This is a genomic window from Ohtaekwangia sp. (assembly GCF_036568665.1).
Lineage (GTDB): Bacteria > Bacteroidota > Bacteroidia > Cytophagales > Cyclobacteriaceae > Ohtaekwangia.
Map to the genome: position 1 here is coordinate 1 of NZ_DATCSD010000428.1, position 57,671 is coordinate 57,671.

The following is a 57,671-nucleotide window of genomic DNA, read 5'->3' on the forward strand; positions in this document are numbered from 1 at the left end:
ACGGATTTTCTGGTAGAGCAACACCTGGATGTAAAGATGGACTATGCTTCTGTTGCTGCGGCCGGTAGCCGTCTCGGTACAGGCACGATGATCGTGCTCGATGATAAAACATCTGTAGTAGGCTTCGTAAAAAATCTGATACACTTCTTCGCACAAGAGTCGTGCGGCTTCTGTACACCTTGTCGCGAAGGATTACCCTGGATAGAAAAGATACTGCAATCACTACAGGAAGGAAACGGTGAAGCGCACGATATACACCTGCTGGAATTTCATACAAAATATTTAGGACCTGGTAATACCTTCTGTGCACTCGCTCCCGGAGCGATGGAACCTCTGCAAAGCGCCATCAAATATTTTCGAAAAGACTTTGAACAATATATAGCCGAAGAACTCGAGAAGCTAGACCTCACAAAACCCCCACACCCCAACCGAAATCTCATAACCGACATCTCCAGGTTTTAAGAGTATATATAGTTCACACCTCGACCTACACACCTGCACACGTACACACGTGCCAACGTAAACACGTCAACACATTATGCAAATATTCATCGACAATAAACCCTACGAAATCACCTCCGGTAAAAACCTGCTGGAGACTTGTCTTTCGCTAGGACTGGATATACCGTATTTCTGCTGGCACCCCGCCATGGGATCTGTTGGTGCATGCAGACAATGTGCTATAAAACTATATAAAGATGAAAACGACAAGAAGGGAAGACTGGTAATGTCGTGTATGGAGCCCGTTGCAAACAATCAGCATATATCGATCATCGATCCCGAAGCAAAAGAATTTCGTGAGACGGTGATTGAATGGCTCATGACCAATCACCCGCACGATTGTGCTGTATGCGATGAAGGCGGCTCTTGTCATTTACAGGATATGACTGTTATGACAGGACATAACTATCGCAGGTTCCGCTATAAAAAACGTACGCATAAAAATCAGTACCTCGGCCCGTTCATCAATCATGAAATGAATCGCTGCATACAGTGCTACCGTTGTGTGCGCTTTTATAAAGACTATGCGGGTGGTAAAGATCTTGATGTATTTGCATCGCGTAGCAACGTATACTTTGGCAGGGCAGAAGATGGTGTGCTCGAGAGTGAGTTCAGCGGTAATCTCGCAGAGGTTTGTCCCACCGGAGTATTTACCGATAAAACACTCAAGCAACACTATACCCGCAAGTGGGATCTTACCATGGCGCCATCAATTTGCCAGCACTGCAGTATAGGTTGCAATACGATAGCAGGCGAACGATATGGTTCCCTGCGCATGATTGCCAATCGATATCACGGAGAAGTGAACGGATATTTTCTCTGCGACCGCGGAAGATTCGGGTATGAATTTGTCAATGCTAAAGATCGTATTCGTAAACCCATTCTTCGCGGAGAGACGGTTGACCGGCAAGCTATATTAAGCGAAGTGCCTGCTATAGTAAAGAGCTCGCACGTAATTGGTATAGGTTCACCACGCGCTTCCCTGCAAGCAAACTTTACGCTGAAAGCCCTGGTAGGTGAACAGAATTTTTATCACGGTGTGTCAGATAATGAGCACGACCTTGCAGAGCTGGCTATTCGTATTTTGAAAGATGGCCCCGTGCGAACACCCTCCACCCGCGAGGTAGAAGAAGCCGATGCTATATTTATACTGGGCGAAGATATAACCAACACCGCACCCATACTGGCATTGGCCGTGCGACAAGCCGTAAGACAACAGCCTTCTGAGTCAGCGCTACAGGTACACATACCGTTGTGGAATGATGCAGCCGTGCGCGGCATCGTGCAGGATAAAAAAGGCCCGCTATATATAGCAAGCCTTCATACAACCAAACTGGATGAGCTTGCCGCTGCAACGTATCGTGCAACACCCGATGATACCGCACGACTCGGCATGGCTGTAGCGCATATACTGGATAGTGCTTCGCCTGCAGTGAACAATCTTCCGGAAGATATAGCAGTACTGGCAGAGCAGATAGCCCGGGCGTTGGCTGCTGCGAAGAAACCGGTAATTATATCGGGTGCCGGATGCCAGAGCGATGTACTGATGAAAGCTTCTGCCAATATAGCGGCAGCGCTACACAAGAAGAACACCAACACAGGCCTTGTATTTACCATGCTGGAATGTAATTCGTTAGGCCTCGCCATGATGGGCGGACATCGGTTACAGGCTGCATTCAACGCTGTACTAAACGGACATGCCGATACCGTTATTGTATTGGAGAATGATCTGTACCGTCACGGCCATGAATCCGACATCGATAAATTCTTCGATGCCTGCAAGCATGTAATTGTGATCGATCATTCCATGCACGCCACCATGGCCCGCGCAGAAGTAATTATACCGGCTGGTACATTTGCAGAGTCTGATGGTATACTGGTAAACAATGAAGGCCGGGCACAGCGTTTCTTCCAGGTATACGAAGCGACTGATGTTATACAGGAGAGCTGGCGCTGGTTGCTAAATATAGGTTGCCATGCAGGGAACATGCACATGAACGCGTGGAAGAATTTTGAAGACGTAACCAATGCTATAGCAACAGAAGAGATTCTATTGAAAGGAGTGGAGACTATATCTCCGCCCTCACAATATCGCGAGGCAGGGCAACGTATACCACGCGAACCTCACAGATATAGCGGTCGCACGTCCATGAATGCAGATAAAAACGTAAGCGAGCCAAAGCCGCCGGAAGATCCGGACTCAGCGATGTCGTATACTATGGAAGGATACAGAGGTATGCCGCCTTCTTCCATGATTCCGTTCTTCTGGTCACCGGGATGGAACTCTGTGCAATCCGTGAATAAATATCAGCAGGAGATTGGAGCATCGTTAAGGGGAGGAGACCCCGGTATACGCTTGCTCAACCCCGTAATGGAAAAACCATTCGAATATTTTAAAGCTATACCGGAAGCGTTCCGCCCGATGGAAGATCACCTGTGGATTATGCCGGTATATCATATTTTCGGATCAGAAGAATTGAGCGCACGTTCTCCTTCTGTTGCTCAACGCATAGAGGAACCCTATATATTGCTTCATCACGATGATGCATTGAACCTGCACTTGCAAGATGGTGAATTGCTCACACTTCATATCGGTGCCCATATATATACTTTACCCGTACGAATTACTACTGAAATTCCCAACGGAGTGGCGGCAGTACCCTATGGCTTTGATGGTATACCATATGCAGAACTACCGGAGTGGGCCACCACACGAACGTCTAACGCTACCTATATACCTGCTCCAAAACCGCGACACGTAAAAACATAAACACCTAAACATGTAAAAGAATGTCACCGCTGTTAATCGTTATAGCTGTATTGGGAGGTTTACTGCTGGTAGCCCCCGGGTTGATCTGGCTGGAGCGCAGACTGCTTGCTGTGTGGCAAGATCGTTATGGCCCCAATCGTGCAGGTCCATTGGGAGTGCTCGTAGTACTGGCCGATACCCTGAAGCTGTTCTTCAAAGAAGACTGGGTGCCGCCCTTTGCCGATAAAAAAGTATTTATACTGGCACCTGCTATCGTGGTGATCACGGTGTTGATGAGCTTTGTAATCGTGCCCTTCTCGCCAGGCATTATTGTAGCCGACTTAAATATAGGCTTGCTGTTTTTTCTGGCCATGTCTTCCATGGGCGCCTATAGTATAATTCTGGGCGGATGGGCCTCTAACAATAAATACTCGTTGCTGGGCGCGATGCGCGGTGCAGCGCAGATGATCTCATACGAAGTATTTATGGGACTATCGCTCATGGGTGTTGTGTTGATGACAGGCTCTTTCAGTCTGCATGATATAGTAGAAGCACAGAAGAACATGTGGTTTGTTATACCACAGTTCCTTGGGTTTGTGATCTTCTTGATAGCCGGTATAGCTGAAACGCATCGATTGCCTTTTGATATACCGGAGGCAGAGAGTGAACTTATTGCAGGCTTTCACTCGGAATACTCAGGAATGAAATTCGGAATGTTTTTCGTAGGAGAGTATATCGGCATTATGCTCATCTCCTGTATGGTAACGTGTTTGTTTTTTGGTGGCTGGCTCGGGCCGGCATTTCTTCCGCCCATTGTATGGTTCGTGTTAAAGATGTTTGCTTTTATCGCGCTGTTCATTTTACTGCGTGCATCATTGCCTCGTCCGCGATACGATCAGCTCATGGAGTTTGGCTGGAAGATACTGTTGCCGCTGTCGTTACTGAACCTGGTAATAACAGCCGGCATTATACTCTGGATCGAACAATAGTATATATAGATAAAAACATTTAGCAGACTATATATGTTCAGCATCATCCGTACCATGTGGCTTACGTTTCTGCACATGTTTCATAAACGTGTCACCATTCAATACCCCGAAGAGAAAGTGAAGTTACCTGCACGGTGGCGCGGCCGGATCGTGCTGACACGCGACCCCGACATGGAGGAGCGTTGTGTAGGATGCTATCTCTGTGCAGCAGCCTGCCCGGTAGATTGCATCTCACTACAGGCAACCGAAGACGAGAACGGAAGACGTTACCCCGAGTTCTTCCGTATAAATTTTTCGCGGTGCATCTTCTGCGGCTTCTGCGAAGAAGCATGCCCCACCTATGCCATACAACTTATACCCGACTTTGAAATGGGCGAGTATAATCGTCAGAACCTGGTATATGAAAAGCAGGATTTACTCATCAACAGTCAGGGTAAATATCCCGGCTATAACTATTACAGAGTAGCCGGCCTTGCTATAGGGGAAAAAGACAAAGGACAAGCAGATAATGAACTGGAGCCCGTGGATGTGAAGAGTATACTTCCTTAGATAGCAGCTCTTCAGATCACATTTTTAAAGAAACAAACGCAACATTACCATGTCATTCTACATCACATCCCTCATCGCTATAGTTGCCACGATCATGGTGATTACGCGGTATAATATGATTCATGCATTGCTATACCTGGTGGTGTCGTTTCTGGCGGTGGCGGTAATTTTCTTTATGCTGGGAGCACCTTTTATGGCAGCATTGGAGGTGATCATTTATGCAGGCGCCATTGTAGTGCTGATCATTTTTGTGATCATGATGCTGAACCTGAAAGAAGAATCGGTAGAGCAGGAGCGAAAGTGGTTTTCGAAGAATATATGGATCGGTCCGGGTATATTATCCTTCATCCTGCTGGGAGAGCTGGTATATATACTGGTATCGTCTGGTACCATGCCGCTGGGTAGTACCATGGTAGATGCCAAAGCGGTAGGCATATCGTTGTATGGCCCCTATATTATTGGCGTAGAGCTGAGCGGATTGTTGCTCATGGCCGGTATAGTAGGCGCCTATCACCTGGGCCGGCAAAGAAGAAAAGTAGTACATCGTTTCCTTGAAAGAGCAGAAGAATGAAAACATTACCTATAGAATCCGGATTGTTGCTCGCGGGTGTTTTATTTACACTCGGTTTGATCAGTGTATTGATCAGGCGCAACATCATCTTTATGCTGATCTCGGTGGAGATCATGCTCAATGCCGCAGGTCTTGCTTTTATTATGGCAGGGTCGCGCTGGGTACAAGCCGATGGACAAGTGATGTTCATCTTTATACTGACCATGGCTGCTGCAGAAGTATCCGTGGGCCTGGCGTTGATACTTCAGATCTATCATCAGCTCAAAACACTCGACAGTGACGCTGCTGATAAAATGCACGGATAGTTACGAAGTGTAAACTATATATATATATACTGCTCGCAGAGCATTTCATTTTAAATTTTACTGTATGCTGAGTTTGCTTTGGCTCATACCCACTTTACCCTTTCTCGGTGCGCTTATTCTTATACTCACCGGTTCGCGTATACCACAGCGCGTGGCCGCACGTATAGGGTGTGGAAGCATAGGTCTCTCGGCTGCTATCACAGCACTGGTGGGATATGATTTTCTCGCAACCGGTCAGGCTTCCTATAAATTTACAGCATGGACGTGGTTTCATGTGGATGGCTTATCACCCGGTGTCACGTTCTATCTCGACTCATTGTCGTTGGTATTTATATTTGTGATTACCTTCGTTGGATTCCTGATCCATATATACTCAACCGAGTTCATGCAAACAGACGAAGGCTTTGCGCGATTCTTCGCCTATCTTAATTTGTTTGTATGTGCCATGCTTATCCTGGTGCTGGCCGATAACTTAGTGCTGCTATATCTTGGCTGGGAAGGTGTCGGTCTGTGCAGCTATTTACTGATCGGCTTCTGGTATAGCGAAGAGAAAAATGGTTATGCCGCGCGCAAGGCATTTATTATAACGCGCGTTGGCGATACAGCCATGGCCATTGGTTTGTTTGTGTTGTTCAGTGTATTTCATACGCTCAATATCCAGGATATACTGGTGCAGGCTCCACAAGTTTGGACGATAGGAGCTTCCTCTGCCGTGCTGGTAGGATTTTTATTACTCGGTGGTGCAGTAGGTAAATCAGCACAACTTCCTTTGCAAACATGGTTGCCCGATGCGATGGCCGGTCCATCACCGGTCAGTGCACTGATCCATGCTGCTACCATGGTAACAGCCGGAGTATATCTCATTACGCGCATGCATGGTATATATGAGCTTGCCCCGCTGGCGCAGCAATGGGTGGGCATTATAGGAGCTGTTACGTTGTTGCTGGCAGGATGCAGTGCGTTAACACAGTATGACCTGAAGCGCGTGCTGGCATACTCTACCATCAGTCAGATCGGGTATATGTTTCTGGCGTTGGGAGTAGGAGCATGGTCGGCCGCTATATTTCATTTTATGATACACGCTTTTTTCAAGGCACTGCTATTCTTATCCGCAGGTGCCGTGATTATGGCCTTGCATCACGAACACGATATGTTTCGTATGGGTGGATTGCGAAAGAAGCTGCCCGTGATATATTATACATTTCTGATAGGTGCAGCATCATTGGCAGCACTCCCTTTTATAACAGCCGGTTTCTATAGTAAAGATCAGATATTGTGGCTCGCGTGGGCAGGTGAGAGAGGTAATCTGTGGTTTTTTATAGCCGCATTAACAGGCGCTTTCATCACTGCCATGTATACTTTCAGAATGGTATTTGTTACATTCTTTGGTGAAGCAAAGACACATATCAGTCATCGGCCCGGAAAAAGAATGACGATTCCATTGGTGATACTCGCAGTTTTGTCGTTGATAGGAGGGTTTATCGAATTGCCGCATACACTCGGTCATGTTACGCTCTTTTCCAATATACTCAGTCCGTTACTGCCGGCCGTACCGTTGCGCGAAGGTGTAGAGAGCACCGAATGGACGTTGCAGCTGATTGCCGCTGCCTTTTCGCTGGGAGGTATATATATAGCCTATATATTTTACATTCAGCAGCCCAAGCTTGCCGATGATCTGCAAAGCGCCACACGTGGTGTACACCAGTTCTGGTTCAGAGGCTGGGATCTGGATGCGCTATACGATTTTGTATTCGTTCGCCCCTTCGTATACCTGTCGAAGTGGAACAAGGGCGATGTGATCGATCGCTTCTATACGTTGCTTGTTCGATTAACAGAATATTTCAACGAAACCTTTGTACGAACACAGAACGGTATACTTCGCTGGTATATTATGAGTATTGTGGCAGGAGCGATCCTGATCATTACCATCAGTTTGTTCATTCAACCTTAACGCCTGTGCTATGATGCTGATATTGTTGATCGTGATTCTGATGACCGGAGGTATTGTTGCCGGAATTGCTGCACGCTGGAATGCCGCAGCCTGTCGCTGGCTTTCATTGCTGGCGGTAACAGCAGACTTCGGAATTATACTCACGATCTGGATACAGGAAGGTCTTTCCATGACGCTTACCAACTCGTGGCTGCGCGATGTATATATACCGTGGATCCCCAGCTTCGGTATAAATTTTCACCTCGCACTGGATGGGTTGAGTTTACTGATGCTGGTGCTTACATTCTTTCTTGGTATACTGGCCGTGCTGGTATCGTGGAATGAAATTCAATACCGTATAGGTTTCTTTCACTTCAATCTCTTGTGGGTGCTGGCCGGTATTACCGGTGTGTTCCTCACCATGGATCTGTTTCTCTTCTACTTCTTCTGGGAAGTAATGCTTATACCCATGTATTTTCTCATTGGTATATGGGGGCACGAGAACCGCCAGTATGCTGCCTATAAATTCTTCATCTTTACCCAGGCCAGTGGTTTGCTGATGTTGCTGGCTATACTCGGCCTATATTTTATACATGGCGATCAAACCCAGGTATATAGTTTCGATTATTTTACGTTGCTGGGAACAGCGCTGTCGCCCGAAACAGGACGATGGCTGATGCTGGGATTTTTAGCAGCGTTTATTGTAAAGCTTCCGGTTGTGCCTTTTCACACCTGGTTGCCCGATGCACATACCGAGGCACCAACAGCCGGAAGTTTATTACTGGCCGGTTTGTTATTGAAGACTGGTGCGTATGGTCTGATCCGGTTTGTTGTTCCGCTGTTTCCTGCAGCCTCCGCTGCTATAGCTCCGTGGGCTATGCTCGCAGGTGTTGTGGGTATAGTATATGGCGCGTTGCAAGCATACGGACAAACGGACTTCAAGCGATTGATAGCCTATACCAGTGTCAGTCACATGGGGTTTGTTATACTTGGTGTATTTGCCTTTCGTGAACTTGCTATGCAAGGTGTAGTGATGCAGATGATCACACACGGTATCAGCACCGGGGCATTGTTTATTCTGGCAGGAGCACTCTATGAACGGATACATACCCGTAACATCGAAGAGATGGGAGGCTTATGGAAGAAGGTTCCTTTTATGGGTGTGATCGCGATGGTGTTTGCCATGGCGTCACTGGGCCTTCCGGGACTTGGTAATTTTATAGCAGAGTTTCTCACGCTTATCGGTGCGTGGCAGGCCAGTCAACCACTAACCATTGTTGCAACGGCCGGGCTGGTGGTCGCCACTGCTTATTCACTGCGTATAATGCAAAAAGTATTTCTCGGAAAAACCAATACCGGCTATGCCTTGCATGATCTTTCGCTTCGCGAGAAATTTATACTGGTGCCGATGTGTATCGTTATACTCTGGCTCGGGCTGTTTCCCCAGCCGGTAATTGATACTTCCAGGCCAACCGTTGCCAACAGCATGCACACGGATAATCATGCAGCACTCCATCGTGGTGCCGAAAGAAATAAAGTATATGAAGCCTTAACCAGAAGCAGCCATGAACAAAAGTGATTTGCTCAGTCTTATTCCGCTATGGATTTTGTCGAGTGCAGCCATCCTGATCTTCTTTTCGATCTCGATTAAGCGCAATCACAAAGTAATTTTTGTGATCACCGTGCTCTCACTGATTGTTGATTTCCTGTATCTCACGTTCTATAGCGATCGTCACATGCAAGCCATTGAGCCATTACTCATCTTCGATGGCTTTGGTATATTTAATATAGGACTCATATTGCTCACAACGCTGGTGGTTGTATTGATCTCGTATGCGTATTTTGAACAACGCGAAGAGCGAAAAGAAGAATACTATATATTGATGATCCTCGCGGCACTGGGTTCGGTAATATTGGTGATCAGTAAACATTTTGTGTCGCTGTTCCTCGGTCTTGAAATACTCAGTGTATCACTCTATGCATTGATCGCTTACCTGCGAACACGCGAACGTTCTGATGAAGCCGGTATAAAATATCTTATCCTTGCAGCGTTCTCGTCTGCATTCCTGCTATTCGGTATGGCATTGGTATATGCTACTACAGGCTCAATGGAATTTACCGGTATAGCAAACTGGATTGCGCAGGCACACGAAATGCCGCTCATGGTAGTAGCAGGCTTTGGTATGATGATCGTAGGCATCGGTTTCAAACTAGGTGTAGTGCCGTTCCACATGTGGACGCCCGATGTATATGAAGGATCGCCTGCACCTGTAACAGCTTTTATCGCTACAGTTTCCAAGGGAGGCATGGTGGCGCTGCTGGTGCGTTTCTTCAATGCGCTGAATGGTTATCAGTATACTTCCTTTACCTTGATATTTACCATACTTGCTATTTCATCTATGTTTATCGGAAATATACTCGCGCTTCGGCAAAGCAACGTTAAAAGGCTGCTCGCATATTCATCCATTGCACATTTAGGATATTTACTGGTGGCATTCCTGGCAGGAGAGAAGCTCGGCATGGAGGCCATGGTATTTTACCTGGTAGCCTATTTCATTACAACACTCGGTGCCTTTGGTATACTCGCCACGCTATCGGATAAAGAACGCGATGCAGAACAATTGGAAGATTACCGCGGTCTCCTCTGGAGACGACCTCTCACGGCTATAGTATTCAGTGCCATGTTGCTCTCACTCGCAGGTATACCTCTTACCGCGGGCTTTGTTGGAAAGTTCTACGTAATTGCTGCGGGAGTACATACCCAGCGTTGGCTGCTGGTAGTGGCACTCATTGTTAACAGCGTAATCGGTCTGTATTACTATATCAAGCTCATGGCTGTTATGTTCGATCAGCAACAGGAAGAAAAACCGTCTCAGGAACTTCATCCACTGGTATATATAGTGAGCAGTATAACATTAGCTGTGCTGGCCCTGTCCTTGTTCTGGATCGGTGTAAGCCCCGAGGGAATGGTGGCATTGATTCGCTCTGTATTATAGTGTTATCTTACTTCCCTGATAAGAATACATTTAGCCGGTAGCGCATTATTCGTCAAAATAGACCTTTCGGTCACTAATTAATTTGAAATAAGCATTATTTATTACGAGCTGTTTTCGGATTAACACATTCTTCTGTTCTTTGCCTGCGCAGAATGATTTTGTTCATGCAGCGATTTTGCAGGGGGAGGGTGGTAGAATGAACTTTATTGCAATAGACAGAGACTGGACTTTTTCTTATGTCAATCTAAACGAAAAGTATCCTTATCGTATCGCGATTGGCAATATCAGTTATCCTTATCTTAATTCGGTTGGAGAGCAGTTTCGCGAGCGTTGCATCGAGGCGATGAAAGATCAGCGTGCAATGCGAGTGGAGATTTATTGTGCACTGGATGGCGCAGTATGGGAATATCATATTTACCCCGGCCCGGCAGGATTATCTATATATTTCAAAGATATAACCAGGGAAGAGAACGCGGAGCGCAACCTGTCCAAGAAACAGCATACAGGAAGCAAGGAACAGCGTGCCGCTCAGGAAGAAATGCTGCTGCGTGAAATAGAATTACACAGGAGCAACAATCTTTCAAAGCTTGCCATTCCTACTGTAGAGGGTTTCGACTTTGTTGCTATACAGGAAATACTATACTGTAAAGCATCCGGAAATTATACTGAGATTTTTACTACCGATGGTGCACGACATCTTTCCAGCCGCCAGTTAAAAGATTATGAGCTATTGCTGCAGAACTATAACTTCTTCAGAATACATCATTCCTGTATTATACAACTCGACTATATAAAGACCTATACACGAGGTGAGGGTGGATACGTTGTAATGGTTGATAACACAGCCCTTGATGTTTCAAGGCGAAAGAAGAGTGCGTTTCTTGAACGGCTCGGATACAGAGCGTCAGACGCATTTACGAAAGTAGTATAATTCTCTCCGGCTAAAAGCCATCCCTTCCCGGTTAATTCATCATTACCTCCAGTTATACATTCGCTGGTCTGCCTGTTCGTTGCGCGTATAGTTTTGCGCTCCCTCAACTGCTGCATCCGGTTTTTTTGATGTCTTTCCTCATAACAATACTGAATAATGAAATATACACTTATTGAACGTCAAAGACTTGCCATCCTTGAAGAGAAAGTGGCGTTATTGGAATCGCAAATTGAAGTAGCCAGGAATTTTGTCAGAGAAATTGAGAAAGGTAATCTGGAAATAAACCTGGAACACGATGTTGCCGGGGAGGGCAATTCACTGGCGTTGTCTTTAACGAGCATGCGCGATCAGATGAAGAAGATTGCCGAAGATGAAAAGCAACGTAACTGGATAACCGAAGGGCTTGCCCGGTTTGTAGATATACTCCGAACCAAGAACGACAACCTGAAAGAGCTGGCAGAAACAGTTATCAGTCATGTAGTTAAATATATAGGTGCCAACCAGGGCGCGTTGTATGTGATGAGCGAAGACACGTCTGATGTACATCTCGAACTGGTAGCGTGCTATGCCTATAATCGCAAGAAACATATAGCGCAGCGATTCGCATTGGGCGAAGGGCTTGCCGGCCAGGCTGTGCTGGAGAAAAATACTATATATATGACAAATCTTCCTCCGGATTTTGTGAAGATAACGTCCGGACTGGGAGAGGCACTTCCCAGAAATCTGCTCATCGTACCGTTGATTCTGAATGATATAGTATATGGAGTAGTGGAGCTCGCTTCGTTCACCGTATTTCAAAATCATCACCGTGAATTTATTGAACGGTTGGCAGAGAGTATAGCAGCCACTATATCTGCAGCCAGGGTTAATCAGCATACGCGCAAACTTTTGCACGAAAGTCAGGTGCAGGGCGAACAGATGCGTGCGCAGGAAGAAGAGATGCGCCAGAATGTAGAAGAGCTTCAATCCACGCAAGAGCAAATGCAGCGCGTGTTAAAAGAGATCGAGGTGAAGGAAGCGTATGTAAATCAGCTTCTCAATGTATCGCCTGATATGATCTTCACGGTAGATAAAGAGTATAAACTCGTAAGCTGGAATAAAGCATTTGCGCGATCGCGCGAGCAGTTAGGTATGCGGGTAGAGAAAGGCTTAAATACATTGGATTGGCATCAGCTTGCTGAACGAGAAAATCAGTTGCATCTGTATAAGCGTGTGTTTGCAGGAGAGACATTCGAATATACGTTGAAGAGTATACTGAATGGTGTTGAGTATCATCACCTCTCTATATATGCACCGCTTATTGACGACCATGGCAATATATATGAAGCTGCGGTTTTTGCCAAGGATGTTACTGCTATAATAAAAGCGCAGAAGCAACTGGAAGTGGTGCTCACGGAATCTCAGCAAAAGAACGAGGAACTAAGTGCACAGGAAGAAGAGCTTCGGCAGAACATGGAAGAACTGCAGGCCACACAGGAAGCCATGATCGCGAAGCAGGCCGAGATAGATCGTGCGCGCGAGGAGAATGAGCGCATTAAACAGGAAGAAGCAGAGCGCTCGGTAAAGGTAGGTGAGATGCAGAAGAAGTCGATGCTCAACGCGACTCTGAAATTGAAGAGTAAAGTGAATGAGCTGGAACAGATGAAGCAGGAGATGGAACGGGTGAAGCAGGATGAAGCTGTGCGTGCACAAAAGATAGCGGAGATGCAGAAGCAGGCCATGAATAAACTGAGTCTGCGGCTCAAGGCTTCGGAAGAAGAATTGAAACGACTTAAATCAACTATAAATTAAACCTGTATCATGAAAAAAGAATTAATTGTAAGTTTTGAGTACGGTGTAGCAAAGAATGGCGCACATATATACTTTCTGCCTGAACTGAACTGTATACTTCTGGAATGGAAAGGCGATGTGCTGCTGGAAGAGTGGATCGAAATTCTGACGCGCGGTGCTCAGGAAGTTGCCAAAAACAAAGCGACTAACTGGATCGGAGATACTTCGAACCTGGGCGCTACCAGCGATGAACATAACAAATGGGTACAGGAAGTATTTACTCCTATGGTAATAAAAGCAGGTCTTAAAAAGATTACCGTTGTTTTACCGAACGATATACTCGGTGAGATGTCGATGCAGGAGATCATGGAAGATCTGAAGAACACGGCTTCCAGCTCATCAACCATGGAGGCGATGTATACAAAAGATATCAACGAGGCTTTTGCCTGGGTTAAAGGAAACTAGATATATGGTATATCTTGTTTAGGTTGTAAAAGGAAATGCCAGGGCTGTTCACCTGGCATTTTTACTATATATAGGGAAAAGGAAATCATACTCTTCTTTGAATCTCTATTAACGAATAACGGAATTGAACATCGAACAAGGAACACTGATCAACGAATGTCGAAGTATAAAAGATCTGGAAGACGGGAGGTCCGAACCATTTTCCACTCACGAATAACAAATAACTATTAACGGATATACGTAACGACTAACGATAATAAAAAATGCCAGACATACATCTGGCATCCTTATAATATATATTCTTAAAAATTAGTAATCGCCCAGTGTCTCTTCGAGTTGTGCGAGTGCTTTTTTCAGTTCTTCATCATTGGGAGCAACACCGTGCCATTTGTGTGAGCCAACCATGTAGTCAACACCAAAGCCCATTTCGGTTTTCATCAGGTTGATCACGGGTTTGCCTTGCTTGGCGAGCTTCTGTGCATTTTCCAAACCGGCTACTACTTCTTCCATCACATTACCGTTAAACTCCTGCACGATCCAACCGAAAGATTCCCACTTGGCGCGGAGATTCAACAAGGAAAGTATTTTATCTACCGGGCCATCAATCTGCTGGCCATTATAGTCAATCGTAGCAATCAGGTTATCAACTTTGTTGTGGCCGGCATACATAGCTGCTTCCCAAACTTGTCCTTCCTGCAGCTCGCCATCGCCCATCAATACATATACAAAGCGATCGTCTTTGTTCAGCTTCTTGGCCTGCGCGGCACCAATGGATACCGATAAGCCCTGGCCGAGCGAGCCGGAAGCGATGCGTATACCCGGAAGGTGTTCGTGCGTAGCAGGGTGACCTTGCAAGCGTGAATCAAGCTTACGGAATGTAGCGAGTTCTTTTATATCAAAATACCCGGCTCTTGCCAGGGTTGAATACCATACCGGGGAGATGTGACCGTTGGAGAGGAAGAAAAGATCTTCACCAATACCATCCATGTTGAACTTCGGGTCGTGCTTCAATTGCTTGAAGTAGAGGGCGACAAAGAAATCAGTACAGCCGAGTGATCCGCCCGGGTGACCGGACTGGCAACCATGTACCATGCGAACAATGTCTCTGCGAATCTGTGAACTCAGTCTCTTAAGGGAAGCGATGTCGGTTGTTTGGCTCATGAAGTCAAAATTTGTCGCGAAGATGCTGTAATTTTTCTAACCTTGAAAGAAAAAGCGGTGTCAATTCAGGATATGGTGTGTTTATTTTGATTCTACCACACGAATCGTAAACGGAACTTTGTGCAGCGGGTGATCGGTGTTGTAAACCTTCTCGCTGGCAATCTTGTCAACAACATCCAGTCCTTCCGTTACCTCACCAAACACAGTATATTCCCCATCGAGCGTCATATAGCCTCCTACCGTACGATAGGCCTCTCTTTGCTCCGGTATTACATTTATACCGAGGTTGCGTGCTTCAATATCGATGTCTTCATCGGTGTAGCGTGTTCCATGCACAATGAAGAATTCGGCTGCTGATGATTCTTTTTTCGGATTGTTTTCGGTAACACGTGCCATCGAAAGTGCGCCCTTCTTATGAAAATGTTTCGGATTGAACTCCGATGGAATGACGTAGTTCAGTTTCTTTTTCAAGTCGCCACCCTGGATCATAAACTCATACGCGATGCGGTAAAAATCAGCCTCATCGTAATAACCTTCCTTGATGAGCTTCACGAAATTAGCGCGGTGCAGCGGTGTATCTTCGTATAGCTTCAGGCGAATAGTGCCCATCTTCGTCTCGATGATCACTTCATTCTCCGGGTTTTCTTTACCATACTGTGTCAGTACTTCTTTCAGATTTTCAGGTGTGATCACCACGCTCTCTTTCTTGCCGCACGACAGGAACAGAAACATGAGTGATACTATACAAAAGTAGTTTATTGGGTAATGTTTCATGATCGTAAAGAATTTCACAAAGTAAAAACGTTTGCAATAATGTACAACGTAAAAGCATTTTAACGCTTTACTTTAATCTCTATATTCGCCCGCTCATGGACAGCAAGAAACATTATCTGGCCGCGATATCTGCCTTTGTGATCTGGGGATTCTTCTCCATTCCATTGCGGGCACTCAAGGCATATTCGGCAGGAGAGATCCTGTACTTTCGTATTTTGTTTTCATCGCTGGTGTTACTGGTCATCGTGTTGGGATTCAAACGCGATGCCTTGCGTAAAGACTTTGCTTTTCTCAAATCATTTCCCGCTGCCAAACAACGCAATGTTATCCTGCTCACATTGGCAGGTGGTGCATTGCTTACGGTAAACTGGCTTACGTTTATTTATATCGTTAATCATATCAACATCAAAACGGCTTCATTCTCGTATCTCATCTGCCCGGTAATTACAGCTGTATTAGGATATGTGTTGATACAGGAGAAGATGTCTACCCTGCAGTGGATAGCCGTAGCGTTGTGTACAGTAAGTTGCGTGGTGATGGGAATGAATTCAGCACTCGAGCTTGGCTATAGCTTTCTTACAGCCTTTACCTACGCGCTATATCTGATCTCACAGCGAAAGAATCAGGGCTTCGATCGTATGATCGTGCTTTGTATACAGGTGTTGTTCTCGTTCATCATCCTGAATATATTCTATGGTCAGTTGATACATGCCATACCATCAGCACCTGTATTCTATAGTATCATTTTCGGTATAGCCGTGGTGTTTACTGTATTGCCATTGTTCCTGAATCTGTTTGCCCTGAACAGGATCAACTCCGCTACTATAGGTATACTGATGTATCTCAATCCACTGATCAACTTCAGCGTGGCTTTTGTTGTATTTGGAGAAACCGTCAATAGCATACAACTGGTGGGCTACTGTATCATTGTGGTAGCACTGGTGATATTCAATTATCCGGCAGTGGAGAGCTTGAGGCTTAAAGTGAAAAGCTGAAAGTATTTCCCGCCCGATAACTATCGGGAGCAGATAAACGCAGAAGTTTAAAATAGAAAGTTATACTTCGACATTCGTTGATCGGTGTTCCTTGTTCGATATTCAATTTCGTTATTGGTTACACGTTATCCGTTAGCAATCTGTTCTGAGGATTCGCAGAGTTGTACTGCTCGGTTATTTCGCAATTTTTACTTTTATACTTCTTTCAGTCACTCCTCCTTTACTGTCATCCCAACCGTCACCTACTAGATAAAATTGAGAGTCAATCTTAATAAGCCTGTTTTCATAGTCTTTTTCTTCAGACAAAAATGCTTTTGTTCTTGCAACTTCTTCCCACTTTCCGCTTTTAAAAGTCCACACAAAAATGTTATACCAATAACCTTCAAACCATTCAGAAAATAATATAATCTCGTTGGCTTGGTCATGGTTCATGTCATCCGCCTTTTCCAGGTAAACGCTGAGGGAGTGGTCAATAATAAGGTCCGGAATGTTGCCAGTGAATTTAATTTTCACCTCGCAATTTGTATTTGCACATTCTTTTTCAATTGTACCGTCTGCCCGCACACTGCGATCATAAATAACATAAGCCGTGTCGACACTTTTGTCATTGTTGATATCGCCAACGTAATAAGGTTCGTGGATATGTTCGATTATATTTTGGGCAGGTTTTGAATCTATACTGTCAGCCAATACTATAGCTTGCTTGTCGGGCAAAACATTATCGGTTGCATTTTTCTGTCCGCAGGCAGAGAGTAAGATAATTAAGGATATCAGACTCGTACGTGTAGTTCTATATTGGGGCATAGCTCCTAAATATAGGGAATTATCTATTGAGGCAACTCAGTATATATAGGACTTTCTTCTTAAAAGGGGCAGATGTATAGCACGCAATACTGAGAAAGGTTCACAACGTCAACATTCGTTGATCGATATTTCTTGTTCGATATTTATTTTCCCGCAGATGAAAATGCAAGCAGAAAGCTAAAAGCTGAGCAGCATGCATTTACTTTCCGCTTTCAACTTTCTGCTTTATACTTTATATTATTATCCTCCCAGGTTTTCCAGTCCTTCTACTTCATTGGCCGTGCTGTCGCTCGGTTGACTGGCGCGGAGCATTTTCATTTTGCGTTTATAGAGTTTCTCCATGAACGACTCTTTCAAGGTAGAAAGTGTATCGGCTTGTCGTATGGAATCTTGTTGAGCAACCATCACTTTCAGTTCAGCCAGGAGTTCGTCATCCAGTTCGTACAGATCGCAGCTCAGACGTTGTTGTAAATCGTAGGGCAGGCGCGAAAACGTAGCATCCGATATACTCTTAAAATGCGGATCATTGTTTACCTGCTTCATAAAGTAGCCATACATCGGTAACGCTGTGTTGGAACCCTGACCAAGTTCTGTATTTCTGAAATGTATCCGCGGATCATCAGCACCGGCCCATGTACCCACCACAAGGTTTGGTGTCATGGCGAGGAACCAGCCGTCAGCATTGGCTTGGGTTGTTCCTGTTTTACCGGCAACGTCGTTATATACTCCATACTTCCAGCGCAGGCGCGAAGCTGTACCTTCGTGTACAACGGTCTGTAACATCTGTCGTACCAGTAATGCAGTCTCTTTGGATATAGCCCGTACGCCTTTATTAGCAGGTTTGAAATCCTGGTATACTTTTCCGTTCAAATCTTTTATAGCGATGATGTGATAGGGAAGTACCGTAACACCTTCGTTCGCGATGCACGAATAGGCCGTAGTCATTTCAGTAAGTGATACCGAAGAAGAGCCCAGTGCTACCGAAGGTACATGTTTCATCTCACTGATAACACCCATCTTTCTCGACAGTGCTATAGTACTATCAACACCGGCCATCTCGATCAACTTTACCGATACAGTATTTACCGAATACGCGAGCGCTCCTCGCATAGAATATTTTACCTGGTAATCGTTTTGTGTATTTCGCGGAGTCCACTTGTCGCCCTCCTCATCAATATAGGTCTTGCGTTCAGCAGATATAAAATCGCAAGGCTCAAATCCTTTTTCAATGGCCATGGAATATACTATCGGTTTGAAAGTAGAACCCACCTGTCGCTTGGTAGAAGTCTTCACATGATCGTATTGAAAGAAGTCGTGATCGATACCACCTACCCACGCTTTGATCATGCCGTTCTTCGGATCCATCGCCAGGAAACCTGCATTTAAAAACTGAATGTGGTGCTTGATAGAATCGATGGGACTCATCTTCATCACTTTTTCGCCTTCCCACGAGAACACACGCATCGGCACCGGCTTCTGCATTTCAACCAGTATCTCTTCTTCTGACATGCCTTGTTCTTTCATGTGTTGATAGCGCTGGCTGCGGTGTATCGCATCCTGTATAACTTCTTCATTCTTCTGCCACGGATTTTCTTTTCGCCAGTGATCGAAGAATTGTTTTTGTATTTCCGTCATCTGCTGTGCTACCGCTTTCTCGGCATATTGCTGTAAGCGAGAGTCGATCGTGGTATAGATCTTTAATCCATCCGTGTAAATATTATAGGGCGATCCATCCGGTTTTGTATTGTTCCTGCACCACGTCATCAACTCCGCTTTCACAAACTCGCGGAAATAAGGAGCGAGCCCTTCGTGAAAAGATATACTGCTATATTTCAGTCCGAGCGGTAATTTTTTGAGCGAGTCCAGTTTCTCCTTCGTCAGGTAATTATACTTGGCCATTTGGGCAAACACTACATTTCTGCGTGTGAGCGATCGCTCGGGAAATAAACGTGGGTTATACGAGTTGGTAGCTTTCAGCATGCCCACCAATACGGCCGCCTGACTTACCGTAATATCTTTCGCTGAGCTGGAGAAGAAACGCTTGGAAGCCGCTTCTATACCAAAGGTCTGGTCTGCAAAGGGAATGGTATTGAGATATAGTGTAATGAGGTCTTTCTTGGAATATATACTTTCAAGACGTTGTGCTGTGATCAGCTCGCGCGATTTGTTGATGAGCATAGACAATATCCAGTAACGCTTTCGCGGATACAGGTTCTTGGCAAGTTGTTGTGTAATAGTACTCCCGCCACCGGCTGATTCTTCCTGTAGCAAAATGGATTTTACCAATACGCGCCCGAGACTTTCAAAGTCAACACCACTGTGTTCATAGAAGCGAACGTCTTCAGTAGCGATCAGTGCATCCATCACGACCGGAGAGATCTCCTCGAATTTTATCTCCGTGCGATCCTGTATATAGTAACGTCCCAGCAATACACTGTCGGCACTATATACTTCAGAGGCCACCTGGTTTTGAATACTGCGCAGTGAGCGGTAACTGGGAATCTCGATCCATACTACGAGCAGCAAAAACAGGGGAGGCCCCAGCACAATAGAGCCGATAATCGTCCAGCGTTTTGCTTTGGGGTGAGTCCGGTAATATTCGCGTACCTGCTCGTAGCGGGGCTTGATATACCGGATAACCGGCTCGGCCCGTTGCAACAACGTGATATAGATCTGGTGTACTTTACTTCTTAGATTCTTAAAAAATTCTTGCATAGCTGTTCACGTCACAAAACGAAAAGAGGTAAGATAATTACCCGCACAGTATATAACAATCAGGATAAAGCGTTGGTAACGGTTATTTATCGTTTGATGTTAAAAGGGGAGAGTTTAACAAACATAAAAGCCTTCAAATCTCTCAATTTAAAGGCTTGCCTATTGTTGCTTTCTACCGGACGCGGCAAAATTCTGAACCATTTTTACGAGGATTTTAGGGGTGCTCAAGGGGTGAGGGTTACTTTTCTGCAAGGTAAGTTTATTTTTTGAAGAAACGGATACCGGGTGGTATTCTGCCCGAAAAGCAATTTGTCTTGCTTACCCGACACCTATTTCTCATTCAAGGCTACCGCTTACCTGGCGATAGCGCCCTGTTGATCATTATGGTTATACCCGCATAACTTTCGCGGCTTAGTTTTGTTTTTTATACGGCAGAAATTTTACCCGTTTTCAAAATGAATACAATACTCCTGGTAGATGATAGCGATACCTGTATCTTTCTGCACAGGAAGATCATTAAACTCGCGTCACCTTCTGCGGTGGTTCATACCGCCGGCAATGGAGAAGAAGCGTTGCAATTCCTGGAACAGCATCAGCACGACCTTCCGCAGATCATTTTTCTGGATCTCAACATGCCGGTCATGAATGGTTTCAAATTTATAGAGGCACTGCAGAGCCGTTCGTTCCCCGGAAAAGAAAATATCACCATCATCGTTGTATCATCTTCTGAAGACTCGGAAGATATTCGCCAGAGCCGGCAGCTGGGTATACAGCACTACATGGTAAAGCCGCTCACCGTAGCCAAACTCAAAGCCATGGCACCGGCCATTCATTTACCGTTAGGATAAGAACATTGACTTTCAATAAATACAAAAAGTGCCCCCGGAATTTCCGGCGGCACTTTTGTTTTATAGTATATCTGTACGGTGTTTATGCACTTACCACGATAGTATGCGTGAGCACATAGCCATCCGCCACACTGCCGGTTACAGTAGCTACCTCGTTGTCGAGGGAGTCTGTAAACACACTGTCGCTCGCGTTATAAGTATAGCCCGACATACCTTTGGTATATCCGTTGGCAGTAGAAGCATTTACAAGAACCACGGCACTATCGCTACCTTCCGGGAAGGCAATTTGTGTTACTAACAAAGAAGTTCCTGCCGAGTTATACACGTGCACGTGAATGTGCGTGGCGCGGCTTTGGTACCATCCGGGAAATATAGAGGTAAATGATACTTTACCATCGCTGTTGGTAGTCTGGCGGCCACGCAGGAAGTGCACAGATGTATAGTCTACCGTCTGCATGGAAGTGCCACCATATTCTGAATAATAACCATCCTTATCGCAGTGCCATATATCAACCAGTGCACCCTCCAGTGCTGTGCAGCTGTTGTTTTTATTTTCGATGGTGATCACAATCGTGAAGGCAACACCGGTTCTGTCGCCACGGATATCTGTCTTAACAAGATCCGATGGACTCTTGGTAGGGAAAGGGCCAGCTGTTTCGGAGTCGGTAGCTGTACAGGAGGTAGATGCTGTACTAACGGTAAAGCTGGAAGAAGATGTTACCGTAACACCATTTACCGTTACGGAAATAGTTCCGGAAGTAGCACCGCTCGGCACAGTTACCACCAGTTGTGTAGCAGTAGCTGATGTAACCGTTGCTGTTACGCCATTGATGGTTACTGTGTTTTCGGAAGCTGTTGTACTGAAGTTGGTTCCGGTAATAACGATCGATGAACCAACGGCACCGCTACTGGTAAAGCTGGTAATGCTTAGCGTAGTGCTGGTAGTGCCGGAAGTTGTTACCGTATAGTCGCTGGCAGATGTAGCCGTAAGGCCATTTACAGTAACAGTAATCTTGCCGGTAGTAGCACCTGACGGAACAGTAACCGTAAGTTGCGTGGCGCTCGCTGCAGTAACAGTAGCAGTGGTTCCGTTAAAGGTAACCGTGTTGTTTGTAGTAACGGTGCTGAAGTTTGTTCCCGTAATAGTAACCGTAGTTCCCGTTGCACCGCTGGTTGGCGTGAAACTGGAAATGGTAGGTGTGAGAACACTCTCATCATCTTTACTGCACGAAACAATGAGTGGCACCATCAGACCAGTCATTCCCAGGCTCTTCAAAAACTGCTTTCTTTCCATAAGTATATAATTAGGGTAAATAATGTGCGGGTATATTTTGTGTGTGAATGTTGTCAAAGGAACGAAAGGTAAATTGCTTTATGCGGGTTGTTATTACATTTGAGGCGAAGCAAGGGATTTTCAAGGAGTATCAATCGATGAAGTAAAATATATAGTCTCCTGCAGGTATTGAATATACATGCGAAGCGGAGTTTGCGGATTTACGGTGAATGAAATATAGGCTGTATGCTCAGTATATACACGTAGACTAATGTATGTATATATTTAATTGTAATATGTATATATTTAATTGTAATTGGCAGATGAATTAAGACAACAGGTATATAAATACGATATAGGTATAAATAAAAAAGTGCCGCATGAATTTGCTTCATACGGCACTTTAAATTTCTCTGGTGATGACTATGGATTCAGATCTTTTGTAACATCTGATTTAACATCGTCCATTTGTTTCTTCACATCATCCATCGCGCCTTTAAATTCGCGAACACCTTTGCCAAGTCCTTTCATAAACTCGGGAATTTTGTTCGCGCCAAAAAATACAAGCATAAACAGCCCGATCAGTAAGATTTCCTGGAAACCAACACCACTCAAAAACAAAAGAATTGTATACATGATTTTAGTAGTTAAATTTTGTGCGTTTGTAAACTAATCAACGCAGACGCTAAGGTAGTTATTACCCCGTGCCTGCAAAACAATTCGAAAGAATATGTGAACCGCTCTTCATAAAAAAAGAGGGAAACATCCTCTTTTTGAAGGGCAAGCTTTTTTTAAGGTAAGCACCGCAATGAAAGAGCTGTTGACTTTGAACCTCAAGCTGCCAGATTGAAGACAGCTGCTTCCTGTATAGGGAATGATGCATGATATATATCCAATTTACTGAACAATATATAATACTCATGAAGGGATAATAACTCTTCCAGCATGTTTCAACTGGACCTCATCCAATCTTTGGCCTGGTGAGAGTGTGTGTGGATGGGATGCAGACCAGGTGGAACATGCGAGGCCCCGCGGCCCGGGAGCGGGCTATGGAATACGCTAAAAGTTAGGTAAATGGAGATTGCGAGTAAAGAAATGCATTCATTGGCTCGAACGGGATTTATAAATTTCCCGGGGCAACATTAGCTCGCAGCTCTTCAATATTGTTCGACCAATGTACGGATGTGAACAACGCCTGCTGATAAAATCTTCTTAAACGCGCGCTATAGCTGCTTTTACACACTGGCATGAATATTATTCCTACAATTAGGAATTAATTATAAACATCTACAGCCCTATACTACGAACGTATTGCTCATGAAAAAACAACCCGTGTCGCCTCCGGTATATATACTTCGGTTTTTTCGATGGTTCTGTAATCCGAATATAGTAAGGTATATAGAAGGCGATCTGCTGGAACTATACCACGAGCGATTGCAACGAGTAGGGAAGAGACGTGCAGACTTGCTTATCGCTATAGATGTTTTGTTACTGTTCAGGCCCGGCATTATTCGCAAGGCCGGCAATGTTCAATGGATAAACAATCACGCTATGTTTAAAAATTACCTGAAGGTTGGATTCCGGAATATACTGAAGTATAAAGTGTTCTCCGGTATAAATGTATTTGGACTGGCTATAGCTATGTCGGTGTGTATGCTCATCATTTTGATGCTGGCCGATCAAAAACGATACGATGCCTTTCACGAAAAGAAAGATCGTATATACCGTATACTTTCAACCTACAGTACAGCCCGGCAACCTTATGCTACATCGCCCTATCCACTGGCGGCAACATTAAAGGCCGACTATCCGGTAATGGAAGACGCTGTTAATCTTACACCCGGTGTTGGTGGTGATGGCAGTTATCAACAGCGTCTGGCAGATATGCGCGGCTATTTTACTGATCCGTCTTTCTTTCGTGTTTTTAGTTTTGAATTGCTCAAAGGCGATAAAGTTACTGCGTTGAAGGAACCCAATTCGATGGTAATAACAACCGATATAGCAGAGAAACTCTTTGGTAATGAAGAACCACTTGGTAAAACCATTGAGTTTGCTGACCGGCAATTACCTTTTCCGCAGCGTATTGGTGATGCAGGCAGTGCAGCCGATCCGTGGGGAAGTTTTACCATTACCGGTGTGATCGATGCACACCGCTATAAATCACATTTGCAATTTGATGTACTCGTGTCGGCATCCTCACGGCTGGCGCTATATGCAGAGAAAAAACTGGAAGATCGTTCAGATAACTGGCAATCGTATTACCAGACCTATACCTTTGCCTTGCTGCGGGAAGGTAAAAATACCAGCGATCTGACAACAGCGTTGAGCGACCTGGTAAAACGGAAATATACCACCTTCACTTCCGAAGAGACAAAAGACTTCAGGTTGCTCGCACAAAATCTTGCCGATGTACAACTGGATCTGAAAGGTAACGATACAAACAATCGCATGCCACGCATCGGGTATTACTTCCTCTCCGTGCTGGCTATAGTAATTATGTTCTCAGCATGTTTAAACTATACCAATCTTTCCATAGCCCGGGCGTTAACACGGGCTCGCGAAATTGGTGTGCGCAAAGTTACCGGGGCATCGCGCAGATCGCTTGTGCTGCAGTTTCTCAGCGAATCGGTTCTTACCGCTATGTTTGCTCTGGCCATGGCGTTGGTGTTGCTGGTGGCGATTAAACCAGCCTTTAAAAGTTTATGGGTCAATAAGTATCTCGAATTTGAATTACCATCTTCCTTTAGTGTATATGCTGTATTTACAGGCTTTGCATTGCTGATCGGTATTATATCCGGAGTATACCCGGCTTTTAGATTATCATCTTTCCAACCCGTGCGCGTATTGAAGAAACTGGATGTGAGCGGCACAGGTAAATTAGGCATGCGCAAAGTATTAAGTGTTACGCAATTTGTTATATCGCTTTTCTTTATCACTACCGCCATATTGATCTTTAACCAGTTTAATCATTTTCTGAAGTTCGATTATGGCTTCGATACAAAAGGTATAGTAAATATACCCTTGCAAGGTATAGATCACGAAAAGCTTTCGCATGCATTTGGTAACGTGCCGGGAGTGGCAACCATATCTGCCTGCGATATTATTCCGGCTGCAGGGCAAAGCAACGGCATTCAGTTTAAACGGGCCGGAAGCACACAAGAGTATATGCGTGGCGGAGTATTGCGGGCTGATGAAAACTTCATTGGCAATCTCGGCCTCCATATCCTGGCAGGAAAAAATATACCTTCTGTTGCATCCGATCGCTTTGTGGTAGTAAACGAACAGATGGTGCGAACACTGGGCTATAAATTTCCTTCACAAATTATAGGGGAGACGTTCGAAACCAATTGGGACGATGGTATACTGGAAGTAGTGGGCGTAGTAGAAGACTTTCGCTATAGATTGCTGATCAACGAAGATAAGATCGAGCCTATGTTCCTGCGCAATCAGCCCGGTCAGTTCGCACACCTCAACGTGCGTATAGCTTCTGCCAACCCGGCAGCGGTTATAGCGAGCCTCGAAGAAGAATGGAAGAAGATAGACCCTGTACATCCATTCCGGTACGACTATTTTGATGATCAGTTAACCAGCACGCATCAGGGAATATGGGACGCGGTCTCTATTATAGGTTTCATTGCTTTTCTCGCAATTGTTATAGCGTGCCTCGGCTTATTGGGTATGGCTATGTATACTGCCGAACGAAGAAAGAAAGAAGTGGGCATCCGGAAAGTATTGGGTGCAGAAGATCTACGTATAGCGATACTCTTATCGAAAGAATTTCTGAAAGTACTTTTTATCTCAATCTGTATTGGTGCGCCCCTTAGCTATATCATCAACAACTCATGGCTTCAGAAATTTCCTAACCGTGTCGACTTTGGTGTTGGCACTGTATTACTCGGAGTATCCGTACTGCTATTGCTTGGTCTGTTCACCATCAGCTCTCAAACCATACGTGCTTCGCGAAGCAATCCTGTAGAAGCACTGAAGGTAGAATAACAGGGAACTTTGAATTTCCTGGAACATTGAACTTTAAACCTTGAACAGAAGCGTAAAGCTCAATATGTAAAGCAAAAGCAGATAGCTCCGAGCTTGCCAGGCATATATTTTTCTTCCATTCGGGAAAGTAATTTGCAATGGCAGGTAAAGATATGGTTTGGTGGCAGTCGGGTGTGATTTACCAGATATACCCGCGGTCTTTTCAGGATAGTAATGGTGATGGTGTTGGCGATCTCATGGGTATTGCATCGCGGCTCGATTACCTGCAGTGGTTAGGTGTTCGTGCTGTGTGGCTCTCGCCTATATATCCATCGCCCATGGCCGACTTCGGTTATGACATCTCGGATTATGGGGATATTCATCCACTCTTTGGCACCATGCAAGACTTCGATGCATTGCTGGAAGGCATTCATCGCAGAAAAATGAAACTTATACTGGACCTCGTTCCTAATCATACATCTGATAAACATCCCTGGTTTCTTGAGTCAAGATCATCACGCGATAATCCGAAGCGCGACTGGTATATATGGAAAGATGCTCGCGAGCATGGCGCGGTGCCCAACAACTGGCTTGCAGCGTTTGGTGGTTCTGCGTGGGAGTGGGATGAAGCAACACAACAATACTACTATCATGCTTTTCTCAAAGAGCAACCCGACCTGAACTGGCGTAACACCGAAGTTCAAACTGCTATGCTTTCGATGATGCGCTTCTGGCTCGAAAAAGGTGTGGATGGTTTTCGTGTCGATGTCATGTGGCACATGATAAAGGATGCCTTGTTTCGTGATAACCCTGTTAACCCCGACTATCAGTCGCACATGGCTACCTACGATCAGTTACTCCCTATATATTCAACCGACCAGCCCGAAGTGCATGACATTGTGCGACAGATGCGTTCATTGCTGGATGAATTTCCCGAGCGCATGATGATTGGTGAAATATACCTGCCTGTGCACAAGCTGATGATATATTACGGAACCGATAATAAAGGCGCGCATCTTCCCTTCAACTTCATGTTACTCACGCTGGCGTGGGATACAAAAAAAATCACAGCTGCTATAAATGAATATGAGACCTCATTGCCCAAAGGCGGCTGGCCCAACTGGGTGCTAGGTAATCACGATCAGCCGCGCGTAGTGAGTCGTATAGGGATAGAGCAGGCGCGTGTAGCCGCAGTGTTGCTGCTCACCCTGCGCGGCACACCCACTATATATTATGGTGAAGAGCTGGGCATGCGCGATGTTGCTATACCACCTGATAAGATGATGGACCCGCAGGGACTAAATATGCCAGAGAAAAATCTCAGTCGCGACCCGGCACGCACGCCCATGCAATGGGATAACAGCGAATATAGCGGCTTCTCATTAGCGCGTCCGTGGTTGCCCGTAGATCGTACAGCTGCGCAGAACAATGTTCGCGTGCAGCAGAGCGATCCGTCTTCCATGCTTTGGCTATATAGGAAGCTGATCCGTCTTCGTGAAGAAAACCCGGTGTTGATAACAGGTTCCTATATACCGGTATATACCGATCACCAGATCATTGCTTATCTGCGCAAAGAAGAGGGGCACCCTGTTTTTTTAATTGTACTCAACCTCAGCCATCGCCCGTGTTATTTTAAACTGGAAAATCGCTCGCTCTATGGCACCATTGTTCTATCTACAACGCCTGCCCTGGAGCAAACAACGGTGCGTGATACCATAACCCTGAGCGGTGACGAAGCTGTAGTTATTGCGTTACAGGATTCAGAAAACAATAGATGATGTATAACAATACCGGTCCATACTATACAGGAAACGCCACCTGCATGTTTACCTGCTGGGCACCCGAGAAAAATTCAGTTACGCTGCGTATAGTCAGTCCGTTTGAACGGGAAGTATATATGGTAAAAGATGCCATGGGGTATTTTCATGCAACTCTTACCGATGTTCCTGCCGGTATACAATACTTTTTTTTACCCGAAGGAGAGAACGCACTGTTACCGGATCCGGCTTCCAATTATCAGCCACAGGGAGTACACGGCCCTTCGGAAGTAGTAGATCATACAGATTTTCCGTGGGATGATATTGGCTGGACAGGTATACCTCTGGAAGACCTCGTGCTGTACGAGCTGCACGTGGGTACATTTACGGAAGAAGGTACCTTCGAAGCAATTATACCGCGACTGGATGATCTGGCGGCCATGGGTATAAATGCTATTGAGCTGATGCCGGTAACACAATTTTCCGGAGAGCGCAACTGGGGATATGATGGTGTTTTTCCGTATGCACCGCATGCCGTATATGGCGGCCCTATAGGATTAAAGAAACTGGTAAATGCCTGCCATCAGAAGGGCATAGCAGTATATTTAGATGTAGTATATAATCACGTAGGCCCCGAAGGAAATATACTGAAGCGCTATGGTCCGTATTTTACTTCGCGCTATACGATTCCGTGGGGAGATGCCATGAATCTGGACGACCGCTGGTCGGATGGGGTGCGCGACTATATTTCCAACAATCCGCTTTACTGGTTTAGCTATTATCACATAGATGGCTTGCGCGTGGATGCAATCCATACACTTTTTGAAGCCAATGCAGTTTCTATCTGGGAGGAGATGCACCACAAAGTGGCAGCGTTGAGTAATGCCCTGGCCAGACCGTTGTACCTGATAGCCGAGAGCGATCTGAACAGTCCGCGCGTAACACAGCAGCCGATCATGGGGGGAATGGGGTTTGATGCACAATGGCTTGATGACTTCCATCATGCATTATATACTGTTGTAGATAAACGTGGAAAGCGCAGGTATGAGGATTATGGTTCGCTGTATCAATTAGCGAAGGCTTATCGCGATGGATTTGTATTGACGGGCGACTTTGTAAAATTTCGCAAGCGCAGGTTCGGTACATCTTCTGCCGGTGTACATGGGAAACACTTTGTTGTGTTTAATATGAACCACGACCAGGTGGGTAATCGTGTAGGAGGAGAACGGCTCAGCAAACTAATCGATTTTGACAGATTGAAACTGGTAGCCGGTGCGTTGTTTCTGGCACCCTATATTCCGCTGCTGTTTATGGGAGAGGAGTATGCAGAGGAAGCGCCCTTTCTTTTTTTCTGCGATCACCAGGATCCGAAACTGATACAGGCTATACGCGAAGGAAGAAAAAAAGAGTTGGCCGGTTTTTCCGATGAAGGTGAGCCTGCCGATCCGTTTGCCCGCGATACTTTTCTGCGCTGCAAACTGCAATGGAAAAAACGCCGGGAAGGTAAACATGCTATTATGCTGGCGTGGTATAAAATGTGGATCGATCTGCGCAATCGCTATAAAGTGTTGAAGAACTATAATAAGATCAATATAACGGTAGATGTACAGGAACCGGGTATGCTGATTATACAGCGAAAATACCAGGAGCAACTTCGGTTAGTGGCATTTATAAACTTTGCAGAACAGGATACAACGTATGGGGTACCCGCAGGGAACACGCGCTGGATAAAATGCCTGGACTCCCGTGATGCCCGGTGGAACATACAGCCACAGAAAGTTTCCGGAGTGCCGGAGCAGATAACCGGCTCAGTATCTATTATGCTGCCGGCTCTCAGCCTCGTGCTATATGAAGTTACTGCGGATGAATAAGATTTTGGAGGAACAATTTTTTTGTGTCGGTTTGTGAAACTGTTAAGACCGTAATGATGGATACCACACTAACAGAAAAATTGCTGGGCCGTATCGTAAAGGAAATGGATTCGGCCACCCGTGTAATAGAAGCTTTGCATAAACGTGGCTATACCTATAACTTCGAACTTACGGATGAGAAGCTTATTTGCCTGCAAAATTTCAAATGTTATTTCCCTGACGACTTTGTGGTGGATGTAGTTTATCCGCTGGAAGGAGCCAGCCATGATCTGAAAGAATGTTTTCTCTTTGCCTTGCGTGAGCCCCTGACAGAAGTGAAGGGTATATTTTACTTTACATGCTATACCGGTAATTCTTTCTCCAGGTTGCTATAAAACTCTACAGCCATCCTCAGCCTATCCATAGAATACCCCAACTATACCGGAAGTATACATCATTTTCTGCGGCATGGCTTTTACGCTATCGGCAGAAAAAAGATTTATGAGAAAAATTACAGCATTCCTCGTGGCGATGTTTATGGTAAGCATCGCGTTTGTTCATGCACAGCAAACTGATTCCACGCGCAATCAGCAACGGCCGTCACAAAGCTCTCCGTCTACAGAACCCACACAGTCCGATCAGTATAAGTCGGGCGACTTCGATGAGATCGAATCGGCCGATGTACCCGCCTCGCTGCGCAGCACATTACAGCGCACACAGTATAAAGGATGGGAAAGCGGAAAAGTATATCGCAGCAAAAACAACAGCGGTTATTGGGTAACCATCGGAACAGGCAGTGATACCAGAAATTATTACTTCGACAGAAACGGAAGAGCTACAAAAGCTCCCGGCCCTGGCGTTGGTAAATCTCCGGAATAGTAATAAACCAGTTCTGAAAAAGAAAGCTGAACGATCTTCAGCTTTCTTTTTTACAGCCTATAGTATAAAATGTCGTATAAAAACAAACGGAGTATAAATATACCGGAGTGATGGAAAAGAAATGGCTATACATGGGAATGGCAGGCGCGGCATGGCTGATGGCTCACGCCATTTATCGGCAACGCACAGCCTATAAATTCGATGATAAAGTTGTGTTGATCACCGGAGGTGCACGAGGACTCGGGTTAGTGCTGGCGCGCAAGCTTGCCGCAAAAGGTGCCAAACTTGTGTTGTGCAGTCGCACAGAATCACAGCTTCAGTCAGCAGAAACAGAATTGCGTCAGGCCGGTGCGGATATACTAACCGTTGTGTGCGACATTACAAAGCCTGAGCAGGTAAACGATATGATCGCTCGCATTATAACGCACTATGGCAGGCTCGATGTACTGGTCAACAATGCCGGTATAATTCAGGTGGGTCCTGCGGAATCATTTACCGAGGCGGATTATAAAATTGCTATGGATACAAATTTCTGGGGAGCACTCTATACGATGCTGTCTGCAATTCCTCATTTCAGGAAACAGGGAGAAGGCCAGATTGTAAACATTACTTCTATAGGTGGCAAAGTAGCCGTGCCGCATTTACTTCCCTATACCGCCAGTAAGTTTGCTTTGGTAGGACTCTCGCAGGGTATGCATGCATCACTCAGAAAGTATAACATTGCTGTTACTACTGTGGTACCCGGCTTAATGCAAACAGGAAGTCCGCGTAATATCGATGTGAAGGGAGATTATACCCGTGAGTATGCCTGGTTTAAAATTGCTGGTTCATTACCTCTTGTTTCTATGCGGGCGGAGAAAGCAGCCGAGGCTATTATAAAGGCCATATCGCACAAACAATCGGAACTTGTATTTCCGTTAACATCCAAAGCGGTAACGGCTATACAGGGCATCGCTCCCGAATTACTGGCCACCGTCATGGCTTTGGTAGATCGCCTGTTGCCGGCTGCTAAAGGCATGGATACCCATAAAGGATATGAGAGCGAATCACTTCTTTCTGTTGGATTGGGCAAGCGAAGCACCGCAGCTGCTATTCGTAATAACGAATACTGAAAAAGGTGAGTGACACGAAATATACCTTCGTATCAAAATGGGTACTTCATATAGATAGGGTATATATTTACCCCAGGTATTGGCCCGAGCTTTCGCTACAGGTCTGGAGATTTCGGTTGTCTTTCCCGGTTGTAAATTTTGCAGCCAACCGTCAATGTATCAAAAATGATTATTTAATTCCTTATCAACCTGCGCACCATCTTGCATGAGGAGCATTGGCAACACTTTTAAAAAGCATTGGTTATCTCGCTATAGACGGGGAATACTTTTTAAGTCCTTCCTGCTATTCGGCACATCGCATACGGATAATGGTAAAGGAACGATCAGAAGGCGAAGTGTTGTGAATGTATATATAAAAACATACTCCTATGAAAAGATCTATAGTGTATTTTGCAAAGCCCCGGCTTATGCTTCTCCTTTTTTTTCTGTATGTCGGATTATTCTCATGTGACGATTCGATGGATGATGATGATAACGGAGATAGCTCGGGTATATCTGCCAGTGTGTATGCTGAACGACTTGATACTCCCTGGGAGCTGGCATTCGCTCCCGATGGAAGACTCTTTATTACGGAGCGGCCCGGGCGTGTTTCTATAGTGGAAAATAATACGGTAAAGCCCTGGCTGGAGCTTGACTCCGTAGCGTTGGAAGTAGGAGAGTCCGGATTACTCGGTCTTGCGCTCGATCCGGATTTTGCCCATAATAAATATGTATATATAGGATATACCTACGCTGCCAGCAAAGGGCCGCTCAAGCTGGTGAATAAACTGGTTCGCTACCGTGAAGATGCCTCGGATAAACCTGTGTTCGATCGGGTATTGCAAGATGGCATAGAGGGGAACTATATCCATAATTCAGGTCCTATAGAATTTGGGCCTGATGGTAAATTATACTGGGCAGTGGGCGATCGCTATGTTCCTGCACTGGCACAGGATACCGATGTGCGCAACGGTAAGATATTGCGGATGAATTCAGACGGAAGTATACCAGACGATAATCCGATGACAGAATCCTATATATACTCTTACGGACATCGTAATCCGCAGGGGCTGGCATTTCACCCGGAGACGAAGGAACTATGGTCAACCGAACATGGACCTTCCGATGAACAGGGATGTTGCATGGATGAGATCAACCGTATACTCCCGGGAAGAAATTACGGATGGCCTGTAATTCGTGGCAGCCAGCAACAGGCAGGCATGGAAACACCGGTATATTATAGTGGCGATACCACTACATGGGCACCGACAGGTGGTTTCTTTATAACGCAAGGTTCCTGGAACGGTGCGTTTGTGTTTACCGGTTTACGGGGACAGGCACTCTATAAAGCGAGCTTCAGTACTGATAAGACACAGATTGTAAAAGTTGACCGGTATCTCCATCGTACTTTCGGACGACTGCGCAATGTGGTGCAGGGACCTGATGGCAACCTATATATAGCAATCAGTAACCAGGATGGCCGAGGGCACCCGGCAGAAACTGATGATCGTATCATCGTGATCAGCATCGATGAGCTGGATCGCATTGGCCCCGATCATGATTAGTGTAACAAACAATATACTCTCATTATGAAACTATATACTTTCCAAAACGGAACATAAAATTGTTTTTTCATGGGTAGTAACGGCCACTGTATAGATATAGTTATATACGGTGGCCTGTTACAAACTCAGATGGTGGTGTCGTCATTGATCTCGTTCTCATCGCCAAGTTGTTTGTTGCGATGATTTTCTTTTTTACGCGAGTCTGTAGATACATGCGGTTCCTGCTGTTCGCCCTTCTTATTCTCAGGCGTTGAGGGAGTTGTTTTTTTCTCTCCGGAGGTGGCAGGTTGTTGCCGGGTTGGATTTTGCTTTTTCATTGTTATAAATTTTAAGAATACTATATATACTTTATTGCCTTGGGAGAAGAATAAATCTTCATTCCAGGGAATGCTTGGCATGGTGTGGATGAGTGATGCGTTTCCGTGTGGTACGTTTGCGAATAAGCGTCCAGAAATGTTTAGGCCATGTAATCATGTTGCCGATCAGGAAATGATCCTTCAGATTATTGCGCAGGTTACTCCGCATAATGCGCACTACCTGGTCTTTATGTACTTCGCCTACTTCATTTACCTGCAGCAAAAGTTCTACGGCAATAAACGCGAGAATCGCTGCAATCAGAAAGAGAAAATTCCATTCATGAAACAAGGCAAGTCGAAAGAGCTTGTTGGTCTGCGGACTATTCCATGTGGCTACTACAATGAGCGAGCGATGGGTAAAGTAATCGGCCAGCACTCCGCCCAGCACCGGGGCCACGGAAGAAAATATAGAAGTGATGATATTTTTGCAGGTAAGGTATACAATGGCATCTTCCTTGGGAGCGAGCTTCAACCCTATATTTGTTAACGAGAGATTGATGCCAGCTGTAGATATACCCGTAAAAATGTGAATGGAAACCAGTAATATGATATTCGCATAGTCTTCCGAAAATATACCGGCAAAGCACCAGGCGATCAGGCAGAGTATATATAGAGGAGCGCCAATGGCGATAATCGTTTTGTTGCTATACCGGTCCGCATACATTCCCCATGCACGAATGGTAAGTATACTGAACACCTGGCTTACAATGGCAAAGGTAATAATATAGGAGAGGGGTACATGCAAAGTCTTTAACATAAACACGGTAAAAAAAGGCGTGGCGATGTTGAGGGCAAATACCCAGGCCGAGTTAAAGATGAGCAGCCGCTTAAAGTTCTTGTCTTGCAGCGGTTGCCTGATAAGCCGGAGTATATTTTCTTTTTTCAGATACGATTGTGGCTCCTGTACACGCGAAAGAATCAAAGCACCCGTAAGCCCGATAACACCACCAAGTATAAACATATAGGCATACGTATCCGCTTCGGCATCGGGATAATGGCGTTTCACATAATCAACCAGTAAAGCCAGTATAATACTCAGCACTACATTCAGTGTTTGCGTATAACTGCTTCGCCGGGAAAAATAGGAGCCGAGTGATTTTTCAGGAACCATGTCTTTGATCCATGAGTTCCAGCTGGGCCCGGCAATGGAGCCGAAAAGAAAATATACAAAGAGCAAAACGATAAGTGCATTCACAAAATGATCGGCCGATACAAGGAAGGGCAATATACCAATAGCCACCAGTGGTATGCGAGCACATACAGCGCACAGAACGGCCACTGCTCTGCGGTTGTTGAATTTACGTACCAGCCAGATCGATACAAGCTGAAAGAGGTTGGTGAAGGTTGGCAACGATGCTAATAAACCGATCTGAAAATTGGAAGCGCCCATCAATAATGCCATGGCTACCAGAAAGGCTCCGCCTGTAAGCGTAGTCATCGCCTCAGCAGCGAGACCATCGCCAATCATAAGCTTCAGTCCCGTTTTGATCTCCTCTTCCGATAGCGATTGTTTGGGCGTAAAATTCATGCGTCAGTATATCTATCTATATATAGAGCTATTTCTATTTCAAATGCTCTTTCGTGTGTGTTCAGTCATAAATATCCATGCCTTCCAAAAGTATAGGTGCGTACAACACTTTAGGCAGATGTCTGGCTGATGGGCAAACTAATGCGCACTTACGATTCGTTTAGATGAGAAGTGTCTATAACCGGGTCTTATTTCTACTCTTCATCTGCTGGCGTTATTATTTAGACGCTTCTGCCGCATTGAAAAGCATAGACGCGTATGGAGCATCGCAGACGTACCCGGATTTTTACCTGGCATATTCACGGAAGTTACCTGTACTACTTGTCGCAGTGTAACTTTGATATATACATTCCGCTGGGTAGCCCGGGCCACGAAGGGTATATCGGGCGAGGCACTACATTTCCTTTCGGTGCCAACGTAATAGAAGTGCCGGCAAACGAGGTAAGACACCTGGAGCTTGATTGCATCCTTTTCCAGACAAACAGAAATTACCTGGAAGATCAATACGAGGTATTATCTCAAGAGCAGCGAAGCTTGCCTGCGATATACCTGGAGCATGATCCGCCCCAGCGTGTGCCGACCAATACCCCACACGTTGTAAATTCTCCGTTAGTGACACTGGTACATGTTACATCTTTCAACGCGTTGATGTGGGATAACAACGATACACCTACAACAGTAATTGATCATGGCGTTATAGCACCCGATGCAAGCTATACCGGGGAGATACCCAAAGGCATTGTGGTGATCAACAATTTATCGGAACGCGGAAGACGCCTCGGTTATGATATATTTCTGGAAGTTCGAAAATATATACCGCTGGATCTTATTGGTATGAATACAGAGATGATCGGCGGTCTGGGAGAAGTCCTTCATCCGCAGTTACCGGCATTCGTCAGTCGCTATCGGTTTTTCTTTAATCCTATTCGCTATACCAGTCTCGGCCTTGCTGTGCTGGAAGCCATGATGATAGGAATACCGGTAGTAGGACTTGCAACAACAGAAATGGTTACCGTGATCCGGAATGATGAATCCGGATATCTGCACACAGATATACAGTATCTCATCAATAAGATGCGCCTGTTGTTGAAAGACAACGCACTGGCCAGGCGCCTGGGGGAAGAAGGAAAGCGTGTTGCTACAGGTCGCTTTTCAATACAACGTTTTGTTCATGATTGGGAGCAACTCGTAGAAGCTGTTATCGCCAGACACCCGGAGAAAAACAGCATGGCTCAATTGATAACTACAGGAGGAACTGCTATATGAAAATGAAAAGAAGAATTGCTTTTATCAGTGAACATGCTTCACCGTTGGCTATACTGGGGGGAGTTGATAGTGGCGGACAAAATGTATATGTAGGAGAGTTGGCCAGGCATCTCGCAGCGAAAGGATATGAAATAGATATATATACCCGGAGGGATAATACCGGCCTGCCACCGGTAATTAACTGGATACCGCGGGTGCGCGTTATCCATATACAGGCTGGGCCGGTAGAAGTAATAGAGAAGGAACAGTTGCTGCCCTATATGACTGCTTTTACGGAGAACATGCTGGCTTTTATCCGGCAGGAGAATCTTATATATAGCTTGCTTCATGCAAATTTCTTTATGTCGGCAGTAGTGGCCAGCGGTATCAAGGCAGCACTGAATATACCTTTTGTGGTTACGTTTCATGCGCTGGGTTATGTGCGCAAGCTATACCAGGGAGATAACGATCGCTTTCCTGCAGAACGCATTGATATAGAAAGACGCATTGTACAGGAAGCAGATCATATTATAGCCGAGTGTCCGCAGGATCAGCAGGATCTTGTTAACCATTACCAGGCTTCACCTCAGAAGATCTCCATTGTGCCGTGTGGATTTAATCCGCAGGAGTTTTATCCAATCGATCAGCTATTGGCACGAATGGTACTGTCAGTAGATTCCAGCGAGTATATCATTTTGCAGCTTGGTCGCATGGTGCCGCGCAAAGGCGTAGATAATGTGGTGCGTGCGTTAGCAGATGTCAGAGATAAAGGTATAGCGGCCCGCTTGCTCGTAGTAGGAGGAGAGGCTGATACTGCCGATCCTGCCACCGATAAAGAAATAGAACGACTCACTACTATTGCGCGCGAAGAAGGTATAGCGGAGTATGTAACATTTGCAGGCCGTAAGAACCGCGATGTGCTGAAGTACTATTATGCCGCAGCCGATGTATTTATTACAACACCGTGGTATGAACCCTTTGGTATAACGCCGCTTGAATCAATGGCGTGTGGCACCCCCGTTGTAGGTTCGGATGTAGGGGGTATAAAATATACTGTGAAGGATGGTGAGACTGGTTTCCTTGTTCCTCCCAATGATCGGGATCTGCTCGCCAGACGCATCACTGAAATTCTTTGCGATCCTGCATTGGCTGCACGCATGAGGCGTAACGCTATAAAGCGCGTTAATGCGATGTTTACCTGGGCGCACGTGGCCGATGCCATGGCATCGATCTATGAACGTCTGTTGCTGACTTCAGTAGAGATCGGAGAGGATGCACGCGTGCAACAATATATACTCAATGCTTTTGATCAGGCGATTGAAACAATTGAACTCTCAAAAAAAGTTTTGCCCGATACCATACGCGAAGCTGCCAGCCTGCTTACCGAGTGTTTTCGGAACAACCGGAAAACACTGGTGTGTGGCAATGGCGGCAGTGCAGCCGAAAGTCAGCATCTTGTCGCTGAGCTGGTAGGACGTTTTGAACTTCCCTATAGAAAGGGATTACCCGCTATAGCATTAACAGCCGATAGCTCTGTGATAACAGCGTGGGCAAACGACATAGGCTATGAAGATATATTTGCACGACAGGTAGAAGCGTATGGTCAGAAAGGTGATGTGCTGATATGCTTCAGCACCAGTGGTATGTCGCCCAATATTATACGCGCCATGAAGATGGCCATTGATAAGCAGATGCAGTGTATAGCTTTTAGTGGCAAAGGTGGTGGCGAGATGTGGCAGTATGCGCATGTCGATATCGTTGTGCCGTCTAACAGTACACAACGTGTGCAGGAGATGCATCTGCACCTGCTGCATACCATTTGCAGTTTGGTAGAAACAAACCTCTTCAGTCTGGAGCCGTCACACAAAGCCGGTAACGGTAAAAAGAACGGACATCACAATGAAGCTAACGAAATGCAGGTACAACATGCTATATCCATTCGAAAATGAACAAGGCCGTTTTCATTGATAAAGATGGAACGCTGATAGAAGATATACCCTATAATGTAAACCCCGAGCGGATTGTACTCTGCGAAGGGGCCCGGGAATCGCTCGCGCGTTTAAAGGAACAGGGATACCTGCTGATCGTTATTTCGAATCAGGCCGGTGTAGCGCATGGTTACTTTCAACTACAGGATCTTCAGCAGGTGAAAGAACGACTATTTCTTTTACTGAAGGAACTGGATGGTTTTTACTTCTGCCCGCATCACCCGGCAGGTGTTGTGCAGGCCTATAGTATAGCTTGTTATTGTCGCAAGCCGGAGCCGGGCATGATTCTGCAGGCAGCGCGTGATTTTAAGGTAGAGCTTTCGCGTTCGTGGATGATCGGAGATATACTCACCGATGTAGAAGCCGGTAACAAAGCAGGATGCAGAACCATCCTGGTCAACAACGGTAATGAAACGGAATGGAATATACAGGAAGAACGCAGGCCGACTTATATAGTAAAAAACCTGCGCGAAGCCTCTCAACGCATATTGAAAGAAGAATGGCAGATACAAGAATAACAGAGGCGGAGTTCGGGCCGATCATTCAACAGTTTGTAACAAAACGTATACTGGTGATCGGAGATTTTATACTCGATGTATACCTGAAAGGCATCAGCTCACGACTATGTCCTGAAGCACCCGTGCCGGTAGTAGATGTAGATGAACAAACCCTGTTGCTGGGAGGCGCGGCCAACACCGCGTGCAATATAGCAGCATTAGGAGCACAAGTATCGTTTTGCTCGGTGATTGGTGGCGATGCGTTCGGACGAAATGCAATGGACCTGCTGCAGCGGGCCGGTGTAGGCACCGGAAATATACTGATGGTAGAGGATAGAAAAACCATTGTGAAGACACGCGTAATGGCCGGCAACCATGTGCTGATACGCTATGACGATGGTGATGAAACCGCTATACCTGCGTGGTGTGAAGAAGCCCTGATCGAAAAGATACTTTATAGTATATCCACTTATGACGCGGTTATACTTTCAGACTATAACAAGGGTGTACTCACTCCCCGTATAGTGGAAACATTGACAGCTCTGCGAAACAAGCAATCATTTTTTATAGCAGTAGATTCCAAGCGGCTTTCATTCTTTCGGTCACTCAAACCCTCGCTGGTAAAACCGAATTACGAAGAAGCTATGCGCCTGTTAGATCTTCCGCCGGTGGCCCATAATCGCGCAGCACAACTGCGGGAATATGGAGAAGACCTTACTATAAAAACACAGGCGATTATTACAGCGCTTACGCTGGATGCCGAAGGTTCACTGATCTTTGAGCGCAGCCGGCCCGTGTACCGAACGTATACCCAGTCCGTTGTGTCGCCCAATGTTTCAGGTGCGGGTGATACCTATATCAGTGCGTTTACATTGGCGAGTATAGTCGGAGCCAGCCCCGCTATAGCAGCATCATTGGCAACAGCAGCAGCTTCCGTAGCCATCCGCAAGGAAGGCACGGCTGTTTGTTCAATAAAAGAACTGCTGGTGCAATTCGATTCGCAGGAAAAATTTATCTATGACATAAGCGCTCTCGAAGCAGTTGCTGATGCCGTTAAACAGGCCGGTAAGAAAATTGTATTCACCAACGGATGCTTTGATATACTGCACAGCGGTCATGTTTCGTACCTGGAAAAAGCGCGCAGTGCCGGTGATGTACTGCTGGTGGGTATAAATACAGACGAGAGCATTCGCAGACTAAAAGGAACTTCGCGACCGGTAAATACACTGGCCGACCGTATGAAGGTGCTGGCAGCGCTGAGCTGTGTAGACTATATCGTGCCGTTTGGTTCGGAGCATGATGATACTCCGGTATCGCTGCTGAATGTTATCAGGCCGCACGTTTTTGTGAAAGGCGGAGATTATACCGAAGATACATTGCCTGAAGCAGATACGGTGCGTGCGCACGGGGGTGAGATTGTATTTATACCCTTGGTGCCGGATCATTCCACCACCATCATCATCGACCGCATTCAGGAAGCGAAAGCCGCTGCGCAAGAGTATACATCGGTATTATTATGAAACGCTGGGATACATGCCAAAAGATAGTTTGCGTTCGCCTCGATAACATGGGCGATGTGATCATGTCGTCACCGGCTATACGTGCACTCCGGGAAACATTTCATTGTTCCATCACCGTAATGACCTCTTCTTCGGGGGGTGATGCAGCGCGATTGATACCGGGTGTTGATGACGTAATTATAGCCGATGTACCCTGGGTAAAACTGCAATCCTCTCCCGGTGTATGTCGGAATATACTGAACATACTGGAGGCGAAGCAGTTTGATGCAGCCGTTATCTTTACCGTATATAGTCAGAGTGCATTACCGGCCGCATTGTTGTTATCCATGGCAGCTATACCGCTGCGCCTTGCATATTGTCGCGAGAACCCGTATGATTTGTTAACCCACTGGGTACCCGATGAAGAGCCCTATACCTTGATTCGTCACCAGGTAATTCGCGACCTGGCCCTGGTAAAAAGTATAGGGGCAAAGGTAAAAGACGATCGCCTGTTGCTGAATCTCCCCGAGTATGCCTGGGATTCCGTGCAGAAGAAGCTTGGAAATATAGGGCTCGATGTTGCACGACCTTTTATACTCCTGCATCCGGGTGTAAGTGAAAAGAAACGTGAGTATCCGCTGGAGTACTGGGAGAAAATTGCAGATCGTGTAACATCGTTATATACTATACCGGTATTGCTCACCGGTTCAGCCAGTGAAAGTGCGTTGACAGCAAAGATCGAACAACACTCCGGGGGAAAAGTATTTTCTGTAGCAGGCATGTTTTCGCTGGATGAATTTATCATGCTGGTCCGCTATGCCCTGTTAACAGTAACCGTTAATACAGGTACTGCCCATATAGCAGCTGCTACGCAAACCCCGGTGATAGTGCTATACGCGCTTACCAATCCACAACATACACCGTGGAAAGTTTCGGGAGCAGTATTGCCGTTTGATATACCGGAAGAGATGCGCAGCAGCAATGAAGTGATTCGTTTTGTGCATGAGCATTACATGAATCAATCTATACCCATAGTGTCTCCGGAAGACGTGGTGCATACTATACAGAATATACTGGAGCAATTCGGTATACATGCCAACGCAGACGAATATCTAAATGCAAAATGAGCGGAAGCGAATGGATCCATACCCATGCCAGTATACTGAAAGGAACGGTATCCATGCCGAAGTAAATAACATTTCGGTGATATGTTTCGGAGTGTGCGCTGTATGTTGAAGCCGCTTCCAGGTGAAATATAGCACCAGCATGAGCCAGGTAGTGAGCGAAAAATAGAGCAAGGGTATATTGTTTGTAATAGTGCCTGCAATGCCTGCTAAAAAGAACAGGATCATGGCATAGTATAATTCGGGAGGTCGAAAGTGTAATTTTTCCCGGCACAGTTCCGGATGTTTCTTTAGAAGCAGGGCATCAAACATTCCCTTCTTTTCTTCGTGAAGGCATCGTCCCCAGGAGGCTTTGCGCACCGGGTGAGTTACACATGCCTGGCGTACCGGGTATATACGAATGCCATGTTTTATACATTGAAACTGCAGGTCGCTGTCTTCGCGCCACGCCATCGTAAAAGCTTCGTCCAGGCCGTTGATCATTTCCAGCGCTCTGCGTGTAGTGGCACAGTTGGCAGTGATAAATTCTGCCTTTTCGAGATCCGCTATAGTTTGCTCATAATCGGTTGGCGGATTGGTACGCGGCACGAGCGTTTGCCCGGTCATGGCTATATTTCGTTTGCCGGTAATGCGATATACATCGCTGAAGGCACGAAGCCATTGCGGCTCGGGAAGGCAATCATCATCCGTAAAAGCAATGAGCTCTGCCTGCGAATGCTTCCAACCCATGTTGCGGGCTGCTGCAGGTCCGCGCTTGGCAGGCAACGCCAGCATATGTATCGGCACTGCCTGTTGCTGACTGAAAGCAGCTACTGCCTGAGAAGTCGTTTCGTCAGGACCATCGCTTACTACAATAATCTCAAAACGATTGACCGGATAAGATTGTCGCGTGAGTGCCTCCAGGCATTTTAGCAACAGCACCGGCCGGTTATAAGTGGGTATAACAACAGATATAAAGGGACTCATACAGGCTTCGGAAAAAAAATAATGCCTGGCACTACTTTATAATATATATCCGGTAACAGACAACTATGGATCACATTGATAAAAATGAAATTCAGCGCATTGGTATACTTCGTGCACTTTACCTGGGCGATATGCTGTGCATCATTCCCACCGTACGAGCTGTGCGGGCCGCGTATCCGAAAGCACGTATCACCTTGATAGGATTACCCTGGGAGAAAAGTTTTGTAACGCGGTTTCATTTATACTTTGACGACTTCCTGGAATTTCCCGGCTGGCCCGGATTACCGGAGCAGGAAGTGATGCCCGAAAAATTACCGGACTTTATTACGTCCATGCAATATGAACACTTCGATCTCTTTATACAAATGCAGGGCAATGGCACAGAGACTAATGCGCTTTGTATTTTGTTCGATGCCCGCTATACGATTGGCTTGCGGGAGCCGGGTGAGAAAACACTCAACCCGGTATATTTCCCGGAGTCGGGAGATGATGAGCATGAAATTCTACGCTTTCTCAAACTTACCAGTGTATTGGCTATACCTCAACAGGGCACTGCACTGGAATTTCCGTTTCTACCGGAAGAAGAACATGCTTTTGAGACAATGCAGCACCAGTTGAATTTACTTTCGCATAAGTATATATGTATACATCCGGGAGCCCGCAGCGAACTTCGCAGATGGCCTGCAGAAAATTTTGCTGCCGTTGCCAATGAAATTATACCGGAGGGATACCAGGTAGTGCTGACAGGTTCTTCAGCAGAAGCCGTTATACTTCGCGAGGTAGAGCAACAGATACACCATCCCGTTATCAACCTGGTGGAACAATGCGGTCATGTGGGCATCGGTGAACTGGCGCAGATCATTGTTCACAGCGAACTTCTCATCAGCAACGATACCGGTGTTTCGCATGTAGCCGCTGCGTTGCAAGTGCCAAGTGTTATACTGTTTTCTGCACATTCTGATCCCGGCCGCTGGGCACCCCTGGATACATCGCTGCACCGGGTTGTAGGTCCCGGCCAGGTAAAAGATATACCTTTTGTCGTGAAGCTGGTGAAAGAACAACTTCAGCATAAGGCTACCTCTTTTATACCCACGCTGGCTCCGGATAATCCGTAAGGTTACTGTGCATCGCTGGTCAGTAGTGTTTCTTCTTTTTCGATCGTGGCTATACCCGATGTCGGTTTTTTCTCCAATAGAAAAGAGCCGATCACCAAAGCATCGAACGGAGACGTCCAGAAACATTCGATCGCGTCACGCGGTGTGCACACAATGGGTTTGCCCAGCGTGTTGAAAGAAGTATTGATAAGTACCGGAACACCGGTTAACTGTTTGAATGCTTTTAGCAATTCATAATACAACGGATGTTGATTTCGATTTATAGTTTGAATACGGGCTGTGCCATCTACATGTCGCACGGCCGGTATATCAGAAGCCTTATCATTTTTCACAGGATAGACAAATAACATAAAAGGAGAGAAGCCGCCTTGTTCAAACCATTCGGCCGCATCTTCTTCCAATACAACCGGTGCCACCGGTCTGAAGTCTTCGCGGTCTTTTACTTCATTGAGGCGTGCCTGCATTGAAGCATGTATAGGAGATGCCAGTATGGAACGACTACCCAATGCGCGTGGACCAAACTCCATTCTTCCCTGGTACCAGCCGATGATCTTGTCTTCTGCCAATAGTGCTGCTGTTTCTTCAGCAACAGCGTGCATCTTCCGGTAAGGTATCTTAGACCACTGCAGGAATTTCTCAATCTCTTCATCTGTATATCCCGGCCCCCAGTAGGCGTGATCCATTTCGAAATGGCGCGTATAGTCATGCCGTTGTTTACTATCAATCCAGAGTGCAGCACCCAGCGCGGTGCCGGCATCACCGGCAGCAGGCTGCACCCAGATATTTTCAAAACATCCTTTGTCGCGCAGGTAAGCATTCAGCACACAGTTCAGTGCAACGCCACCGGCCATGCACAGATTTACTTCATGTGTCCGGTCGTTCAGCCAGTGACTTAATTCCAATACTGTTTCCTGCAGTACATATTGCAACGAGTGGGCTATATCAAAATGGCGCCTGGTAAATTCATCACCCCGCAGGCGCATGGGGCCGAGCAACTCCGAGAGATCAACCTGATCGATCGTATAACTTCCATTACCTTGCAGATGAATGATTGAACGAAATTCTTTTATAAATTCCGGTTTACCATACGAGGCCAGTGCCATTACTTTATACTCATCGGAAGAATGGAGAAATCCCAGGTGCGTGGTTACGTGTTCATATAGCAGCCCCAGCGAGTGAGGCATCATCACTTGCCCCAGCAGGGTAAGATCATTTTGCGCACCGGTATAATAGGAAGTTGTAGCAAGTTCACCACGACCATCCAGTGTCATAACAGCAGCCCGGGTATAGGGCGAAGCATGAAACGCGCTGGCAGCATGTGCCAGGTGATGATCCACCCAATGCCATTTCTCCCGGGGTATATAGCTGTTGATAAAACGCTTTTGTAAATGATGCGGATAACCATCAACAAGTTGAGCGGGAGCATGCAGTATACTTGACAGGAATAAAGGATCCCAGGGTGAAGTCCATAAATTACTATGGGGCGATTCTTTACCATCAAACGGAATTCCGATTGCTGCATTTCCCTGCAGTGCCTCCGGTATCAGCAGGTATGGATTGAAAGCATAGGCAAAATGATCTACATCGTTCACATGAATGTCCGCAGTCTTCAGGCAATAGTCAATAGCATGGAAAGGTAATTCATACGTGGAAAAAGGTATAGGTCTCTTTCCGTGCTTCGTATGTGTAAAGCGCTCTTCTTCGGCTGCTGCGAGCAGCACTCCGTTTTTTACCAGGCAGGCAGAAGAGTCGTGAAAGGTGGCGTTGATTCCAAGTGTATACATGCAATATAAAGTTGTTGAATGAAGAGATGCCTGTAAAGTATTATTCCTTGACGGAATGATGATGCATGTGTAGCATAACGGGCAAAGCAAAGTGATCGTGGCGTGGTGCTGGGGTAAATGTGTACCAACCGTTGTTGATGCCTTGTAAAGATTGACCGGTATATTTTTTTAACCGTTGCCATGGCAATAATGTATGCCTGCCTTTGTACGTCATCCTTAACAGATCGTCACACTTTCGCTGTTGGTAGTATAGTTTACAGTAGCGAGTAATCAGTTTGTTTTAAAAAATCCTTCACCCATAAATCATGTATATATATGAAAGCAACAGTATTTCACAAACCCAAAGACATTCGTGTAGAAACAGTAGAAGATCCTCAGCTGGAAGATGCCAGCGATGCGATCATACGCGTTACGTCAACAGCGATCTGCGGATCAGATTTGCATATCTATAATGGCATGGTGCCTCAACCCCGACCGATGGTATTAGGCCATGAGTTTATGGGTATAGTAGAAGAAGTTGGTTCCGGTGTACGTAATCTGAAGAAAGGCGATCGTGTAGTGGTTCCTTTTCCTATAGCATGCGGGCACTGTCATTTTTGTCAGATGGAGTTGCCGGTACATTGCGAAAATTCTAATCATAAAACATACGGTCCGGAAGGAGAGATCATCAAGGCTAAAGGAGCGGGTGGTGCCTTGTATGGGTATACCGACCTATATGGCGGATACAATGGCGGCCAGGCCGAGTATGCACGGGTTATGTATGCGGATTATAGTCCACGTAAAGTGCCGGATAGTCTCACCGATGAGCAGGTATTATTTCTCACCGATATATTTCCTACCGGGTGGAGCGCTGTTGATTGGGCGAATCTGAAAGGAGGAGAGACCGTTGCTGTTTTTGGATGCGGCCCCGTGGGCATCATGGCGCAAAAAGCTGCGTGGCTGAAGGGGGCAGGGAGAGTTATAGGTATAGATATACAAGAGTATAGATTGGCAGCCGCACGACTCGCAGCAAATTCAGAAACGATCAATGCAAAAGATACCGATGCTGTTGCTGCCATTCGCGCCATGACCAATGGTTATGGTGCCGATGTATGTATTGATGCTGTAGGTATGGAGGCCGATCGTACTGTATTGGAGAAAGTCGTAAATGTACTGCAGGCAGAGAAAGGATCGATGAAAGTGCTGGAGTATTGTCTGGATGCTGTGCGCAGAGGCGGTGTTGTATCGGTAGTAGGTGTATATGGCTCACCGTACGATAATTTTCCGTTGTATAAATGGTTTGATAAAGGATTAAAACTCGTAGGAGGCCAGGCTCTCGTGCAACGCTATATCGATCAACTATTAGCATTGGTTGTTGAAGGAAAAGTAAAACTGGATGACATCATTTCGCATACTGTGCCGCTGACTGATGCTTCTGCGATGTATGATATATTTAACAAGAAGGAAGATAATTGTGTAAAAGTTGTATTGAAGCCGCAGCTATAACGAACTCTGTTGCGGGTAGTGTTATACCCATTTCACGAATAATACTAGGCAGGATTTTTTAATCTTTGTTTGTGATTGTAATTAGTATATTCTGTAACGGGTATATATTATGGCACTGAAAAATTCTGCGAAGAAAGAAGCCCGCAAAACCAACGGCACAAGAACGGATGGCCATGCAGATGGTAAATTCTCTGGCAAGTCGTACAATGCCTTTAAAGAATATAAAGGGCAGCGGTATACCGGCATGGCTGTGGGAAGAAGTCATAAGTGGAATTATGACAAGGGAATATGGAAGGAAACAAAAGTTACTCCCGATCGCTGGGAACTTACCTACGATGTAATAAAACGAAGGGCGGGTCATGCACCGGAAGGTTCAGGCGTGCCGGTAGGCACCGCGTATCACTGGTTTATACTCTCGCACCAATATGTAGAGAAGCTCAACGCGAATGATTATACGACCTCAATGGTTGGTCTTAAATTCAAACTCGCACATAAGCGTGCCGATAAGGACAAGTGGAGTGTATCAGATGCCACGCAGTATAAAAATCTTATTCGTTTACTGGAAGATTTTATTGCAGAACTGAAAAGTGATCCCGCCAAGACAATGCCTGTGCCTCTCAATTTCCAATACCGTGGAAAAGAATATAAAGGTGTAGGTATTCCCGTTATATCCAGTTGTGATAAAGGTATCTGTCATCAGCTTGATATAACACTGAATAAAAAACATCTCGGAGTATTAAAATGTATGAAGAACGGTTGGCGATTAACAGATGCCGCACAAGGCCTGGCGAATGCTATAGGGGAAGAGGTTTTTCATTGGTATGAATAGGGATGCCCGGGGTCAGGTTTGTTGTCAATGTTCAAGGTTCAGATTCTTGGTTTAGGGTTGATATTCCATGGTTAATGGTGGATGAAGAAAGGACATTCATATATAGGTACTTCAGGATGGAACTATAAGCATTGGATCGGAACGTTTTATCCGGATGATACGAGAAATGTAGATCAGTTCGCGTATTACCAGACTATATTTAACACCGTTGAACTGAATAACTCTTTTTACCATTTACCGGCAGCTGAAACTTTTAAGAAATGGAAAGACGCCTCCCCGAAGGACTTTGTATTTTCCGTAAAAGGCAGTCGCTATATTACGCACATGAAGAAGGCTAAAAGATTCGGAGGAAACGTTGCGTAACTTTCTGGAGAACTCTTCTGCATTGGGTAAAAAACGCGGCCCTGTACTTTTTCAATTACCACCCGGTTGGAAACTCAACATCGATCGGCTGCAGGAATTTCTCAAACATCTGCCAAGGGGTAATCGCTATACATTTGAGTTTCGCAACACCACCTGGTATACGGAAGAAGTATATACCTTGCTGCGCAGGTATAATTGTGCTTTCTGTATCTATGAGCTGGAAGGCCATAGAACACCAGCCCTTGTTACTGCCGATTTCATATATATCCGGCTTCATGGTCCCGGAGATAAGTACGAGGGAAGTTATACGAAAGCTATATTGAAACGCTGGGCAAACAAGATCCGGCAATGGATGGATGGCGGAAAAGATGTATATATATACTTTGACAATGACCAGGCGGGGTATGCAGCCTTCAATGCGCAACAGCTGCAGGCAATGATGCAGGCATAATCGCAACGCGCTGGGGAAGTGTGGTTGTGATGCAGGCGAAGGGAAAGCGTTTACACACCCCATCTGTCAAAATCAGGCAACGTTCAAAAGGAATAGTTTTTACAGGTATATCTGTCAAAAGACTATGATTATGGAACGTATGCAATGGAGAAAGATGATGGCGATAGCCTTGCCCGTCATGTTGGCGATAGCAAGTGCTTGTGATGATGACGATGGTGACACGAAGAGTAACCTGAATCCACAAGATCGGGATTTTGTTGTGCAGGCTTCTTACGCAAATCGTGCAGAGGTGGAGTTAGGTGCATTGGCTGTTTCCAAAGGAAATCAGGATGCCGTAAAGATGTTTGGTAATATGATGCGCGAAGAACATCAGAATGCATGGGACAATCTGCGAAATATAGCGGCCGAAGTTGAAGCGGATTTTCCTTCCGGCCTCAAAGGAGAGCACCAGGCCTTAAAGGATAGACTTATGTCGCTTAGCGGCTATGCATTTGATACCGCCTATATACACAGCCAGGTAAAGGGACATCAGGAAGCTGAAGCTTTATTTGAGACAGAAGTCAGGAGTGGTAAAGAATTACGACTGAAAGATTATGCAACTGATCTGTTACCGCACATTCGCATGCACCTGCAGATGGCCGATAGTTTAGCGGCAACATTGGCCGTGCCTGCCCGCGGCAATTAAGATATACCATTAACGAATAACGAGATTGAATAACAAATGTTGAAGTATAATGGTGCGGAAGACAAAAGTCCGAAAAACATTTTACTTACGATTAACGGATAGCCAATAATGCCCGTGCGATTTCGGCTCCAAGTTGTTCGGTGGTGAACATTTATATTAGCGTAATCATCGTAAATCCTGCTGTTTGGCAGGATTTATTTTTTGGTATGAATTTTAATACTACATTTAGGAATAAATTATTGCCATGAAGAAATTCCAGTTGGGAGAGTTCGAAGAGATTGTGATGCTCACCGTAGGTATACTATATAATGAAGCGTATGGTGTTTCTATTAAGATAGAAATTGAAACACGCCTTTCCCGTTCAGTGAGTGTAGGAGCTCTTCAAACTGCCTTGAAGCGATTGGAGGATAAAGGATATTTAAAGTCACGGGAAGGAGAGGCCACAGAAGACAGGGCAGGCCGACCAAAAAAATATTACCAGATAACAGCACTGGGAAAGAAAGCGATGGAATATACCCGCAGCACACGCAATGAAATGTGGGACGCTATTCCGAAGGTGGCATGGAATGTAAAGGTCGCGGGCTAAACTGATGAAAGATACCCGATATACCCCTCCGACACTTTTCCTCCGGTTCTTCCGGTGGTTTTGCGATCCGGCATTGCGCGTTTTCATCGAAGGTGACCTGATCGAATTATACCAGAGGCGCTGCAGAACATTTCGCAAAACAAAGGCAGATATATACTTCGCTATAGATGTACTGTTGCTTTTCAGGCCGGGCATTATCCGGAGTGCAGACAGGTTCGATACCATTAATCATTATACCATGTACAGAAATTATCTCAAGATTGCCTGGCGGTCTATGACTCGTCAGAAAATGTATGCGCTGATCAAGGTGGGAGGATTTGCCTTAGGGCTTGCTACCTGTATCATTATTTTTCTGTTTATCCGGCACGAACTAAGTTACGATAAACAGTATAAGGATAGTGCACAGATATACCGCCTGTATAACGAGTATAAAGAATCATCTGATGAGAAGTGGACAGCTTTTCCTCCTTCCATTACGCATATACTAAAAACGGAATATCCCGAAGTAGAACAGGCCGGGCGTCTTATACCCTATAAATGGTTTAATGCCGGCAGTAATTTATTCCGCAGAGACGATCAGAAAGAAAATACATACGAAGAGGGTTTTGCGTATGCCGATCAGGAACTACTCGAGATCCTGGAGATACCCCTGGTATATGGTAACCCGCTGCATGCATTGGATAAACCCAACACAATTGTTCTCTCGAAGAGTAAAGCTGATAAATATTTCCCGAATGAAAACCCGGTAGGGCGTAACATTGTGTTGAACGATGATCCTGCCAAAACATTTATGGTTGGCGGAGTGATGAAAGACTTCGCAGTAACATCTCACTTGCAGTACGATTTCTTTATAACACTCACCGGTGTAGAATTCTGGCCGGGCGAGCAAACCAGTTGGTGCTGCTGGAACTATAATCCCTATGTAAAATTAAGACCGGGTACTGATCCTGCACAGCTCGAAAAGAAAATGTTAGCCATCAAAGATAAATATTATGTAGGCTATCTGAATGAAACCAAAAGTCAGTCGGCAGAAGATGTGAAGAAGTACCACTCGTTCCATCTGCAGCCGGTGAGTGATATATACCTGCATTCATCCGATATTATGGATGAGATCAAACATGGCGACATCCGGTATGTATGGCTGTTTGGCGGTATAGCTATATTTATACTCCTGCTGGCTTGTATCAACTTCATCAATCTCTCTACGGCCAAGTCGGCTAATCGTGCAAAAGAAGTCGGGTTGAGAAAAGTAGTGGGTTCTGTGCGCGGTCATCTTATCCGGCAGTTCCTTACCGAATCGATGGTATATAGTTTTGTTTCCTTCGCGCTGGGTATAGTAATCGTATGGGTATCGCTCCCTTACTTCAATGTTATAGCCGGAAGGTCGCTGAGTATTCCGTGGTTGTCGTGGTGGTTTTACCCGGTGTTGCTGGGATCTGCTTTTATGATCGGGCTGTTGGCCGGTGCCTACCCATCATTCTATCTCTCTGCGTTTAAACCCATCCAGGTATTGAAAGGAAATATAAGTCGTGGCAGCAAAAACGCAACCTTGCGCAATGTTATGGTAGTTTTTCAATTCACTACTTCGATCATTCTTATCATCGGTACATTTGTGATCTATCGGCAGATGAACTATATACTGAACACGAAGATCGGTTTTGATAAGGAACAGGTTATCGAGATACAAGGTGCGAATACATTAAACAAAAAGCAGGCAACCTTCAAGAACGAATTGCTGAAGCTGCGCGATGTAGAGCATGTTACTATCAGTAATTATCTGCCGGTAACCGGAACGAACCGCGATCAGAACGGTTTCTGGCGCGAGGGTAAATCTACCGAAGAGAAAAGTGTAGGAGCACAGAAATGGTATGTAGATGAAGACTATATATCAACGCTGGGCATGAAACTCGCGGAAGGCCGTAACTTCTTGCCGAATGTAGCATCTGATTCGCAGGCAATCATCATCAACCAGGCGATGGCGAAAGCGATAGGACTAAAGAACCCGGTAGGAGAAAGGATTATGACATGGGAAACTTTTACCGTGGTAGGCGTTGTAGAAGATTTTCATTTCGAGTCAATGAAAGGAAAGATTGGTCCGCTCGCCATGGTATTGGGCGATGGCGGAGATGTTATATCGATAAAGGTAAAAACAGAGGATATGCAGCGTGTATTGCAATCCATTACCGGCTTGTGGAATACATTCATGCCCTTCCAACCCATACGCTACACGTTCCTGGACGAAAGCTATGCACGCATGTATGATGATGTGCAACGCATGGGCCAGTTGTTTGCCAGCTTTGCTGTGCTGGCCATTATTGTGGCTTGCCTCGGGTTGTTTGCACTCTCGGCCTTTATGGTAGAGCAGCGCAACAAAGAGATCAGCATTCGCCTGGTGCTGGGTGCATCGGTCAATAATATAGTGAGGTTGCTCACGCAGAACTTTGTGTTACTGGTGGTGTTGTCATTCGTAATTGCCACACCGGTAGCATGGTACCTGATGCAGACGTGGTTGGAAGACTACGCCTATAAAACGAGCATCACCTGGGATATATTTATATTATCGGGTGTTGCGGCCATAGCCATAGCGTTGCTTACCATCAGCTATCAATCAATTCGGGCCGCGCTGGCTAACCCGGCTACGCGTCTTCGGTCGGAATAACGAAAAATGGGAAAGAGCTATATTACAGAGCCTGTGTTATCCACAGGCTTTTTTATTTTCCAAAAAAATCTTTTCCGGGTTTATGGAATGAAAGGAAGAATTGCATCTCACAGGAAATATTATACCTATGAGAGCCTCGATACTTATACTCCTTGTTCTTTTTATCTATAGTGCAGGCGCCCAGCAATTCCGTGAAAAGGAATTGAAAACCACGCTCACCGATGTTACCGTTTTTCTGGATGGTGCCCAGTTATTTGAAACGGGTTATATAGCAATACCTCCGGAGAAGTCGTTGTTGCGTATCAAAAATCTCTCTCCCTTTATCGATGAGAAAAGTATACAGGTAAAAGCCGATGGCGAGTTTACCATTCTTTCAGTAAATCATAAACTTAATTATCTCGATGTTGTAAAAAAGGATCGCATCATCGATAGTCTCAAAAATCAACAGGATATACTACAGGATAAAATTACGCAGGAGCGAGCGCGGCTGGAAGTGCTGGGAGAAAAACAAAATTTACTGGTAGCGAACAGAACGTTAGGAGGGCTGGGGCAAAATGCCGGGGCCACGCTTGCCCAGCTACAACAGGCTATGAGTTTTTACGATGCCGAGCTTTCAAAGATCAAAGAAGAAGCAATCCATCTCAACAAGAGTATAGATAAGAAGCAGGAACAGATCGGGCGACTGGCACAACAACTCAAGGAACAGAACGATCGCAAGATATTACCTACCGGAGAAATCGAAGTACGTGTGCAGGCCAAAACAACGGTACAGGCTCGCTTTCATGTTTCGTATCTTGTAAGCAATGCAGGCTGGTTTCCGAAATATGATATACGCGTGAAAGATGTAAACAGTCCGCTGGCACTTACCTATAAAGCCGAAGTATTTCAGAATACCGGGGTCGACTGGAGGAATGTGAAACTTCGTTTCTCCAACGGTGTTCCCAACCAAAGCGGAGTTGTGCCTAAACTTCATCCATGGTTACTCAACTATGCCCGCTATACCTATATCGATAAAGCCGGTAGCCAAAATATAGGGCAGGTAAAAGGGAAAGTGGTGGATGCCTCCGGGGCAGCTATACCGGGAGTAAATATACTCGTGAAAGGAACTACCATTGGCACCGTGAGTGATGCGTATGGTAATTATTCACTCACATTACCCGATTCCAAAGCTGTATTGGTATTTTCTTTTATAGGCTATACTTCTCAGGAGCTGGTTGCGTCCAGACCGGATATGAATGTGAAGCTGACAGAAGATGTCTCCGTGCTGAGCGAAGTAGTTGTTACAGGCTATAGCGACAATGGTAGTAACCCAGTTGTTATACGCGGTGTCCGCTCATATGTTCCCAAGAACGAGCCGATCATTACCAGGTTTGTAGAAAACCAGACAACGGTAGAGATCGAAGTGCAGGAGCCATACTCCATCAAGTCAGACGGAGAGAAATTGCTGGTTGAGCTGAAACAATATAGTATACCGGCTGAGTATGAATATTATGCCGTACCCAAGGTTGATAAGGACGCTTTCCTGATGGCACGCATTGTGCAATGGGATCAGTATAATTTACTGGATGGAGAGACCAATCTATATTTTGAAGATACGTATATAGGCCGGTCTATTCTCAATACTAAAGCACTGGTGGATACGTTATCTATATCGTTGGGACGTGATAAGAATATAGTCATTGCACGAAATCGTATAGAGCAATTCAATCACAGGCGTGCTATAGGATCCAATCAAACCGACACGCGTGCATTTAAAATAATAGTAAAGAATAAAAAGTCGCAGCCGGTGAAGCTTACACTTTTCGATCAGTTACCGGTAGCGGTGAACAGTGATATCAGTATTAACCCTGTTGAGTTGAGTGGCGCTGTGGTGGATGATAAATCGGGAAAATTAACATGGCAATATATAGTAGCACCGCAGCAGCAGAAAGAGATCGTGCTGCAGTATGAAGTGAAGTATCCCAAACGTGAGAGTGTTATGTTGGAGTGAGAAAGGGAAATAGCGCGTGGCCGGCTCTGCCCGCGCTATCTTTTCTACCTCCCACAGAATTCACAGATCTTCACAGATAAAATAAGCGATGAAAGTGAAAGCAAAAAGCTATACTTCAGCATTCGTTGATCGGTGTTCACTTCTTCGTTATTGTTAGATTGTTATTGTTAGATTATAACGGGTTATTTTTTCGTTTATTGAAATCACTCGATAATACAATCTCTTGATCGCTAAACTAAATTCGTTATCTCTGTTAAGCCTTTCAATCATCGGGAGGAAAGAATACTTAACAAAGAGACTGCCCATTGAGGCAGTCTCCTCTTTTATCGTTTTTTATTTTTTCCTTATACTTTACGAAAGTCAATACTTTCCCATCACCGGAAGAAATTATAGCTTGTTAGTTTGCCTGCCTGCGTGGTAAAATTTTCGAACCGATTTATGGAAGAGCTTAAATCAAAATCTTCTTTTCAGCAATTTTACTGATAAGTTCAGGAGTGTTTTTGAGATTAAACTTTCTAAGAATATTTGAACGATGGCTCTCAATGGTGCGCGAACTCACTTTCAGAAGCGCGGCAATTTCCCTGGAGGATTGGCCTTCCATAATGTATCGAATGATTTCTTTTTCTTTATCGGTAAGAAAAGGGTCACCGCGAAAGTCTTTCTTTCGATAGTTGTTAATTAACCGATTGGAAATCTCAAGTGAATAGAATTTTTCTCCATCCAATACCCGGTTTATACCGCTCAAAATCTCGACTGGATTGGTGTCTTTGAGAATATAACCATCGATGTCAGATTCCGCAACACTCACAATGTGGCACACCTCGTTGTGTGGGGTAAGGATAATTATTTTAATAGATGGATCATATTTTTTAATATAGATAGCCACATCGAGCCAAGCCTGCATGTCTAATGGTAAATCGATAAAAACCAGTTTAGGGTTGAGTGTTAATAAATCTCGTTTGATAAGATTAAAATTCCTATAGTCGCCTATAATCTCAAAACGAGGATCGCTTTTCAGAATCTCTATAAGCCCCAGGCGACTAATAGCTTGATCTCCAACGACAACTACCTTTACCATGTCGTTAAATAGTAAATTATACTTGTCTTGTTTTGTTTTATGAATTCTTGAGAAACCATATAATCATTCTCCTATTGTCGTGCTAACTAATCACTTCTGATGTAGTCGATTGGAGGTTGTTAAATAACACTAAATATAGTCGCAGCTGCATTTCAAATCCTTTAGAATTTTGGGCAGCATGACCATTAAAAAAATGAGATTCATGTTTATAATTCTGAATACGTGAAGGAGCAGACTTGGATCTATGCTACGTCCTATAAACCATGCTGTGCCTAAGCTGTTCAATGTGATATATATCTTCGAATTTTCATACCTCCGACTATGTGAACACCAAGGGAATGAGTGCCGGATTTATCCGGCACTTTTAGCTACGCTAGTTCAATACAGCCACGAATCCGCCAAACGCTGGTATCACTATTTTGTTTAAAGCACTCTTTGATACATGCTTCACTGATAGATGCTTTTCTTCATCGTTGAAGAGGGCGGCATTGTTGGAACTAATGAAAGACAGATCTAACGAAAGTTCTTTTTCAATATTTTCACCATTGATGCCTGCCAGATACCAGGTTTGTCCGGCTCTTCGCGCGATAACAAAGTCTTTTCCCGGGTAACCTGTAATAAATTTGGTTTCATCCCAGGTCGCTGGAAGGTCTTGTAAAAATTGCTTTACTTCTGATGGCACAGTTTTCATGCCGGTTGGAGTTTCAACAAAATGACTTACACCTGAGGTAAATGCTATTGATAATGCTAACTCAAAGCCACGTGTTGTTCTTCGATTAATCCGGTGAACAGTATCAAGACTTAACGGAGTAAAATCCATTGGGTCGAAAAGATTTCGCGTAAAGGGCAACATAGCACAATGTGAAGGTTGTTCGTCCGCACTTCTCTGCTCGAACGTAACGTACTCAAATCCCTTGACCGCTTCCATACTCATTAAATTCGGATATGTCCGATGCCATCCCCGCGGAATCGTACTGCCATGAAAATTTACCATCAGGTGATGTTGGGCTGCGTCCTCGAGAATATCGATGTAATACTGAATCATCGATTGACCATCACCGCCAAAGAAATCAACTTTAATACCTTTAACACCTATGGAATCCAGTTTGGCAAACTCTTGCTCACGGTCCGTGTGGGTTAGCAATTTGTTTTTAGGTGTATATGGAGTCTCGTTCCAATTGCCGGCAGAGTTATACCAAAGCCACAAGCCTATATTTTTTGTTTTACCGTAGCTGACTAATTCTTTCATTTTATCATAGCCAATTTTTCTATCCCAGTCTGCATCTACTAAGCAATAATCCCAATGCATATCCGCAGCGTGATCTATAAATTTCTTCTGTACATCAAATATAGTTGAATCATCTTTCAGCAATGCCCAACTCCAGGATGAGTGGCCTGGCTTAGCGAAAGGAGCGTCCTTTATGGCGTTTTTTGCAACAGCATTTCCAAGATCAGATTCGACAATAGTCTTTAGATCACCAATAACTATCACACGCCAAGGAGTATTGAATGCTCCCTCTGCTATAGGAAGATAACCTTCACCCGGGAATACCTGAAGAGAATCCGGAAAAGCAACGCTGTATTCACGGCTTGCTTGTTCTTTATTTAAATGTGTTCCGCAGTAATTTTTGTCTAAGGCAGACTCAGTAATTACGACCCATTGGTCTGCCGAATGAAACATAGCAGGATAAACCCATCCGGCAGGTGAAGCAGGTGGCATGGAAGCCTGCACGTCTTTTTCATACCACTCCTCATAACATGGATTTACTTTTGACCACCCGGTCTTGGCTACGGACATTGGCTGAAGAAAAGCTGTGGTTCCTTCTAAAAATTTGAAAGCTGTATACTCTTTCACTACAGTTTGCAAACTGGTAACTGCTTCTGGTAATTCATAGCGAAAGACTATACCGTCATTAGATACTCGGAATCGGATGTCTATAAGTGCTCCGTTTGGGTTCTTCAACGTCCAGACACTTTCGTTCGCCACATAGTAACCTTGT

47 protein-coding genes (1 of these 47 running past the window's edge) are annotated in these 57,671 nt (G+C 45.3%); 35 read left to right on the forward strand and 12 right to left on the reverse strand.

Translation table 11 applies throughout. From position 1 onward, the window contains the following. From VIN08_RS24915 to VIN08_RS24970, 12 genes are all read left to right on the forward strand, one after another. On the forward strand, positions 1 to 462 hold a 462-nt coding region (locus tag VIN08_RS24915; RefSeq protein WP_331971372.1), incomplete at its 5' end, for an NADH-ubiquinone oxidoreductase-F iron-sulfur binding region domain-containing protein. 76 nt (positions 463 to 538) lie between these two features. Beyond that, on the forward strand, positions 539 to 3,271 hold the full coding sequence (nuoG, locus tag VIN08_RS24920; RefSeq protein ID WP_331971374.1) for an NADH-quinone oxidoreductase subunit NuoG: 2,733 nt from the start codon (positions 539 to 541) through the stop codon (positions 3,269 to 3,271). Positions 3,272 to 3,291: 20 nt separating this feature from the next. After that, a complete protein-coding gene (nuoH, locus tag VIN08_RS24925) occupies positions 3,292 to 4,239 on the forward strand; it encodes an NADH-quinone oxidoreductase subunit NuoH (RefSeq protein WP_331971376.1) in 948 nt (315 codons plus the stop codon). Between the two features lie 33 nt (positions 4,240 to 4,272). Beyond that, positions 4,273 to 4,788, forward strand: coding sequence for an NADH-quinone oxidoreductase subunit NuoI (nuoI, locus tag VIN08_RS24930; protein WP_331971378.1), 516 nt, complete (start codon positions 4,273 to 4,275; stop codon positions 4,786 to 4,788). A gap of 43 nt (positions 4,789 to 4,831) precedes the next feature. Continuing rightward, a complete protein-coding gene (gene nuoJ / locus VIN08_RS24935) occupies positions 4,832 to 5,359 on the forward strand; it encodes an NADH-quinone oxidoreductase subunit J (RefSeq protein WP_349257898.1) in 528 nt (175 codons plus the stop codon). Then, positions 5,356 to 5,664 (forward strand): NADH-quinone oxidoreductase subunit NuoK, encoded by a 309-nt coding sequence (gene nuoK, locus VIN08_RS24940; RefSeq protein ID WP_331971382.1) that lies wholly within the window; start codon positions 5,356 to 5,358, stop codon positions 5,662 to 5,664. Before nuoJ ends, nuoK begins: the two co-directional genes overlap by 4 nt. Before the next feature lie 64 nt (positions 5,665 to 5,728). Next, positions 5,729 to 7,615 carry an NADH-quinone oxidoreductase subunit L gene (gene nuoL, locus VIN08_RS24945; RefSeq protein ID WP_331971384.1) on the forward strand — a complete coding sequence of 629 codons (1,887 nt, stop codon included), beginning with the start codon at positions 5,729 to 5,731 and terminating at the stop codon, positions 7,613 to 7,615. Between the two features lie 10 nt (positions 7,616 to 7,625). Next, on the forward strand, positions 7,626 to 9,173 hold the full coding sequence (gene nuoM / locus VIN08_RS24950; RefSeq protein ID WP_331971387.1) for an NADH-quinone oxidoreductase subunit M: 1,548 nt from the start codon (positions 7,626 to 7,628) through the stop codon (positions 9,171 to 9,173). Continuing rightward, positions 9,160 to 10,590, forward strand: a complete 1,431-nt coding sequence (locus VIN08_RS24955) for an NADH-quinone oxidoreductase subunit N (RefSeq protein ID WP_331971390.1) — start codon at positions 9,160 to 9,162, stop codon at positions 10,588 to 10,590. The genes nuoM and VIN08_RS24955 overlap by 14 nt, the downstream gene beginning before the upstream one ends. Positions 10,591 to 10,786: 196 nt before the next feature. Beyond that, a complete protein-coding gene (locus tag VIN08_RS24960; RefSeq protein WP_331971393.1) occupies positions 10,787 to 11,521 on the forward strand; it encodes a LytTR family DNA-binding domain-containing protein in 735 nt (244 codons plus the stop codon). 156 nt (positions 11,522 to 11,677) lie between these two features. After that, positions 11,678 to 13,312: a GAF domain-containing protein gene (locus tag VIN08_RS24965; RefSeq protein ID WP_331971396.1), complete on the forward strand. Its 1,635-nt coding sequence runs from the start codon at positions 11,678 to 11,680 to the stop codon at positions 13,310 to 13,312. Between the two features lie 9 nt (positions 13,313 to 13,321). Then, positions 13,322 to 13,756, forward strand: coding sequence for a hypothetical protein (locus VIN08_RS24970; RefSeq protein WP_331971399.1), 435 nt, complete (start codon positions 13,322 to 13,324; stop codon positions 13,754 to 13,756). Between the two features lie 309 nt (positions 13,757 to 14,065). On the opposite strand, the gene VIN08_RS24975 is transcribed toward VIN08_RS24970, so the two are convergent. Then, on the reverse strand, positions 14,066 to 14,917 hold the full coding sequence (locus tag VIN08_RS24975) for a transketolase (RefSeq protein ID WP_331971401.1): 852 nt from the start codon (positions 14,915 to 14,917) through the stop codon (positions 14,066 to 14,068). Between the two features lie 81 nt (positions 14,918 to 14,998). After that, positions 14,999 to 15,691 carry a peptidylprolyl isomerase gene (locus VIN08_RS24980; RefSeq protein ID WP_331971404.1) on the reverse strand — a complete coding sequence of 231 codons (693 nt, stop codon included), beginning with the start codon at positions 15,689 to 15,691 and terminating at the stop codon, positions 14,999 to 15,001. A 95-nt stretch (positions 15,692 to 15,786) separates the two neighbouring features. Here VIN08_RS24980 and VIN08_RS24985 point away from each other — a divergent pair, with 95 nt between their 5' ends. Next, positions 15,787 to 16,686 (forward strand): EamA family transporter, encoded by a 900-nt coding sequence (locus VIN08_RS24985; protein ID WP_331971406.1) that lies wholly within the window; start codon positions 15,787 to 15,789, stop codon positions 16,684 to 16,686. 174 nt (positions 16,687 to 16,860) lie between these two features. Here the strand turns inward: VIN08_RS24985 and VIN08_RS24990 are convergent, their stop codons facing one another. After that, the gene (locus tag VIN08_RS24990; protein WP_331971409.1) at positions 16,861 to 17,490 is read right to left on the reverse strand and encodes a hypothetical protein; all 630 of its coding nucleotides are present in this window, start codon (positions 17,488 to 17,490) and stop codon (positions 16,861 to 16,863) included. Between the two features lie 240 nt (positions 17,491 to 17,730). Further along, positions 17,731 to 20,205: a transglycosylase domain-containing protein gene (locus VIN08_RS24995; RefSeq protein ID WP_331971412.1), complete on the reverse strand. Its 2,475-nt coding sequence runs from the start codon at positions 20,203 to 20,205 to the stop codon at positions 17,731 to 17,733. Positions 20,206 to 20,660: 455 nt separating this feature from the next. Here VIN08_RS24995 and VIN08_RS25000 point away from each other — a divergent pair, with 455 nt between their 5' ends. Further along, complete coding sequence (locus VIN08_RS25000) at positions 20,661 to 21,053, forward strand: response regulator (RefSeq protein ID WP_331971415.1); 393 nt, start codon at positions 20,661 to 20,663, stop codon at positions 21,051 to 21,053. A gap of 82 nt (positions 21,054 to 21,135) precedes the next feature. Here the strand turns inward: VIN08_RS25000 and VIN08_RS25005 are convergent, their stop codons facing one another. Further along, on the reverse strand, positions 21,136 to 22,347 hold the full coding sequence (locus VIN08_RS25005) for an IPT/TIG domain-containing protein (RefSeq protein WP_331971418.1): 1,212 nt from the start codon (positions 22,345 to 22,347) through the stop codon (positions 21,136 to 21,138). 402 nt (positions 22,348 to 22,749) lie between these two features. After that, positions 22,750 to 22,962 (reverse strand): twin-arginine translocase TatA/TatE family subunit, encoded by a 213-nt coding sequence (locus tag VIN08_RS25010; RefSeq protein WP_331971421.1) that lies wholly within the window; start codon positions 22,960 to 22,962, stop codon positions 22,750 to 22,752. 681 nt (positions 22,963 to 23,643) lie between these two features. Here VIN08_RS25010 and VIN08_RS25015 point away from each other — a divergent pair. From VIN08_RS25015 to VIN08_RS25045, 7 genes are all read left to right on the forward strand, one after another. Next, complete coding sequence (locus VIN08_RS25015; protein ID WP_331971424.1) at positions 23,644 to 26,322, forward strand: FtsX-like permease family protein; 2,679 nt, start codon at positions 23,644 to 23,646, stop codon at positions 26,320 to 26,322. Positions 26,323 to 26,459: 137 nt separating this feature from the next. Further along, entirely contained in the window at positions 26,460 to 28,079 is a 1,620-nt protein-coding gene (locus VIN08_RS25020) for an alpha-amylase family glycosyl hydrolase (protein ID WP_331971426.1), read from the forward strand. After that, positions 28,076 to 29,929 carry a malto-oligosyltrehalose trehalohydrolase gene (gene treZ / locus VIN08_RS25025; RefSeq protein WP_331971429.1) on the forward strand — a complete coding sequence of 618 codons (1,854 nt, stop codon included), beginning with the start codon at positions 28,076 to 28,078 and terminating at the stop codon, positions 29,927 to 29,929. Before VIN08_RS25020 ends, treZ begins: the two co-directional genes overlap by 4 nt. A 53-nt stretch (positions 29,930 to 29,982) precedes the next feature. Beyond that, entirely contained in the window at positions 29,983 to 30,303 is a 321-nt protein-coding gene (locus VIN08_RS25030; protein ID WP_331971432.1) for a hypothetical protein, read from the forward strand. Positions 30,304 to 30,409: 106 nt separating this feature from the next. Further along, positions 30,410 to 30,787, forward strand: coding sequence for a hypothetical protein (locus VIN08_RS25035; protein ID WP_331971435.1), 378 nt, complete (start codon positions 30,410 to 30,412; stop codon positions 30,785 to 30,787). A gap of 110 nt (positions 30,788 to 30,897) precedes the next feature. After that, positions 30,898 to 31,899, forward strand: a complete 1,002-nt coding sequence (locus VIN08_RS25040; protein WP_331971438.1) for an SDR family NAD(P)-dependent oxidoreductase — start codon at positions 30,898 to 30,900, stop codon at positions 31,897 to 31,899. 407 nt (positions 31,900 to 32,306) lie between these two features. Beyond that, entirely contained in the window at positions 32,307 to 33,443 is a 1,137-nt protein-coding gene (locus VIN08_RS25045) for a PQQ-dependent sugar dehydrogenase (protein ID WP_331971440.1), read from the forward strand. Positions 33,444 to 33,568: 125 nt separating this feature from the next. Here the strand turns inward: VIN08_RS25045 and VIN08_RS25050 are convergent, their stop codons facing one another. Both VIN08_RS25050 and VIN08_RS25055 read right to left on the reverse strand, forming a co-directional pair. Beyond that, positions 33,569 to 33,841 carry a hypothetical protein gene (locus VIN08_RS25050; protein WP_331971525.1) on the reverse strand — a complete coding sequence of 91 codons (273 nt, stop codon included), beginning with the start codon at positions 33,839 to 33,841 and terminating at the stop codon, positions 33,569 to 33,571. Beyond that, positions 33,819 to 35,327 carry an MFS transporter gene (locus tag VIN08_RS25055; protein WP_331971443.1) on the reverse strand — a complete coding sequence of 503 codons (1,509 nt, stop codon included), beginning with the start codon at positions 35,325 to 35,327 and terminating at the stop codon, positions 33,819 to 33,821. The genes VIN08_RS25050 and VIN08_RS25055 overlap by 23 nt, the downstream gene beginning before the upstream one ends. A 258-nt stretch (positions 35,328 to 35,585) precedes the next feature. Here VIN08_RS25055 and VIN08_RS25060 point away from each other — a divergent pair, with 258 nt between their 5' ends. From VIN08_RS25060 to VIN08_RS25080, 5 genes are read left to right on the forward strand one after another with little or no spacing between them, the layout of a single operon-like run. Continuing rightward, the gene (locus VIN08_RS25060) at positions 35,586 to 36,593 is read left to right on the forward strand and encodes a glycosyltransferase family 4 protein (protein ID WP_331971445.1); all 1,008 of its coding nucleotides are present in this window, start codon (positions 35,586 to 35,588) and stop codon (positions 36,591 to 36,593) included. Beyond that, positions 36,590 to 38,521, forward strand: coding sequence for a glycosyltransferase (locus tag VIN08_RS25065; protein WP_331971448.1), 1,932 nt, complete (start codon positions 36,590 to 36,592; stop codon positions 38,519 to 38,521). The genes VIN08_RS25060 and VIN08_RS25065 overlap by 4 nt, the downstream gene beginning before the upstream one ends. Further along, the gene (locus VIN08_RS25070) at positions 38,518 to 39,078 is read left to right on the forward strand and encodes an HAD family hydrolase (RefSeq protein WP_331971451.1); all 561 of its coding nucleotides are present in this window, start codon (positions 38,518 to 38,520) and stop codon (positions 39,076 to 39,078) included. Before VIN08_RS25065 ends, VIN08_RS25070 begins: the two co-directional genes overlap by 4 nt. Further along, complete coding sequence (gene rfaE2 / locus VIN08_RS25075) at positions 39,060 to 40,577, forward strand: D-glycero-beta-D-manno-heptose 1-phosphate adenylyltransferase (protein ID WP_331971454.1); 1,518 nt, start codon at positions 39,060 to 39,062, stop codon at positions 40,575 to 40,577. The genes VIN08_RS25070 and rfaE2 overlap by 19 nt, the downstream gene beginning before the upstream one ends. Further along, complete coding sequence (locus VIN08_RS25080; RefSeq protein ID WP_331971457.1) at positions 40,574 to 41,683, forward strand: glycosyltransferase family 9 protein; 1,110 nt, start codon at positions 40,574 to 40,576, stop codon at positions 41,681 to 41,683. Before rfaE2 ends, VIN08_RS25080 begins: the two co-directional genes overlap by 4 nt. Here the strand turns inward: VIN08_RS25080 and VIN08_RS25085 are convergent. Next, on the reverse strand, positions 41,669 to 42,646 hold the full coding sequence (locus tag VIN08_RS25085) for a glycosyltransferase family 2 protein (protein ID WP_331971460.1): 978 nt from the start codon (positions 42,644 to 42,646) through the stop codon (positions 41,669 to 41,671). The genes VIN08_RS25080 and VIN08_RS25085 overlap by 15 nt on opposite strands. Positions 42,647 to 42,711: 65 nt before the next feature. Here VIN08_RS25085 and VIN08_RS25090 point away from each other — a divergent pair, with 65 nt between their 5' ends. After that, positions 42,712 to 43,761, forward strand: coding sequence for a glycosyltransferase family 9 protein (locus VIN08_RS25090; RefSeq protein WP_331971463.1), 1,050 nt, complete (start codon positions 42,712 to 42,714; stop codon positions 43,759 to 43,761). Between the two features lie 2 nt (positions 43,762 to 43,763). Here VIN08_RS25090 and VIN08_RS25095 read toward each other — a convergent pair whose 3' ends face one another. Then, positions 43,764 to 45,545: a carbamoyltransferase family protein gene (locus VIN08_RS25095; protein ID WP_331971467.1), complete on the reverse strand. Its 1,782-nt coding sequence runs from the start codon at positions 45,543 to 45,545 to the stop codon at positions 43,764 to 43,766. A 315-nt stretch (positions 45,546 to 45,860) separates the two neighbouring features. Between VIN08_RS25095 and VIN08_RS25100 the strand changes: the two genes are divergently transcribed. The 8 genes from VIN08_RS25100 (at position 45,861) to VIN08_RS25135 (ending at position 54,593) form a co-directional block, all read left to right on the forward strand. Next, the gene (locus tag VIN08_RS25100; RefSeq protein ID WP_331971470.1) at positions 45,861 to 47,030 is read left to right on the forward strand and encodes an alcohol dehydrogenase catalytic domain-containing protein; all 1,170 of its coding nucleotides are present in this window, start codon (positions 45,861 to 45,863) and stop codon (positions 47,028 to 47,030) included. A gap of 109 nt (positions 47,031 to 47,139) precedes the next feature. Next, positions 47,140 to 47,859: a hypothetical protein gene (locus VIN08_RS25105; RefSeq protein ID WP_331971473.1), complete on the forward strand. Its 720-nt coding sequence runs from the start codon at positions 47,140 to 47,142 to the stop codon at positions 47,857 to 47,859. Positions 47,860 to 47,940: 81 nt separating this feature from the next. Beyond that, positions 47,941 to 48,222 (forward strand): DUF72 domain-containing protein, encoded by a 282-nt coding sequence (locus tag VIN08_RS25110; protein ID WP_331971476.1) that lies wholly within the window; start codon positions 47,941 to 47,943, stop codon positions 48,220 to 48,222. Next, on the forward strand, positions 48,215 to 48,673 hold the full coding sequence (locus VIN08_RS25115) for a DUF72 domain-containing protein (protein ID WP_331971479.1): 459 nt from the start codon (positions 48,215 to 48,217) through the stop codon (positions 48,671 to 48,673). The genes VIN08_RS25110 and VIN08_RS25115 overlap by 8 nt, the downstream gene beginning before the upstream one ends. A 124-nt stretch (positions 48,674 to 48,797) precedes the next feature. Further along, positions 48,798 to 49,358 carry a DUF4142 domain-containing protein gene (locus VIN08_RS25120; RefSeq protein ID WP_331971481.1) on the forward strand — a complete coding sequence of 187 codons (561 nt, stop codon included), beginning with the start codon at positions 48,798 to 48,800 and terminating at the stop codon, positions 49,356 to 49,358. Positions 49,359 to 49,602: 244 nt separating this feature from the next. Further along, complete coding sequence (locus VIN08_RS25125) at positions 49,603 to 49,944, forward strand: PadR family transcriptional regulator (protein ID WP_331971484.1); 342 nt, start codon at positions 49,603 to 49,605, stop codon at positions 49,942 to 49,944. Between the two features lie 4 nt (positions 49,945 to 49,948). Next, positions 49,949 to 52,603 carry an ABC transporter permease gene (locus tag VIN08_RS25130; protein ID WP_331971487.1) on the forward strand — a complete coding sequence of 885 codons (2,655 nt, stop codon included), beginning with the start codon at positions 49,949 to 49,951 and terminating at the stop codon, positions 52,601 to 52,603. A 127-nt stretch (positions 52,604 to 52,730) separates the two neighbouring features. Continuing rightward, entirely contained in the window at positions 52,731 to 54,593 is a 1,863-nt protein-coding gene (locus VIN08_RS25135; protein ID WP_331971490.1) for a mucoidy inhibitor MuiA family protein, read from the forward strand. A 448-nt stretch (positions 54,594 to 55,041) separates the two neighbouring features. On the opposite strand, the gene VIN08_RS25140 is transcribed toward VIN08_RS25135, so the two are convergent. Further along, positions 55,042 to 55,671, reverse strand: coding sequence for a response regulator transcription factor (locus tag VIN08_RS25140; protein WP_331971493.1), 630 nt, complete (start codon positions 55,669 to 55,671; stop codon positions 55,042 to 55,044). Positions 55,672 to 56,044: 373 nt separating this feature from the next. Next, a protein-coding gene (locus VIN08_RS25145) for a glycoside hydrolase family 97 protein (protein ID WP_331971496.1) crosses the window boundary here: on the reverse strand, positions 56,045 to 57,671 show its 3' portion. It continues 287 nt past the right edge of the window; 1,627 of the gene's 1,914 nt are visible here — the last part of the coding sequence; its start codon lies off the right edge, out of view; its stop codon occupies positions 56,045 to 56,047.

Excerpts from the sequence above, each read along its gene's own strand:
- nuoG (WP_331971374.1), top strand. The coding sequence starts at position 539 with ATGCAAATATTCATCGACAATAAACCCTACGAAATCACCTCCGGTAAA.
- nuoH (WP_331971376.1), top strand. The coding sequence starts at position 3,292 with ATGTCACCGCTGTTAATCGTTATAGCTGTATTGGGAGGTTTACTGCTG.
- nuoI (WP_331971378.1), top strand. The coding sequence starts at position 4,273 with ATGTTCAGCATCATCCGTACCATGTGGCTTACGTTTCTGCACATGTTT.
- nuoK (WP_331971382.1), top strand. The coding sequence starts at position 5,356 with ATGAAAACATTACCTATAGAATCCGGATTGTTGCTCGCGGGTGTTTTA.
- nuoL (WP_331971384.1), top strand. The coding sequence starts at position 5,729 with ATGCTGAGTTTGCTTTGGCTCATACCCACTTTACCCTTTCTCGGTGCG.
- nuoM (WP_331971387.1), top strand. The coding sequence starts at position 7,626 with ATGATGCTGATATTGTTGATCGTGATTCTGATGACCGGAGGTATTGTT.
- VIN08_RS24955 (WP_331971390.1), top strand. The coding sequence starts at position 9,160 with ATGAACAAAAGTGATTTGCTCAGTCTTATTCCGCTATGGATTTTGTCG.
- VIN08_RS24960 (WP_331971393.1), top strand. The coding sequence starts at position 10,787 with ATGAACTTTATTGCAATAGACAGAGACTGGACTTTTTCTTATGTCAAT.
- VIN08_RS24965 (WP_331971396.1), top strand. The coding sequence starts at position 11,678 with ATGAAATATACACTTATTGAACGTCAAAGACTTGCCATCCTTGAAGAG.
- VIN08_RS24970 (WP_331971399.1), top strand. The coding sequence starts at position 13,322 with ATGAAAAAAGAATTAATTGTAAGTTTTGAGTACGGTGTAGCAAAGAAT.
- VIN08_RS24975 (WP_331971401.1), bottom strand. The coding sequence starts at position 14,917 with ATGAGCCAAACAACCGACATCGCTTCCCTTAAGAGACTGAGTTCACAG.
- VIN08_RS24980 (WP_331971404.1), bottom strand. The coding sequence starts at position 15,691 with ATGAAACATTACCCAATAAACTACTTTTGTATAGTATCACTCATGTTT.
- VIN08_RS24985 (WP_331971406.1), top strand. The coding sequence starts at position 15,787 with ATGGACAGCAAGAAACATTATCTGGCCGCGATATCTGCCTTTGTGATC.
- VIN08_RS24990 (WP_331971409.1), bottom strand. The coding sequence starts at position 17,490 with ATGCCCCAATATAGAACTACACGTACGAGTCTGATATCCTTAATTATC.
- VIN08_RS24995 (WP_331971412.1), bottom strand. The coding sequence starts at position 20,205 with ATGCAAGAATTTTTTAAGAATCTAAGAAGTAAAGTACACCAGATCTAT.
- VIN08_RS25000 (WP_331971415.1), top strand. The coding sequence starts at position 20,661 with ATGAATACAATACTCCTGGTAGATGATAGCGATACCTGTATCTTTCTG.
- VIN08_RS25005 (WP_331971418.1), bottom strand. The coding sequence starts at position 22,347 with ATGGAAAGAAAGCAGTTTTTGAAGAGCCTGGGAATGACTGGTCTGATG.
- VIN08_RS25010 (WP_331971421.1), bottom strand. The coding sequence starts at position 22,962 with ATGTATACAATTCTTTTGTTTTTGAGTGGTGTTGGTTTCCAGGAAATC.
- VIN08_RS25015 (WP_331971424.1), top strand. The coding sequence starts at position 23,644 with ATGAAAAAACAACCCGTGTCGCCTCCGGTATATATACTTCGGTTTTTT.
- VIN08_RS25020 (WP_331971426.1), top strand. The coding sequence starts at position 26,460 with ATGGCAGGTAAAGATATGGTTTGGTGGCAGTCGGGTGTGATTTACCAG.
- treZ (WP_331971429.1), top strand. The coding sequence starts at position 28,076 with ATGATGTATAACAATACCGGTCCATACTATACAGGAAACGCCACCTGC.
- VIN08_RS25030 (WP_331971432.1), top strand. The coding sequence starts at position 29,983 with ATGATGGATACCACACTAACAGAAAAATTGCTGGGCCGTATCGTAAAG.
- VIN08_RS25035 (WP_331971435.1), top strand. The coding sequence starts at position 30,410 with ATGAGAAAAATTACAGCATTCCTCGTGGCGATGTTTATGGTAAGCATC.
- VIN08_RS25040 (WP_331971438.1), top strand. The coding sequence starts at position 30,898 with ATGGAAAAGAAATGGCTATACATGGGAATGGCAGGCGCGGCATGGCTG.
- VIN08_RS25045 (WP_331971440.1), top strand. The coding sequence starts at position 32,307 with ATGCTTCTCCTTTTTTTTCTGTATGTCGGATTATTCTCATGTGACGAT.
- VIN08_RS25050 (WP_331971525.1), bottom strand. The coding sequence starts at position 33,841 with ATGCCAAGCATTCCCTGGAATGAAGATTTATTCTTCTCCCAAGGCAAT.
- VIN08_RS25055 (WP_331971443.1), bottom strand. The coding sequence starts at position 35,327 with ATGAATTTTACGCCCAAACAATCGCTATCGGAAGAGGAGATCAAAACG.
- VIN08_RS25060 (WP_331971445.1), top strand. The coding sequence starts at position 35,586 with ATGGAGCATCGCAGACGTACCCGGATTTTTACCTGGCATATTCACGGA.
- VIN08_RS25065 (WP_331971448.1), top strand. The coding sequence starts at position 36,590 with ATGAAAATGAAAAGAAGAATTGCTTTTATCAGTGAACATGCTTCACCG.
- VIN08_RS25070 (WP_331971451.1), top strand. The coding sequence starts at position 38,518 with ATGAACAAGGCCGTTTTCATTGATAAAGATGGAACGCTGATAGAAGAT.
- rfaE2 (WP_331971454.1), top strand. The coding sequence starts at position 39,060 with ATGGCAGATACAAGAATAACAGAGGCGGAGTTCGGGCCGATCATTCAA.
- VIN08_RS25080 (WP_331971457.1), top strand. The coding sequence starts at position 40,574 with ATGAAACGCTGGGATACATGCCAAAAGATAGTTTGCGTTCGCCTCGAT.
- VIN08_RS25085 (WP_331971460.1), bottom strand. The coding sequence starts at position 42,646 with ATGAGTCCCTTTATATCTGTTGTTATACCCACTTATAACCGGCCGGTG.
- VIN08_RS25090 (WP_331971463.1), top strand. The coding sequence starts at position 42,712 with ATGGATCACATTGATAAAAATGAAATTCAGCGCATTGGTATACTTCGT.
- VIN08_RS25095 (WP_331971467.1), bottom strand. The coding sequence starts at position 45,545 with ATGTATACACTTGGAATCAACGCCACCTTTCACGACTCTTCTGCCTGC.
- VIN08_RS25100 (WP_331971470.1), top strand. The coding sequence starts at position 45,861 with ATGAAAGCAACAGTATTTCACAAACCCAAAGACATTCGTGTAGAAACA.
- VIN08_RS25105 (WP_331971473.1), top strand. The coding sequence starts at position 47,140 with ATGGCACTGAAAAATTCTGCGAAGAAAGAAGCCCGCAAAACCAACGGC.
- VIN08_RS25110 (WP_331971476.1), top strand. The coding sequence starts at position 47,941 with ATGAAGAAAGGACATTCATATATAGGTACTTCAGGATGGAACTATAAG.
- VIN08_RS25120 (WP_331971481.1), top strand. The coding sequence starts at position 48,798 with ATGATTATGGAACGTATGCAATGGAGAAAGATGATGGCGATAGCCTTG.
- VIN08_RS25125 (WP_331971484.1), top strand. The coding sequence starts at position 49,603 with ATGAAGAAATTCCAGTTGGGAGAGTTCGAAGAGATTGTGATGCTCACC.
- VIN08_RS25130 (WP_331971487.1), top strand. The coding sequence starts at position 49,949 with ATGAAAGATACCCGATATACCCCTCCGACACTTTTCCTCCGGTTCTTC.
- VIN08_RS25135 (WP_331971490.1), top strand. The coding sequence starts at position 52,731 with ATGAGAGCCTCGATACTTATACTCCTTGTTCTTTTTATCTATAGTGCA.
- VIN08_RS25140 (WP_331971493.1), bottom strand. The coding sequence starts at position 55,671 with ATGGTAAAGGTAGTTGTCGTTGGAGATCAAGCTATTAGTCGCCTGGGG.